Source organism: Asticcacaulis excentricus CB 48 (assembly GCF_000175215.2).
Lineage (GTDB): Bacteria > Pseudomonadota > Alphaproteobacteria > Caulobacterales > Caulobacteraceae > Asticcacaulis > Asticcacaulis excentricus.
In genome coordinates this window covers 1,250,515-1,306,910 of record NC_014817.1, presented here as the reverse complement: position 1 = coordinate 1,306,910, position 56,396 = coordinate 1,250,515, and the positions used below count along the sequence as shown (strand labels likewise).

Sequence of the window (56,396 nt, the reverse complement as noted above, 5' to 3'; positions counted from 1 at the left end):
CCCGCGCGATCCGCCCCGGATTTACAGTGCATCAGGGCCGGATACTGGATGCTATCGAACAGCTTTTCGGCCTCAAGGATGGCTTCGGCGGAGGGCACATCGCGTGAAGTGACAATGAAATCGACCAGATTGAGACCCAAGGTCTGACAGGCATGGCGTTCCAGCGCGAAAAACGCCCCCTGCCCGCCGCGCAGATTGATAACCGTGCGGATGCGGTCGTGCTTTTTGAACCAGGCGAGCTGAAACGGCCACGGCTGGTTGGTGCGCACCATCTTGTCGTCGATCCAGTGCGCATTGGTGAAGCCTAACCGAAGATAGGCGTGGTCGTTCCACAGAAAGGCCAGATAGGTCTTGAACAGCCCCCATTGCGTTGAGGTGTCGAAAACCTTGGGCGTTTTACGTTTCTTGAACAGCTTCACGGGGTACCAGACTGAAAAGAAAGCCATTTCCTATACGCCACCCGCGAGCCGCGGGAGGTGGCACGCCGAAGGCGTGACGGAGGGGGCGTGTCCCTTATCCGCCTGCCGCGCAGGCTGAAACAGAGGCTTACCCCCACCACCGCATCTCACCGGCCTGTGGCCGTTTCGTGCGGTCCCCCTCCCCGGCACGCCGGGGAGGTATAAGACAGGACAGGTCCGCTTCCTTAGTACAGAAGACGACGGGTTGAGCGCGCCATATACAGATTTCCACGCCGGAAGACAAACTATTGGCTTTGCCCGTCAGGGGCATATCCCTATATAGTTTGAGGTTCAGAGAGTTACACGTTTTCATGACCCCCATTGCCGCCGATACCCCTGCCCTGCCGGAGACCGGCTCGCGCGCCGTCATGGCGCGGGTGTGGCGTGATTATCTGCAAAAATACAAAGGCTTTCTGGGACTGGCGCTAGCGTGCGCCGTCATGGTCGCTGTTTCCACCTCGTTTGTCATCTGGTGCCTGAAGCCCGGCATCGAACTGTTGTTCGGCGAAAGCGATTCGGCAGCGGCGTCCGAAGTCCCGGCCTTTGTCGCCGCCCAGCCGCTGATCTGGGTGCCGGCGGTGATGATCGGGGCGACGCTGGTGCGGCTGGTGTCGCAACTGGGCTTAGCCACCTCGGTCAACCGCGTCGGGCATCAGCTTGTGGGGCGCATTCAGTCGCAACTGTTCGGCAATATGGTCCATGCTGACCTCGGCCACCTCAACAAAGCGCATTCGGGCAGCTATCTGTCCTCGGTGCTGTTTGACGCCGGGCTGATGCGCGAAGCCACCACCAATGGTGTCGTCAACTATGTGCAGCACGGCGGAATTGTCATCGGCTCACTGACCTATATGGCCTTTATCGACTGGCGCATGACGCTGGGTGTGCTGATCGCCGGGCCGGTCATTGCGGCCGTGCTGGGGCAGTATAACCGCCGCACAAAAAAAGCCGCACAAGGCGCGATGGACGAGACCTCTTCGCTGTCCACCGCCATCATGGAAAGCCTCGACGGCGTCAAGATCGTCAAGATCAATAATCGCGAAGCCTATGAGCAGGGCCGCGTCGATGCCGTTATTGCGCGGCGTCAGAAGCACATCATCAAGGGTGCCAATGCCCGTGCGGCCGCCGCCCCGGTGACCGAGGCCCTGACCACCATCGTGCTGGCGCTCGTCGTCGTCTATGCCGGCTGGCGCGCTCAGTCGGGGGCCATGACGCTGGGCGGCTTTACCGCCTATATCTCCTATCTGGGCGCGGCGGGACAGTCCCTGCGGCAACTGGCCAATCTGCAAACCGTGATGGCCGAAGGTTTTACGGCCGCCAGGCGGCTGTTTGCCGCGCTGGACGTCGCGCCGGAAATTGCCGATGCCCCGGACGCGCAGGCACTGAAACCCTTTGACCGCGTGACCTTTGACACTGTCACCTTTGCCTATGGCGACACGCCAGTGCTGGAGGGGGTGAGCTTTGAGGCCCGCGCGGGTCAGTCCGTGGCGCTGGTCGGGCCGTCGGGATCGGGCAAATCGACCCTGCTCAACCTTATTCCGCGCTTCTACGACTATACGAGCGGCGAAATCCGTTTCGGCGACACGCCACAGCGCGCCGTGACGCTCAAATCCCTGCGCGACCATATCGCTCTGGTGTCGCAAGACCCGTTTCTGTTTGACGACACCATCCGCGCCAATATCGCCTATGGCCGCCCTGACGCCACCGAGGCCGAGATCGTGCAGGCGGCGCGCGACGCCGCGGCGCTGGAATTTATCGACGACCTGCCCGATGGCCTCGACACCCGCGTCGGTGAAGCCGGCTCGCGCCTGTCCGGCGGACAGAAACAGCGCATCGCCATTGCGCGCGCCTTCCTGAAAGACGCGCCGCTGCTGCTGCTCGATGAAGCGACCTCCGCACTCGACACCCAGTCCGAGGTCAAGGTGCAGCAGGCGCTGGAACGGCTGATGGCCGGGCGCACCTCTCTGATGATCGCGCACCGCCTTTCGACCGTGCGCCACGCCGACCTGATCCTCGTCCTGCGCGACGGGCGCATCACTGAGCGCGGCACGCACGACGACCTGCTGACGCGCGGCGGCCTCTATGCCGAGCTTTACCGCACGCAGTTCGAGCGGGTGCCAGAGACGGGTGAAGCGCAGACGGTTGACGCAGAGGTGGGCGGATGAAGTCCCTGCTCGAATCCGAAGGCTTTCAGGCCTTTATGGCGCGGCTGATCGTCGGCTATCTCAAATTCTGCTACCGCACGACGCGCTGGACCCACGAAGGCCGTGAGGCCGCCGAAGCCGTGTGGGCTCTGGGCGGCCCGGCCCTGTTGCTGCTGTGGCATCAGCGCGTGCACTATGCCCCCGCATGTTGGCCGCTCGACCGTGCGCAGAAGATCGCCATACTGGTGTCTTTGTCGAAAAGCGGTGATTTTTCAGTCCGTACCAACACACTCTTCGGCTATCACATTATCCGCGGTTCAGCCGCTAAGAAGAGCGACCCCACCAAGCAAAAGGGCGGCGCGCAGGCCTTCCGCGACATGCTGCGCTGGATTCGCGCCGGTAATGCCGTGGCCCTGACGCCCGATGGCCCACGCGGCCCGGCCCGCGACATGACCGAAGGCTCGCTGAAACTGTCACAGATGTCCGGCGCACCCATCATCCTGATCGGGCAGTCGTCATCGCGCTACCTATCGCTCAATAGCTGGGACCGTCAGCGCATCCCCCTGCCCTTCGCCGTGGGGGCCATGCTGTGGGAGGTGCACCCGCCCATCGCACCCGATGCCGACGAAGCCCAGCTTGAGGCGCGCCGTATCGAGCTGGGCGAACGCCTGAGCGCACTCACTGACCGCGCCGACGCCCTGACCGGTGCCTCTTCGAGGGCCGCATGACCCTGATGCTCCGCCTTTACGCCGCCGCCATGCAGGCCTTTCACGCCATCGCGCCCAACCTGTTGTGGCACCGCGCTGCGCGCAACAAGGAAGACCCGGCGCGCCTCAATGAGCGGCTGGGTATTGCCGGAAAGCCGCGCCCGGACGGGCCGATGATCTGGCTGCACGGGGTCAGCGTCGGTGAAAGCCTGTCGGCCCTGCCGGTCATTAATCAACTCTTGAACGACTACCCCGACCTGCACATTCTCATCACCACCGCCACCACCACATCGGCGGAAATCCTGTCGCAGCGCCTGCCGGAACGCGCCGTGCATCAGTACGCGCCGCTCGATACGCCGCAAGCGGTGACGAAGTTCCTCGACCACTGGCACCCCGATCTGGCCGTTTTTATCGAAAGCGACCTGTGGCCCAACCAGCTGAAAGGCCTCGATCAGCGCGGCATCACCCGCCTGCTGATCAGCGCGCGTATCACCGCCAAAACGCATCAGGGCTGGCAAAACATCCGCCGTTCGATGCAGAGCCTGCTGAAGGGCTTTGCCCTCATCCTGCCGCAAGACAGCGGCTCTGATCAACGGTTGAGGGACATGGTTGGGACCGAGGCGGAGCAGATGGGGCCGCTGGCCAATCTGAAGACCATCGGCGCGCCCCTGCCCGATGACGCCCAAAAACGTGAGACGCTGGAGGCCCTGTTTGCCGGGCGCACCGTTATACTGGCCGCCAGCACCCACCTGACCGAAGAGGCCTATATCGCCACGGCGCTGGACGACATTCTGCGCCAGACGGGGGCGCTGTTGGTCATCGTACCGCGCCACCCGGTGCGCGCCGAAGCTATCCGCCTTGATCTGGAGGCGCTCGGTTTTCGAGTGACCCAAAGATCAAAATTGGGATCAAAACTGGACAGCCCGTCCGCAGAGACGCATATTTATCTGGCCGACACGCTCGGCGAACTGGGCGTGTTTTTCCGGCTGGCGGACATGGTCATCATGGCAGGGAGTTTTTCCGAAAAGATCGGCGGCCACAATCCGCTGGAGGCCGCGCGGCTGGGTAAGGCCGTGATCACCGGCCCGGACCTCTATAACTGGGACGCCGTCTATCAGCAGATGTTCGACGCCGGTGCCGCCTTCCGCGTCAGCGGGCGGCAGGAACTGGGCTTTCTGGCGCAGGGGCTGATCGACAATCCGGCGGCCCTGCTTGACGCGCACCGCATCGCTCAGGCGCTGGCGCAGCGTGAGGCCGGGACGCTCGATACTGTTATGGCGCACCTCAAACCCTTCCTGCCCGGTAACGCCCCCTCCCCGGACGACGAAAGCCATGAGGCGGCGGATGCCGCTTAAAGCCCGCCGACTAAAGACCCCCGACTGGTGGTACAAGCGCGAGGCGAAGGGCGCGCCGCTCACCCGCTACGCTTTGGCGCCACTGGCGTGGATCTGGGAGGCGGTGACGATCACGCGCTTCCTGACCGCCAAGCCCTATCGCTCGCCCGTCTGCGTCATCTCGGTCGGCAATGCGACGCTGGGCGGGTCAGGCAAGACGCCGATTGAGCGCGAACTGCTGCGCCGCTTGAAAAAGCTGGGTCATAGGGCCAGCGGCCTGTCGCGTGGCTATGGCGGGTCGCTGAGCGGCCCTGTCAGGGTCGATCCCACCCTCCACAGCGCCGCCGAGGTGGGCGACGAAGCCCTGATGCTGGCGCGCGACTATGACATGGTGATTGCGCGCGACCGCGCCGAAGGCCTGCGCCTGATCGAAGGCGAAGGTTTTGAGATCGCCATTGCCGACGACGCGCATCAGAATGTGAAGATCGCCAAGGATATTCACCTGCTGGTCGTTGATGGCGATACTACGAATGACGGCTGGCCGTTTGGTGACGGGTCTGTGTTCCCAATGGGGCCGATGCGGGAACCTCTAGCCATCGCCCTCAAACGCGCCGACATCGTGGTCCTGTGGTTGCCTCACGAGAAATCCGTCGTCGATCAGAAGCTCTTACGCCTATTCGGCGACCTGCCAGTCTTTGTGGCGCGCCTGATCCCGATGCCTGTGGGCGAACCGGGTAAGGTGGTGGGCTTTGCGGGAATCGCCAAGCCGTGGAAGTTCCGCGCGACCCTGGAAGGGCTGGGCTATGCGGTGGCCGATTTTCACGCCTATGCCGACCACGAACCGCTGAGCGAGGCCGATCTGACGGCGCTGGAAAGGCAGGCGCAGACCCGCGGGGCGAGCCTGATCACCACGGAAAAGGATTGGATAAAGCTCAGCCCGGCGTGGCGCGAAAAGATCGCCTTCCTGCCGATCACGGCGCGCTTTGACGATCAGGCGGGGTTCATGGGGGCGCTGACGGCGCTGATGCCAGGGACGCAGATCAGCCAAAATTAATGACAAATCGTTCACTTGGGCCGCACGCCGCTCTGTGAGAAAGAGGTTTCAAAGGTGAGATAGTTCGCCCTCTTTCCGACAGGATGTTCATGCCCTTTCCCAAGGCCCTGATGTGCGCCACCGCCCTGCTGTGCGGCCTGCCAGTCATTGCACAGGCTGAGACCGCTGATGCTCCCGCCTCACGTCAGGTTATCCCCTATGGTCAGGCCTTTTTCAGTGCCTTTCAGGTGCAGTCGGCACTGGACATGGTCAATCGCGTGCCGGGCTTTACGCTGAAAAACGTGGATCAGGTGCGCGGCTTCGCGGCAGCGGCGGGCAATGTGCTGATCGACGGTCAGCGCCCGACCAGCAAGAGCGACAACCTAACCGACACCCTCAACCGCATCCCAGCTGGCACAGTGGAACGCATCGACCTGATCATCGGTGGGGCCGAAGGGATCGACATGCAGGGTCAGACTCAGGTGGTCAATATCATCCGCAAGGCGTCGGCAAAGCCGACCCTGACCGTCATCGCCAATGCCCGTTTCCTGAGCAATGGCTGGGTCAAGCCGACGGGCCGCATCACCTATAGTCGCAATGCCGGGGACAAGACGCTGGAATTGTCGGCCACCGTTTTTTCCAATTTCGACGATGAAGCCAGCAATGGCGACAAGGCCATCTACCCTACCGACGGCAGCGCGGTACGCCGCACCAAAATCCTCAGCGAGGCCGGCGGCAAGGGGATTGAGTTGAACGGCATCGCCTCGCATCCCCTGTGGGGCGGCAAGCTGACCGTCAATGGCAAGTGGGTACCTAACACATACATAGGCAATTACCGCTACATCACCGACACGACCGCCGTCGAAAACCTCGATTACAAGGAGGATATGCACGAAGCCGGCTTCCAGTATAACCGGCCTGTGGGCAAATCTTTCACACTGAAACTCAACGGCTTATCGAAATATTCGCACGAAGAGGTCGATGACCTCTATATTAATCCATCGGAGGAGACGCGCTTCCTCGACGACTCGGTGGAGAAAGAAAACATCATCTCCGGGCAACTGATCTGGACGCGCAGCGAGCGGCTGACCTATGAGGTCGGGCTGGAAAAGGCCTATAATTCGCGCGACAGCAACACCGGGCTGACGGTCAATGATACGGTGGTCGATCTGCCCGCCTCTCGCGTCAAGGTCGAGGAAGACCGCACCGAAGCCTCATTTCTGGCCACCTGGCGCGCCACTCCGGCGCTCAGCGTTGAAACGGGTCTGAAATACGAATGGTCCACCCTGTCGCAAACCAGCGAACGCCCGGACGAAAAGCGCTTTGGCTATGCCAAGCCCAAGGTGCAGGTGACGTGGTCGCCCAATGGGCCATGGCAATATCTACTGCGCATTGAGCGCGTGCTGGGTCAGCTCGATTTCGACGATTTCGTCTCTTCGATCGACCTGATGGACTCCACCGTCAATGCCGGCAATGTCAGCCTTGAGCCCGACAAGCGATGGGAGACGGAGCTGAACGCCAGCTACCGCTTCTGGGACAAGGGCGCGCTGGTGCTGAAATTCATCCATAAGGACGTGTCGGACGTCATCGACCGCGTGCCTATTGTCGCCGCCGACGGCAGCGTGTTTGACGCCAAAGGGAATATTGGCGACGGAACGGCCGAAGAGATCGGGGCCACCTTCACCCTGCCGATGGACCGCCTGCGCATCCCCGGCGGCATGCTGAAATTCAACGGCAGCGTCTTCCTCTCGGAAGTGACCGATCCGGTGACGAAGGAAAAGCGCCGCCTATCGCGCCAGACCGAAACCGACTGGCTGCTGGAGTTTTCGCAGGACCTGCCGGTGCGTCGCACTCAATGGGGCTTTTCGGTTTGGAACGGCTATGACGAAAAGGTCTATCGCGCCTCGGAAATCTCTTATGCGCGCGGGAGCGCGAAGCTGAACCTGTTTGCCGAATATAAGCTGAACCCGAAGACCTTGTGGCGCCTTGAACTGAACAACCTGCCGGGCCGCGTGCACGACTATGACCGCGTGCGCTATGACGGCGACCGCGCCACGGGCACGGTGCGGGCGCTGGAGCTGACACGCAACCGCTCAAAGCCGTGGCTGTTTATCCGCGTGCGTATGGAGTTGTAGGCCCTGATCGCCGACGCACGCATCGGCCAAAGACCGCTGTTCAGAGTGCGCGCCAGCCGATGTCGGAGCGATAGAACCCCATCGGCCAGTCGATTTTGGCAATCGCGTCATAGGCAGCGTCACGCGCTTCCTGAATCGTCGCCCCGCGCGCGCAGATATTGAGCACGCGCCCACCGGCGGCCGCCAGACGCCCGTCGTCCAGCCGCTTGGTCCCGGCATGGAAAACGCTGACGTTCGGGCCAAAATCTTGCTCAGACCCGCGAATGATCGAGCCGCCGAGGGGGCTGTCCGGATAGCCATTGGCGGCATAGACGACGCAAACGGCGGCATCTTCGTACCATTCCGGCGCTGGCATGTCCTTCAGTCGGCCCGTGGCGGCGGCCAGCAGATAGGGCACCAGATCGCTCTTAAGGCGCAGCATCAGCACCTGACACTCAGGGTCGCCGAAGCGGGCATTATATTCGACCAGACGCGGGCGGTCATTTTCGATCATCAGACCCGCATAGAGGACGCCTGTATAGGCGTTCCCCTCGGCCTTCATGCCCGCCATAGTGGGGGCCAGAATCTCACGCTCGGTGATGTCCAGAATATCCTGTGTCACTACCGGCGCGGGGCTGTAGGTGCCCATGCCGCCCGTATTGGGCCCGGCATCGCCGTCAAAGGCGCGCTTATGGTCCTGCGCATAGCCGAACAGGAGCGCCGTTTCGCCATCGGCAATGGCGAAGACCGAGGCCTCTTCGCCCGCCATAAACTCTTCGATGACCACGGTTTGCGACGCCGCACCGTAACGCCCGCCGAACATGGCCTCAAGCTCGGCATAGGCGTCGGGTAGGTCGGGCGAAATGGCCACGCCCTTGCCGGCCGCCAGACCGTCGGCCTTGATGATGTAGGGCGCACTCTGGGTTTTCAGATAGGCCTTGGCGGCATCAAGGTCAGTGAAGGTCTCATAGGCTGCGGTGGGGATAGTGTGGCGCTGGCAGAAGTCCTTGGTGAAGGCCTTCGACGATTCGAGTTGCGCGGCCTTTTGCGTCGGGCCAAAACAGGGAATGCCGACGCCTTTCAGGGCATCGGCAATGCCCTCGGCCAGCGCCGCCTCCGGACCCACCACGACCAGATCGGCCTGCATTTCAACCGCCAGCGCCGTCAGGCCGGCCACATCGGTGACCTTGAGGTCGTGCACCTCGCCCAGCGCCGCCATGCCGGGATTGCCCGGCGCAATGGCCAGACGCGCCACGCGCGGCGATTGCCGGATTTTCCACGCAAGGGCGTGTTCACGGCCGCCCGAACCGATCAGCAGGATATTCATGGGGGTGACTTCCGACAGGACGGCCCCCGGGTCAAGCGGAAAATCAGCGTTTGCGATCAAGCTTTACTCGGTGCAGGATCGGTGCAGGCCTTAGAAGCGGAAACCCACATGACCCCGCATCGTATCTATGCAATGAGTGTCGCCAGCGTCTATGGACATTACGTGACGAAGGCGCAGAAAAAGGCCCGCACGCAGGCCGAGGTCGATGAGATCATCCGCTGGCTGACCGGCTACGATCAGCACCAGTTGGTGGCACATCTGGAAGCGGAAACCCACTTCGAGGCCTTTTTTGCACAGGCCCCGCTCCTACATGCGTCGCGCAGCCTAATCAAGGGGGTGATCTGTGGCGTGCGAATCGAAGAGATCAAAGACCCGCTGATGCGTGAAATCCGCTATCTGGACAAGCTGGTCGACGAACTGGCCAAGGGCAGGCCCATGGAAAAAATCCTGCGCAACGCCTGAGCCGTCGCATTTTCCCACTGGCATTCTGACCGCATCGCGCTAATAGTCAGACAAATGCAAAAGAGGAATCCGCCATGTCCATGCTGAACCGCCGCGCCCTGTTTGCCGCCCCGGCTCTGATCGGGGCCGCTACCGTCCCCGCCGTCGCGGCCACGCAGCCGAAGTCACCGACACTGCGTGCGCCGAAGCCGCCCATGGGCTGGAATAGCTGGAACAGCTTTGCCACGACGCTCACCGAAGCGCAGGCGTTGGAGACGGCCAAGATCATGGCCGATAAGCTCTTACCCTCAGGCTATGACGTCTTCACCGTGGATATTCAATGGTATGAGCCTAATGCCACCGGCTATGAGTACCGCCACGGAGCGGAGCTGGCCATGGATGGCTATGGCCGCCTGTTTCCTGCGCCGAACCGTTTCCCGTCGGCGGCCGATGGCGCCGGTTTCAAGCCGCTGGCCGACAAGGTGCACGCCATGGGCCTAAAGTTCGGCGTCCACCTGATGCGCGGCATTCCGCGTCTGGCCTATGAGAAGGACCTGCCGATTCTGGGCACTAAATACACGGCGCGCGACGTGGCCAACCCCAACTCCGTCTGCACCTGGAACACCGACATGTACGGCGTCGATATGTCGAAGCCAGGCGCTCAGGCCTATTACAACTCGGTGTTCAGGCTGTTTGCCGACTGGGGTGTGGATTTCGTCAAAATGGACGATATGAGCCGCCCCTATGACATCAATTGGCCTGAAATCGAGGGCGCGCAAGCTGCCATCGCCGCGTCGGGCCGCCCGATCGTGCTCAGCCTGTCGCCCGGCGAGACGGACCTCAAATGGGCGGTCCATGCGCAGAACCATGCCCAGATGTGGCGCATTTCCGACGACTTCTGGGATAGCTGGGACATGCTGAAGGCACAGTTTAAGCGGCTGGCCGACTGGAGCCCCTATCGCCGTCCGGGGGCGTGGCCCGATGCCGACATGCTGCCTCTGGGCCTGCTGGCGCTGGGGCAGCGCAAGACCAAGTTTACGCCGGATGAGCAGCAGACCCTGATGACCCTGTGGTCGATTGCGCGCTCGCCACTGATCATGGGCGGCGATCTGAGGGCGCTGGATGAAGCGACGCTGAAACTCCTTAACAATAAGGAGGTGATCGCCCTCAATCAGGATAGCGTGAACAACCTGCCCGTCTCGAACGACGGCGCGCAGGTGGTGTGGACGGCGGAAACCGCAGACGGAAAAGCGCGCTATCTGGCTATTTTCAATATCAGCGATCACCCGCAGGTGGTTAACCAGCCGCTGAAAGCCATCAATGCACCGCAAAAGGCGCGCGTGCACAATCTGTGGACCGGCGCCGTTTCGACGGCGGACGAAGAGATTTCGCTGGAGCTGCGCGGCCACGCCAGCGCCCTGTACAAGCTCACGCCGCTATAGATTTGCGTCCCGTAACGTCCTGAAGCACGCCGAACAGCGACAGGGGCTGCCCCGCCTCGTCGCATTCGACCGAGCCCTGACTGAAGACCGTGCGGATGTCACCATCGGCACGGATCAGTCGGGCTTCGAAGCTATACCCCTCACCGCGGTAGGCGGCGGCCTTCACGCAGTCGCTGACGCGCTGACGGTCATCGGGGTGATAGCACTCCAGTGCATTGGTCAGGTCGGGGTGAAAGATTTGCGGCGTCAGACCGTGGATGCGGTAGACGCCCTGCGACCATTCCACCGTCTGGTTTTCCAGATCGACGTGCCAGTAGCCGACCCCGGCCACCGCCTCCATCATCTCCAGCTTCTTCTGATTTTCGTTGCATCGACGCACAATGCTCTTCTGCATCTGGGCGTCCTTGCGCAGCGTCATCAGCGACGACACGGTAGCTGCCAACGTGGTCAGACGCGCCCGGTCGCGCGCGCTGAATTCGGCGCGCGGCTCGGTGTCGATGACGCACAGGGACCCCACAAGCACCTCACCGAAGCGGATAGGCGCCCCGGCATAGAAACGGATATGCGCTTCACCCAACACCATCGGATTATTGGCAAACCGAGGGTCCTTCGTGGCATCCAGCACCACCATCACCTCATCGCGACAGATGGTGTAGTCGCAAAAGGCCTGCTCGCGCGGGGTTTCACAAACCGACAGACCGACGCTCGACTTAAACCACTGGCGAATCGCGTCGATCAACGAGATCGCCGCCATTGGCGCATCGAACACATCAGCGGCCAGCCGGGTGACCTGATCAAATTCGGGTTCGGCCTCGCTGTCGAGGATCTCCAGAGTGCGTAAGGCGTTCAGGCGCTGGGCCTCCTGCCGCTGGACCTCGGAAACCGGTGCGTCTGTTTCGGTTATCATCAGGTGCCTTTCTCTTTTTTATCGCTCTAGTTTAGCACAGAATAAAGAAAACAACGTTATTTCCGCGTGTGCAACCGGTCATTTCGTCACGTGACAGTTTTACGCGTCAGAGGTAAACGGGTGACATGTCCGAAGACCTCCTCAGCCCCGTTGATTCGCAGTCTAACAGCCCGCCCTGGTCGGTATCCGAACTGGCTGGAGCGCTGAAACGCACGATTGAGAGCGCCTATGACCATGTGCGGCTGCGTGGCGAAATCTCCAAGGTCACGCGCCATACCTCGGGCCACGTCTATCTGACACTGAAGGACGACCGCGCCGCCATCGACGGCGTCATCTGGAAGGGCAATATCAGCCGCCTGAAAGCGCAACCGCAGGCCGGGCTTGAGGTCATCGTGACCGGTAAGCTGACCACCTTCCCCGCCTCGTCCAAGTATCAGATCGTGATTGAGAGCCTGGAGGCCGCGGGGATCGGGGCCCTGCTGGCGCAGCTTGAGCGCACCAAAGCAAAGCTGCACGGCGAAGGTCTGTTTGCAGCGGAACGCAAAAAGCGCCTGCCTTTTGCGCCGAAAACCATCGGCGTCATTACCTCACCGACCGGGGCGGTGATCCGCGACATCCTGCACCGTATCCGCGATCGTTGGCCCTGCCGCGTCATCGTCTGGCCCGTCATTGTGCAGGGTGACGCCGCCCCAGCGCAGATCATTCAGGCCCTGAATGGTTTTCAATCGGGGGCTGTCCCGCGCCCGGACGTGCTGATTGTAGCGCGCGGCGGCGGTTCGGTCGAAGATCTGTGGGCCTTCAACGACGAAGGGCTGGCGCGCGCCGTCGCCGCGTGCACCCTTCCCGTTATTTCCGCCGTCGGGCATGAAACCGACACTACCCTGATCGACTTTGTGTCGGATCGCCGTGCCCCCACCCCTACGGGGGCGGCGGAAATGGCGACGCCCGTCCTGAGCGAACTGCGCGGCTTTGTGCTCGATCTGGAGCGCCGCCGTCTGGGCAGCTTTGATCAGGCCCTGCGCAACCGGCGTGAGCGCGTGGCCCTGCTGGGGCGTGCCCTGCCCAAGCCACAGGACCTGATCGACGCCGCGCAACAAAGGCTCGACTACGCAGCGCACCGACTGGGTGGCGGATTATTGCGCAATCTCAATGCCCACGACACGGCCTTTGCCCGCACGGCGGCGCGTTTTTCACCCGCCCTGCTGGAGCGCCCACGTCACCTCAAGGCCGAGCGCGTGACGCAACTGTCCGAACGCGCCACGGCGGCCCTGACGCGCGGCGTGGAGCGGCAAAGGGTTGAATTTACACGCCTATCGGCGCGCCTGACCCCGGCCCTGACCCTGCGCCCGCTCGACCTGAAGCGCGAGGCCCTCAACCGCCTGAACCAGCGTTTCGATGCGGCCCTAAACCGTCGCCTCGACGACAGCGCACGCCGCGCCCGGCTGCCTGAGTTAGAGCAACGTCTGGCCGCCGCTTTGGCTCGCCTCTTGAGCCAGAAATCCGAGCGCCTGCACCGGTTGGATCAGTTGCGCCTGAGCCTCGACCCCGACCGGCCGCTGAACCTCGGATTCGCCCGAGTAAGTCGCGCCGATGGCCACCTCGTCACCTCTCCCGAAGGGGTAGGCGTGGGCGAAGCCCTGACCCTGACCTTCAAGGGCGACCGCACGCTGGACGTTGTGGCCAGCGACGGCACCTCAGCCCCCCCGACCAGACCCGCCACCAAGCCCAGACCGACCCCTCTCAAACCCGAACAGGGCAGTCTGTTTTAGGCCTCAAGATTCAGTCCGACGCGGGAAAGACGGCCTTCAGGGCGTCAAGCAGGGCCAGGTTCCACACAAAGAGATCGTGGCCCGCATACATACCTGTGAAATGGCAGGTGAGCCCGGCCACCTGTGCTTTCAGACAGGTTTTTTCAGCCCCGCTGTAAAACTGATCATAGCGCCCGGCACTGATGTAAAGTTTGACATCCTCCCTACCGGAAAAGGTGAAACTGCCGGGGCCGGCACTCATACCGGCAGACGCCCCTTGCGCAAACGCATCCGGATGCCTGAGCGCAAAAGATAAGGACCACGATCCGCCAGCGGAAAAGCCGTAGGTCAGGCGATCCGCCCGCCGCGTACTGACCCGATAACGCGCCTCGACGAGCGGCATGACGTCTTTCAGAACGAAGGCTTCATGATCGGCATAGGCCTGCGGATCGACCTTCGGCGAGGGTAGATATTCGCGGTTACGCTGATCAAACCCGCCGTTGGTGGCGGGGCCTTCGCCGCTCCAGATTCCCACCAGTACGACCGGGCGGATGACACCCTCGTCTATCAGCCGTTCCACGATCCGCGCAAAGTGACCGACCGAGCGGCCATCGGCCATATAGACCACGGGATAGCCTTGCGACGGCGCCGGGCGTTTCGGTCTGTATAGGGTCAGATTCCGCCGGGCTTTTAGATGGGCGCTGTCTATTTCCACCTCTTCGAGGCTTCCACTCAGTTTTGCCACAGCCTCAGGCTCCGCAGGTGCGTCAGGCCCGTGCCAGTAAAGCCGCGTGGTCTTATCGGCGGATGTCTGCAACCCAATGACCGATCGGTTCAGATCCGGAAACGCCAATGTCAGGCCCCATAGCCCCTCCCCTAAGGCTTGCATGTCGGGCTGAACCGTGCAGCACAACCGCACAGCTGGCGTAGCCGCGCGCGCGGCGACCCGCAGAAGGGTTCCATCTACCCAGAAGGTCAGGGAGGCGCTACCCAATCGGCGCGTCGCTTCGGCGGCTGTGAAATCAGGGGGGCTGACGGAATAGCCGAAGGTTTCTGACGGGGCCGACTGGGCCATAACCGAGGGCGAAGCCGCGTTCAGTCCTATCGCCATAATCACCCCGAACACATACCGCATAATACCCCTCCCCACCCCGGCGGTCACAACCTATCCGCAAATCAGCAACACGCGCAATCAGGCTTTTATGACGCGGACACGCTGCAGACGCTTGATCCCCTCACGCTAGCGGCTTATGTTCAAGACATGAATATGCATGCGAAGCCGCCCCTACCCGATGAGGCCATCCTCCATTACGGAGACGGTGAATACGCCGTTATGCGTCCCGGCAAGTTCGTGATCTGCGCCGTGTCGGGCAAGCAGATACCGCTGGAGGCCCTGCGCTACTGGAACCCCCGCACGCAGGAGGCCTATGCCGGGCCGGAAGAGGCCACTGCCCGATGGAAAGCTCTGAACGGACGCTAAAACGCCGGCATATTCTAGGAGGCGGGCTCGCGCTGGGCTTCGCCAGTAGCGTAACGCCCGGTCTTCTGAACGCCGATCCGCGACCCTATGGTTCGGTGTGGACGCGCACTCTGAAAAGCGGTCCCTACAATCTCACGGGCAAGTTTGTGCAGGGCGGCTTTGCCATCGGCCGCGCCGAACCGCGTCAGGAGATCATCCTGGATGGAACGGCACGCGGCCTGACCTCGGCGCACGGCGATTTCATCATCGGCTTCGACCGAGACGCGCCGTCCATGGCACGCCTGTCCATCGGATCGGGCCCGATCATGGATTTCGAAATCCTGCGCACCCCCTATGATACTCAGCGCATCGACGGCCTGCCCTCTGATCAGGTCATCCCCTCAGACCCGGCGCTTCTGGAACGCATTGCCAAAGAGCGCGAGCTCAAAAACACCGGCTTCGCCAGTCGCGAAGACGCCATCTGGTTCACCCATCCATATCAATGGCCCTTGCGCCGGTTCGTCAATTCCGGGCGCTTCGGCAATCAACGCATCCTGAATGGCGAACCGAAAAGCCCGCACTACGGCTTCGACATGGCGGCCCCCGAAGGCACGCCCGTCTACGCTCCCCAAACGGCGCGCGTGGCGCTGGCCGAACCCGACCTGCATTTCGAAGGCGGCTTGATTCTGCTCGACCACGGGCAAGGCCTTATCAGCATGTATCTGCACCTGTCCACCCTGACCGTAAAGGCGGGTGATTTCGTGACGATGGGGCAGATTATCGGTCAGGTGGGGCAGAAAGGCCGCGCGACGGGGCCGCATCTTTGCTGGCGGTTGAAATGGCGCGACCGCGCACTCGACCCGTCGTTGTGGATTGCGTCCAGCGCGCAATAAAAGGGTACATATTACCGTACATAAAATCGTTTATCGTATAATAATATTCTTGATTTTCAACTTACTTGCGACACTTCGCCGCTTTGAGCCCGTCGCCCATAAATCGGATGCTTATTTAGGCTTGATCTCACTGCGCCTTCATCGTAACAGCGCTACTCTTTGTCACAGGTTTGCAAAAACAACGCCGCCTTTACATAACAGCAGGGGCAGAGCGTTATCCGGACTTTGGGGGATATGGCAGATTACGGTGCCCTGAAAATTCTGCTGGTTGAAGACAATCAGCACATGCGTTCCATCGTTCTGGCCATCCTCAAGGGGTCGGGCATCCGGGACGTGCGCGAAGCGCGCGACGGTGCCGAGGCCTTCGACCTGCTGCGGCAGTTCCCAGCCGATATAGCGTTGGTCGATTTTAACATGTACCCCATCGACGGGGTCGAATTCACGCGGATGCTGCGTACGGCCAGCGACTCGATCAATCCCTACCTGCCCGTGGTGATGATCACCGGCCATTCCGAACGCTCACGCGTGGTCGAAGCACGCGACGCCGGGGTCAATGAGTTCGTGGCCAAGCCGCTCACCGCCCGCGCCCTCCTCAGCCGCCTCGACGCCGTGGTCATGCGCCCGCGCCCCTATATTCGCTGCGCAAACTATTTCGGCCCCGACCGTCGTCGCAAGGCCGATCAGCCTTACAATGGCCCCCTGCGCCGCGCCAGTGACGGGCTTCTCGCCTAGTCGCGCCCGGCTCGCTTAACGGGTTGTTCATAAATCTTAACGCGCGCTTGGCTTAGCCCGCAAATCGCCGCATAGTCGCCCCCGGCGCGATTCTGCGCGGCTGTTCGACAGGGACACCCGATGGGAAGACTGACCTCCATATTGCTGATGGGAACCTATCTGTTCCTATCCATGGGCGCGGCTATGGCCCTCTATGCGGGGGGATCGGACACCGGCGCGTGTATCGCGGCGGCACTGGCGACGATGGCCGTGTGTTTCGCCATCCACAACTTCGTCAATCAATACCTGTCTGAACGCCGCCTCTCCAAAGAGATTCATCTGGTACGCGACGCTCACCGACTGATGGTCGAGGCCATTGATGTCACTCAGAAAGACATGGTTGAGCTGGCTGATCAGATGCAGCACCAGCGCGTCGGCCGCACCGATGAGCTGACCACCGAGGTCAAGATGCTGGAAAACCTGGTGCTTAAGTTGGGCGAAAGCATTGAGGAACGCCTGTCTGATTGGAAGACCGGACCGGCGCAGGTCGCACCACCCGCCCCTTTGTCGCGTCAGGAACAGCAGGCCATGGCCCTGATTGAGACCGTGCGTCAAGCGCTGATCGAAAATCGGGTGGACCTCTATCTGCAACCGGTCGTTTCTCTGCCGCAGCGCAAGACCATCTATTACGAAAGCTTCTCGCGCCTGCGCGATGCCACAGGGCGCGTGCTGATGCCCGCCGAATATCTGTCTGTGGCCGAACCCGAAGGTCTGGTACCTTCCATCGACAACCTGCTGTTGTTCCGTTGCGTGCAGATCGTGCGCCGTCTGGCCAAGCAGGACCGCCGCATCGGCATCTTCTGCAACATCTCACTGACCTCGCTACGCGATGAAGTTTTCTTCCCGCAGTTCCTGGAATTTCTCAACGAAAACCGCGATTTGGCCGGCTCGGTGATCTTCGAGCTGGGGCAGGATGCTTATGCGGCGCGCGGCGCCATGGAAGCGCGCCACATGGCGCGGCTGGCCGATATGGGCTTCAAGTTCTCGCTGGACAAGATCACCTCGATCGACCTCGACCTGACCGACCTGCAACGTTCAGACGTGCGCTATGTGAAGATAGGGGCCAATGTGCTGCTCGATCAGCTGATGAATATCGACGGTAAGCCGGCTCTGCGATTCCTCAAAGACATCCACGCCGGCGACTACGCCAACCTGCTGGCGCGCTATGGCATCGACGTCATCGCCGAAAAGGTGGAGAACGAGCGTCAGGTGGTGGACATCCTCGAAATCGAAGTCGCCTACGCGCAAGGCCACTTGTTCGGCGAACCGCGCGCCATCAAGGAGCAGGTGCTGCTGGAAACCGCCCCGCCGGCGGGCTTCATCAAATCGACGCTGCCGCCGCAACGCCGCCGAGCTTAAGGTCGAAGTGATGCTGTTACAGGGCTAGACAAATGCAATGCCGTCCCGCATCGGCTCGCTATTCACTGTCCGATACGCACATGTCCGGCTGAGTTTGAGTTTGCAACCTATCGCAGGATCAAGCGCCGGGACGACATCGCCTACTTTAAAATCAATATGGCGTTTGACTATCATCAGTATGTGGATGGTTGTGGCCATAAATGGCTCTCCGCCTTATATTATCCGGGGCTGCATGGCCCCCTGCAAGGTGGCAGTCACGACCTACCAGACGGATATGAACCTCAATTGTGGGCGCAAAGCCATTATTGGCGCAGCCGCCCCGGAAGCAGCACGGGTTCCGTTCGGTCCGCAGCCCGTCATTTCAGATCCAAACACCGCCTGAACGGGCCTGATGATCTGTATTTCCTGATCTCCTAACGAGGGCGCAATCTGTGGGCCTATGATCGCGATAGCGCTATGGCCTTGCGTAACTTCATTGATTCCGAGATGCGATCCGCGCATCAGGATGGATATTCGCGCTTCCTGCGGCACGTTCCTTCCGTATTCAAACATCACAAAGCCCGCGAACCGCTTGTGAAAGCGCTCGATAAGAAGCTCTATTCAAAGGGAGGGGCGCAGTTTGAAAAGCGATCTTTGGGGTCTTTAACGTCGCTCGGCCCAGTACAATTCTAGTCAGCACGGCCAGATTATCTCGCCCCCCTGCTCTCCCCGGCTACTGGCGGCTTGAGGACGCCACCCGGCGCAGCGAGCTGAACGACTGGCTCAATCACCGCATCCGCCCGCTGCTTACGCAACGCGAGCTGCCGGTCAGAGAAGTGGTGATGCTGCGCTGGCGGCGGCTGGTCGAAGATGGCCGTAAGTAGCGTTCTACCTTCTCACACCTGGATCTGGTCATTGGCCCCCCTGTGCCACGGCCTGACCCTCGTCACCCGCGATACGCAGGACTGTGGAAAAGCCCGCGTACCGGTGTTTAATCCGTGGCTTCGCGACTGAGGCCTTTTTGCAAAGCCCCGCGAAGCCGGAACGTATAAAGTATAGACGCGGGCCGAACCTGTGGTAGGCTGTTACGGGTGACGAACCACAAGGGGACATCATGAAGAATTTCTGGGTACGTGCGGGTCTGGGGGTCGCTTTAGCTTTGTCGCTGGGGGTCCCCGCAACGGCGCAAACCCCAGCCTTTGATCCAACCACCTGGAAGCCTTTGGTCGCCGGGCCGAAGACCCAGGTTTTGGTGCTGGGCAGCATCCACCTTAGCAATCTCGAAAAATTTGATCCGGCCTCGATGAACGCGCTTCTCGACAAGCTGGCGGCCTATAAGCCGACGGTCATCACCATCGAAGCCCTCTCCGGCATGCAATGCGATCAGTTACGCCGCTATCCGACGATTTACCCCGGCGTTGCCGATCAGTATTGCCGCCCCACCGACGCGGCGCAAAAGGCCACGGGCCTTGATGTGCCCACCGCCTGTGCGCAGGCGGAGGCGATGCTGGCATCGTGGCCCGCCAACCCCACCCCTGCGGCGCGTCGCCGTCTGGCGGCGACGCTTCTGGCCGCCAATGAGCGGGCGTCGGCGCTGGTGCAGTGGCTGCGACTACCCGTCGCAGAACGGCGCGTCGGCGACGGCATCGACGCGGCCCTGCTTAAACTGCTGACCGACATTGCCGCGGCCCCTAATGAAAACTATCAGATCGCGGCGGTGCTGGCGGCGCGCAGCGGCCTTGAGCGCGTCTATGCCACCGACGATCACACCTCGGATGCGGTTCAAAGCGAAGATCCGGGCTTCGAAGCGGCCATCACCCGCATCTGGTCGAGCCCGAAGAACCCCACCCCGCCCGCGCCGGCCGCCGACGCCAATGCGGCGACCGGTATGTTGAACCTGTTCCGCTATTACAACAGCCCGCCGATGCAGATGTATGCCATCACATCCGACTTCGGAAAGGCGGCGGCGGACAAGACCCCGGAGTATTGGGGCCGTCAGTATGTCGGCTGGTGGGAGGTGCGTAACCTGCGCATGGTGGCCAATATCCGCGCCGCCTTTGTCAAGACACCGGGAGCGCGTGTGCTGAGCGTCGTTGGCGCGTCGCACAAGCCGTATTTCGACGCCTATCTGAACCAGATGCACGAGGTCGAACTGGTGGACGTGGCCAGCGTTCTGAAATAAGGCGTCGCGCTGGGGCGCCTGCCCTGTCCTTTCAGTGAAAAACCGGATTCCCCTTTCCCGGCGCTTGCTCTATGAAGGCCGCTCTCAACGAAAGGCCCGCCATGATCGCCCCGCACCTGCTGACCCATCTGTCCGACATCGCCGCTGAGTATGACGCGGTTTTTTGCGACATCTGGGGCGTCATCCATAATGGCAGGCGGCATTTTCCCGAAGCCTATGACGCGCTGCGCCGCTTTAAGGCCGAGCGCGGGCCAGTGGTGCTGATTTCCAACTCCCCGCGCCCGCAGGACGGGCTGAAGGCGCAACTGGCCGATCTGGGCGTCTATGAGGACGCTTTTTCGGCCATTGTGTCGTCGGGTGACGCCACGCGCACCTTCCTGAAAGACTATGCTCAGAAAGGGGCGGCCTGGGTCATCGGGCCGGAACGCGACGCGCCACTATATGAGGGCCTGGGCGTCGATCTGAGCGGCACGCCCGACACGGCTGCCTTCATCTCCTGCACCGGCCTGTTCGACGACGAAAACGACACGCTGGAGCAGTACCACCCCGACCTGAAAGCCGCCGCTCAGCGCGGCATTCCGATGATCTGCGCCAACCCCGACCGCATCGTGCAGCGGGGTGATCAGATCATCTACTGCGCCGGGACACTGGCCGACATCTATATGGCCTTTGGCGGCGACGTGATCATGGCGGGCAAACCCTACGCCCCCATCTACGACCTCTGCTATCGGGCCCTGAACGCGGTGGTCGGGCGTGAGGTGGATAAATCGCGCATTCTCGCCATCGGCGACGGCCTGCCCACCGATGTGCTGGGGGCCAATGGTCAGGGGCTCGACCTCGTCTTTATCGCGGCCGGCATCCACGCCCTTGAGGCAACCAACGCCGAGGGCCAACTGGACGCACAATTGCTGGTCAAGGTGCTGGAAAGCGAAAAGGCCTGCGCCCGTTACGTTTCCACCGCTCTGGCGTGGTAAATAACAACGTCAGGTCGCGTTCCCCAGTAATGTTTTGTCAACAGGTCGCATCCAAAATAAGGATGTCATAAACACTCCTGGGGTGGCGCCGTGTCGCGAACCGTCCTGATCATCGAAGACAGCGCCACTCAGGCGCGTATCATCGCCCGCATGTTCGCGCAGCAGGGCTGCGAAGTGGTCACGGCCAGTTCCTTGACCGAGGCCCGCGCGCAGCTCGATGTCGCGCGCTTCTACCTGATACTCGCCGACATTTTTCTGGGCGAAGACAATGTGTTGGACCACATGGCGGAATTGCGTGAGCGCGCCCCCGGCACCCCCATCGGCATCATGTCTGCCGGTCAGCGTAATGACCCGGTGATGATCCGCACCATGCTCAACAAGGCGCGCCGCGAACAGGCCGACTATCTGCTGCCCAAACCGTTCAGCTATGTCGATGTGAAGCAGATTTGCACTTCCATCGACAGCCGCGACCAGACCGACTTGTCGCAGCAACTGGCGGCGCTAAGGGCCTGATATTAATAGACTTCGAGGCGACCGCCCTCGCGGCGGATCGTGCTCAAACGCGCTTTGGATGGCCCCCGGTAAGGGAATATGCGCATTTCGCCGTCCGTTTCAGACACTATCTTTCCAGCGACTATGCCCTCCTCTCCCACGCGCGGCCCACGGTCGCAACTGGAGAGGATATGGTAGCTCAGCAGCAATCGTCTGGGCCTCGCGTGATCGCTCAATACGGACAGCGGTTCGACGGCGATGACGCCCTCCCCGTCCAGCGTCGTATATTCAAGCACTCTGACCTGCGCGATAAAGGTCTCTTTCGGCGCCATCGGTACTTCATCAAACAGGATCGGCGTTTCCGACATAGAACTTCGGCAGGCCAAAGCCGGCGTTGCCAAAAGAGATACCGCACAGAACAATACACTCAGACGCTTCATGCTCTCCCCCTATGACCGTCCTCCGATGCATTGGAAGGCAACGTCTTTGCTTATCCTATCACCCAAATAGCACAGCAAAAACCCCTTCCGGATAGGGACGGAAGGGGTTTTGCGAAGGCCACCATCACGAAGGCCTGCGGGACAGGCCGTTGACCGGCCTTGTCCGTTATGGGATCAGTCGAACAGGGCGTCGATATCGTCCTGCGAATTGGTCTTGTTCAGTTCTTCCGGCGACATGTCGAACAAGGCGTCGATGTCATCCTGAGACTGAGGCTCATTGCTGGCCGCCGGGGTATCGAACAGGGCGTCGATATCGTCCTGAGAGTTGCCTGCCGCCGGGGCGGGCGCAGGCGCTGCCACAGGCGCGGGAGCCGGGGCCGGTGCAGGCGCCGCCTTGGCCACCGGTTCCGGCTTGGGCTCAGGCTTCGGTTCCGGCTTAGGCTCAACTTTAGGCGCTTCGACCTTGGGGGCCTGCACCTTCAGTTCCGGGGCCGCCGCAGGGGCTTCATCGAACATGGCGTCGATGGCTTCCTGACGGGTTTCCGGCCCCCCAATGGCGGGACCGTTGAGCAACAGGTCGCGGGCGCGCTTTTCACGCTCGGACAGCTCGACATCCTTGTCCTCGACACCCAGCGTAGCCGCCAGCTTGCCGACGCGCTCCTCGATCTGCTTGAGGACGTTGACGACCTTCGACACGCGCTGGCCGGTGATGTCCTGGAACGAGCAGGCTTCGAAAATCTTCATCACCTCGTCGTCCACCGCCGCCTTATAGGCCTTGGGGTCCGACACATCCATGCCCATGATCGCTTCGGCGGCGTTCATGATGTTGTGCGTGGCGTTTTCGGTATCGCGGGTGATGGCTTCCAGCTCAGCTCCTGCCGTCGGGATACGCTCCTGCGAAAGATCATGCGGACGCAGTTCGCGGATCTCTTCCTTGGCCTTGGCGATATAGCCGGCGATAACGGCGAATTCTTCGGCACGACGTCTGTCGAGTTGCTGAAAGAACTCACGCATCAGGCTGACAAGGGCCTCGGACTGCTGCATCAAATTGATCAGCTTGGGCTCCATCGCCGCGGCCAGAGCCGCGTCAGCGGGCTCTAGTGCGGGAGATTCAGCCTGTTTGGGTGCAACCTGGCCCATTTTAACCTGCTTGATAGTCGGTCAATTCTTGAATCCAAATGACTTTCAGGAGAGTCGTCATTTCGATCTACGCTCTTTGTTTTATCGCGTCATTTTCCGAAAAGGGCTTCCCCCTCTCGGATGGCGCTTTAGAACTCGCCGAGTACGGCGGTGATCTTTTGCTTCAGCGTCGCGCCATTGAACGGCTTAACGATGTAGTTGTTCACGCCGGCCTTCTTGGCGGCGATCACATTCTCGGTTTTGGATTCGGCCGTGACCATGATGAAGGGCGTGCGTTTCAGCGAATCGTCCGAACGCACCTTCAAAAGGAGTTCATAGCCGGTCATGGGCTCCATGTTCCAGTCTGAAATGACCAGACCGTAGCTGGTCTTCTTCATCTTCTCGAGGGCTTCCGCGCCATCCGACGCTTCCTCGATGTTCTCGAATCCCAGCTGCTTTAGCAGATTGGAAATGATCCGCAGCATGGTCTTGTAATCATCAACCACCAGGATCTGCATGGACATATCGACGGCCATGTGAGTGTGCCCACCTTTAATAACTCGGGCCCGCCTTATGCAGGCCCTTCACATCTGACTGGCCCATCATGGCAGCAAGCGGATAAAATAGAGTTAAAGGCCGTGCGCAAATTTTTTTATTTAATTCAATGATATAACTATAGTTAACCATGAAAAATCGGCGTTTTATGAACCGCGTTTGAAAAAATAATGCCAAATCGGGACAGTTTTACGCAGGCTTCGCGGGCAGGATTATGCGCCGGGCGTCTTGGCAAACGCCGCTAAGCGCCCTAGATCAATCGAAAATCGATGGGAACCCTTGCTTATGACCGATGCCGTCACCGTGTATCTCGAAGACCTGAGCGTGGGTCAGTCTCTGGAGCGCGCCTTCACCGCCACCAATGCGGCCATCCGCGCCTTTGCTGATGTGTCGGAGGACCATAACCCCGTACACGTCGATGAGGCCTATGCAGCGACCACGCCGTTCAAGGGTCGCATTGCCCATGGCGCTTTGCTGAATGCGTGGATTTCGGCGACTATCGCCGGGGGCCTCCCCGGACGCGGCAGCATTTATGTGTCGCAATCGCTGACCTTCAAGCGCGCGGTCAAGATCGACGACGTGGTGACCATCAGCCTCACCGTCACCGACATTCAGCCCAAGACCGGCGTCGTGACCCTGACCACCGTCGCCAGCGTCGGCGGAAAAACCTACGCTAAGGGTGTGGCCGAGGTCATCGCCCCACGCAAGCCGGTCTGAGCATGGCGCATATGGCGAGCAAGGCTTTTCTTCTGACGCTCGAACCCGGCGGGGCCCTGCGCTCGCAGGCGCTCAATACGCCTGCGCAGGGTATAGCGTGGCCGACCGGTGCCTGCGCCGCCATCGGCAGCTTTGACGGTGTGCACTGCGGCCACCAGCGGGTGGTCGAAAACGCCATCGCCGCCGCGCGCCGTCTGGGGGCGGCTTCCGCCGTCGTCTGTTTCGACCCACACCCGCAGGCCTTCTTCCTGACGCGCGCCGGTAAGCCGGTCACGCCATTCCGCCTGATGACTCTCGATCAGCAGGTGCGCGCCTTCTCTGAACTGGGCGTCGAATACGTCTTTGTGCTGCGCTTTGACGAGACCCTGTCGGCCCTGACGGCCGAGGCTTTTACGCAGAACATCCTGCACGACCATCTGAAACTGAGCCACATCAGTTGCGGCTTCGACTTCCGTTACGGCGCTAAGGGCGTCGGTTCGGCGCAGACGCTTTGCGAGGCAGGCGCATCGATGGGCTTCACCACCGCCGTCACGCCCTGCCAGACCGATGAGACCGGGCACAAGCTGTCGTCGTCTGCCGTGCGTGAGGCGCTTGAAGCCGGCGATGCGCAACTGGCCGGGCACGTACTGGGTCGCCCACAGGCCTTTGCCGGTGTGGTGACGCGCGGCGATCAGATCGGGCGTCAGATCGGCTTTCCAACCGCCAACATCGAGCTTGGCGACTATCTGCGCCCGAAATACGGGGTTTATGTGACGCGCACGCGGCTCAGCAACGGGGAGGTATTGGGCAGCGTCACGAACTTCGGCAAGCGGCCGACGGTGGGCGGCCTCAATGAACGCTTCGAGACGCATATCTTCGGGTTGGACCACGACATCTACGATCAGGTGATCGAGGTCGAACTTCTGCATTATCTGCGCCCGGAACAGAAATTCCCGTCGTTTGATGCGCTTAAAGGCCAGATCACCAAGGATGCCGAAGCCGCTAAGGCCTATTTCGGCTAAAGCGAAGGTTCAACATATGCCAAAGTGCCTCTCTTGATTTCAGAGGAGCCGGGCGACCGGTGCCGGTGGCACGAAGGGCAAGGTGGGGTTGAAGCGGCGGGATTAACCCCACCGTCTTTGACGCCTTCCCTATTAAATCCGCCTCCCTTGAAATCAGGGGAGGCGCCTGAATGATCCATTAAAACTCATACTAATCTTAGTCACCTTTCACCCGTCGCAAGGTCGTCGTGTCGAAAATCTGAATTTCCGAGCCGTAGTCGATATAGACCACATAGGCCGGGTCCTTCGGCAGGACTTCGAAGACGCGCGATCCAGCTATACCGACGCCCATCGGACCGCACGGCAGGGCCTCGCCCTCCCCCGTTTTGACCGTCTTTTCCCAGGCTTTCAGCGCCTCACCGGTCGGAGTCAGTTCAAACAACGCCCGCGTCGTGTTTTCTGTCGTCGGGTCCTGCGCCGGGGTCAGGACGCATGCTGCGGCCTGTGGCGTGAGTTTGCGGATTTGTGGCAGGACGGACGCAATGGCGGCCTGAGGCGGCTTAGTGAAAGCGCGGATGACCGGTCTGAAATAGCTACGCTCATCCGGCCCGCTTTCCACCACGCCAAAGCCCGGAAGGGTCTCATCGGCCACCATGTGGGTGTTGGGGCAGGCAAAGGCATGCATGACGAGTTGCTGCCCCCGCACCGCCTGCCATTCGCAGCCGGTAAAGGTCTGCTTCGCCGCCTCGGTCGGCTGCGGCTCAGCGGGTTTCTGCCCGCAGGCCGACAGGCTGAGCGCCATCAGTCCTACCAATGCCACCTGGCGCATGGGTTCCTCCCCAGAGTGATCCCATTTGATACCCCGCTGTCACCGCAGAGACAAGAGCGGCCAAAAGAGACCGGCGTCGCACAAGAAAACATCGCCTCTCACCACCAAACCCTTTACAGTGCGACTCATGAAAACACCCTCTACGCCCCACGCCGCCTCTGGTTTGCCGGATGACGACACCCTCTTAGATGTCCTGAAATCTGCCCGTGAGCTGGATGTCGGCGCCCTGGCCAAGCAGTTCGGCCTCAAGGGCGAAGACCGCCGCGCCCTGCGCCAAAGGCTCAAACAGCTGGCCGACTCTGGCAAGCTGAACAAGAGTGGGCGCAAGTCGTTCGGGGCCGTCGGCGCCCTACCCGAAACCGGCGTCGCCGAGGTGGTCGAGCGCGACATCGACGGCGATTTGTGGGTCAAATGGGGCAAGTCTGATGACCCGAAGCTGAAACACAAGCCGCCTCTGGCCCGCCTCGCCCCGCTGAAAAAAGCCATTGCCCAGACGCCGCCGGCCGTCGGCGACCGCATCTATGTGCGCTTTGAGCAGACCTCTGAGGAGTGGATCGCCCACCTCGTCAAGGTGCTGGATCAGGGCGCGCCCAAGCTGGTCGGTGTTGTGCGTATCGGTAAGGCGCGCAAGGGCCCGCGCGACATCCGCATCGAAAGCGTCGATCGCAAATCGAAGGACAGCTATACCCTCGTCGCCGGGGCCATCGACGCCCTCGAAGACGGCGATGTCGTGATCGCCGCGGCGCAAGGAGGCAACCACCGGTATGGCCCCAAGCCCGCCAAGCTGATCGAGGTGATCGGCAAGGAAGACTCCCCGCGCATCGCCTCGATCATGGCCATCCATGCCCACGGGTTGAAGGTCGGCTTTGACTCGTCGACTGAGGCCGAGGCCGAGGCCGCGCAGGCCCCGGACCTTAAAGGGCGCGAAGACCTGCGCCACCTGCCGCTGATCACCATTGACCCGCAGGACGCCCGCGACCACGACGACGCCGTCTATGCCCATGCCGACGATGACGCCAGCAATCCCGGCGGCCATGTGGTGTGGGTCGCTATTGCCGACGTGGCCCACTACGTTAAATCGGGTTCATCGCTGGACCGCGACGCCCGCGAAAAGGGCAATTCGACCTACTTCCCCGACCGGGTGGAGCCCATGCTGCCGCACGTGCTGTCGTCGGGCCTGTGCTCGCTTCAGGAAGGCGAGAACCGCGCGACTTTGGCCGTGCGTATGGTTTTCGATGCCGAAGGCAAGAAGATCGGCCATCAGTTTGTGCGCGGCTTGATGCGCTCCGCCGCCAAGCTCTCCTATGAGCAGGCCCAGGCGGCGATCGACGGGACGCCCGATGACAAGACACAGCCGATTCTCGACACCCTCCTGAAGCCCTTGTGGGCGGCGCACGCCTGCCTGAGCCGCGGCCGGCGCGAGCGGCAGCCTCTGGCCATCAACTCGCCTGAGCGTAAAGTGCAGCTCGATTCCGAGGGCGATGTCGTTGCCATCACCGCCCGCGTCAGCCTTGAGGCACATCAGCTCATCGAAGAGATAATGATTCAGGCCAATGTCTGCGCCGCCGAAACGCTGGAAAAGCACAAGACGCCGCTGATCTATCGCGTGCACGAGCAGCCGAGCCTCGAAAAGGTCGGCAATCTGGCCGATTTTCTGGCCACCATCGGCCTGCCGTGGAACAAGGGCGAGCCACCGCGCACCGAACGCTTCAATCAGTTGCTAAACAGCCAGAAGGAAGGGCCGCACGCCGAAATCATCAATGAGGTCGTGCTACGCACCCAGATGCAGGCCCATTACAGCGCCGAAAATTTCGGCCACTTCGGGCTCAATCTCGACCGCTATGCCCACTTCACCTCGCCGATCCGCCGCTATGCCGACCTGATCGTGCACCGCGCCCTGATCCGCGCGTTAAAGCTGGGGGACGACGGCCTGACCGATTATGAGGTCAAGACCATGGCCGACACGGCCGAGCACATTACGGCAACCGAGCGGCGCTCGATGCAGGCCGAACGCGAGGCCATAGAGCGCTATGTGGCGGCCTTCCTAGAAGACAAGGTGGGCGCATCGTTCGAAGGCCGCATCGTCGGCGTCACACGGTTTGGCCTGTTCGTCAAGCTGACCGAGACGGGGGCAGACGGCATCATCCCGGCCTCGTCATTCGTGGATGACTACTACATCCATGACGACACGGCCCACGCGCTGGTGGGGGAACGCCATCACCGCCGCTGGACGCTGGGGCGTAAGATCGAGGTGCAGCTGCTGGAGGCCATGCCGATGACTGGCGGACTGGTCTTCAAGGCCCTGTCCGAACCTGAAGCCCCCGATCCCAACGCTCCGCGTCCGCGTCTGGGCGTGCGCTCGCGAGTCGATACGGCGCTGCGCCGCAAAGGGCCGGGCGGTCCCAAATCGGGCAAAGTGCGCCAGAAGGGCATTACCGAAAAATCGAAGACCAAGAAGGGCAAACGGCGGTAATGCTGTCTGTTAAAAGTAAATGAAGACCAAGGCCATATTGGCCATTGACTTCCGCGCGTGGATGCGTATTTTCCGCGCTCCTGAATATTTGTGCGGCCTGGAGATTCCGTTGGTCGCGATCCGTTTGTTAAGGTTCCGCCATGGCTAAGCCCGCCTCCATCAAGATCCGCCTGAACTCGACGGCGGACACCGGCTTCTTCTACGTCACCAAGAAGAATGCCCGCACCAAGACCGAAAAGCTCGTGCTGAAGAAGTATGACCCGGTCGTGCGCAAGCACGTCGAATTCCGCGAAGGCAAGATCAAGTAAGATCGCTTCCACCTCGGAAATTAAAAACCGCGTCCGGTTCTCCGGGCGCGGTTTTTGTTTTGCCCCCGCCCCGCCTGAAACCAATGCGCCGTTAGAGCAGGCATGTCGGCGGAATCGGCATAGGGGGAAGCTGACGTTAACCGCGCCCCTGCCACACCACCTGGCAACCGGGTCCGTTGCGCTCCACTTCGTTCCCTTTGGTCAACTTGTGGTGGCCCCCAAAGGAGAGCGCTCAGGCTTGGCGCACCAAAAAGAAAACGACGGCAGATTGCCCTGCCGCCGCTTCTTTTGCCTAAGAGAAGGTAAGCCTAGAACTCGTACTTCAGGCCGAGACGCACGTAGCGCGGGGTCTGATAGCTCGATGGCATGGCGTATGTCTCACGGTATTCACCCACACCAGTGTATTCCCCTTCTTCGTGGAACTGGTCTGCGCCCTTGGCGTTGAACACGTTAAACACATCAGCTGTCAACTTTACCGTACCTATCGGTATGGGTTGTTCCCAAGTGAGGTTGAGATCAAGCCGCTTGATCCACTCGCCATCGAAGGAGGAACCACGAGGCGTCAGCTTGCTATCGCAGTACCAAGCAGTCAGTGTCGTATCTACGGCGCGACCATCAGACGGAGTCGGATAGTATCCAATGCAGCCATACTTACGCGGGGACAAGATGGAGGCATTGAAGCCGCCACGCAGATTATCATTAAACTGATAAGTACCGAATGCCTTGAGATTGTAACCATGGTGGTTAGGCAGGAAACCAAACGAACCGTCGGTCCAACCCACTTCATCGAAATCTTGCGTAAGGCCAGTATCGTCCTGACCATTGTCGGATTTCACACCACCTTCAATGTTACCCTTGGTGCTGGATAGGGTCAAAGATCCTCCGAGAGACCACTTTCCGTCCCACGGACGCTCAAAATCAAAGGTAACCCCTTGATAATTCCGCTTCGCTTCTGGATAGCCGAGAACATCAGCAGGAATAGTTACCGTTCTGCCGCCCCACGTGGTCCCAAAGTCGGAACCAAGTGTAATTACGGCATCTTTACCTGGATTCAGCAACACATATCCAGAGCCACCAAATGTACCGTTGTTGCAAGATGTCGCATCAATACCCAGGTAAGAGCATACGTCATTATTCACATAGTACAAATTAACGTCTTCCATGGCCGCGCCAAGCTTACGGTAAGTAAAGGTGACGCCAGCTTTCCAGCCATTTTCGAAGCGCTTTTGAACGCCAACGATGAACTCATCCTGATACTGCGGGTCGATGTTTTGAGAGACGAGAGTCGAAGCCTCAGGAATACTGCCATCCGAGAAAGTGGCTTCGCTGACCAACGTCCCCAGTGTCGGGACCAACGTGTTTGCATCACGCGTGGTCCATGTGTAAACCTTTTGGGTGAACAGCTCGCCGCCAGCCAGGCGAATATTCGTGTTACCAGCAATAGGCAAATAATACCGCCCGAAGAAGGCAGTCATCTTCATCGACTTGTCACCATAAACGTCATACGACAAGCCGACACGCGGTGCGATAAGATAATCAGTCTCGATGAAAGCATCACCAGCCGCGTTTTTGTTTGTGAACTTGTCAGCGCGCAAACCGAGGTTAAGAGCCAAACGATCGTTTATTTCCCAACTATCCTGCGCGTAGAACGATGTATTTTCGACATCAAAGCCACCGCTGTTCGAGTATTCACGCAGGCGAACGCATTGCGCCGAGCCCGCACCACCGCAGATGGCGCTCCCGGCGTTGTAATAACGGTAGTAACCACCGCCGGAATAGCGTGAAATCACATTAGCAGTGAGTTGTTCTAAATCGTAACCAACCTTCAGGTGATGCTTGCCCAACAAATTAAAATAGAAGTCACCGTCAACGCGGAAGTTTTCGCGGTTGTCGTCGCCTTCTTCAACCAGGATAGCAGGATTACCACGCACAACTGCCCCGTCCAAATACACGGCATTTGCGTCATCAAGGAATGACTTAATCGTCTGGTTATATGACGATTTCCCGTAAAGCATAGACAGAGTAAACCAGTCAGTAAATTTACCCGTATATTTGTAAACTTGCGTCTTGCCTCCGGTCGAGTTGTTGACGAGCTTGTCTACCGGATCACCCGCGTCAAAATGGTGTGTAGCTTCGGTTTGATCGTCGCTGAAATAAGTTACTTCAAGGCGATGGTTAGGGTTCAGAACAAAGTCGAGTTTTCCGCCCCAGAACGGATCTTTCTGTTCTGCCTCTTCAACATAGTTTGTCGACCCATTACCGTAAGAGGCTCTGGACGATTGTGAGAAGTCGCGTGGATTGTAAAAAGCGAAGAAGTAAACATGATCCTTAACAATCGGACCCGAAAGCCAAACGTTAGCCTCTTTTTGGTCTATCCCGGTCCGGCCCTGGAAGTATGTGTGCAAGTCGCTATCGGCATCATTGAGGTCGGAAGCAACCACTTGCGACTTTGATGCCAACGAATCGGGAGTGTAGTAGAGCGAAACACCACCCTTGAACGTGTTGGAGCCTGAACGAGTGGTAGCAATGAAAGCGCCGCCGGTCGAACGGCCATATTCCGCTGAATAGCCACCAGTTTTGACTTCAATTTGTTCATAAAAGTCGAACGGGATGGTCGTACCGCCCAGGAAGTTGCGGAAGTTGGTAACATTCATACCGTTAACGTAGTAGATGTTTTCCGCTGGGGACGCGCCTGAGATTGACGGCGGACCGAAAACGTCATTGATCGTGATGCCTGGCACGAGATCGGCCAACGCTTCGATGGAGCGCCCGACAGGGATACGCTCAGCCACTGTTTGCACGTCAAGCACCGAACCTGTGGTGGTGCGGTCGAAGTCTAGATTTCTACGGGCCTTCCCACGGACGACTACAGTTTCAATCGAGGAACCACCAGCGGTGAACTCATAGTTTGAAACGGCGCCAAGTGTGACTAAAACAGTCTCCTCCGCCTTGGCACCAGAAGCCGTGGTGATGGAAACGGTGTAACGACCGAGCGGGATCTGAGACATCTTGAAGGTGCCGTCGACGCCGGTCTTTGCTGTCGTGGTGTAGCCGTTCGACTCGCCTGTGATGACAACCGTGGCACCAGCGGCTGCTTTACCTTCTTCAGATTTGACAGTGCCTGCCAGGGTACCAGACGTAAGGTCTTGTGCCACAGCAACGGTCGGTACGACCGAGGTGATTGCCGAGAGGGCCACTGCCGACAGCAGCGCACCGCACAGCGTCGTCGAGACCATCAGGCCTGATCGCTTCGATTTGTTGATCACTCTAGTTCTCCGGATTTAGGGCCTTGCAGAGAGTTCAAGGCCCATTGTTATGCAGCCGTGCCCGGCTGTTGGGCCAAGTTAGGCACCCGCGTCATAATTCCGTCAATCGTGCGTCATGAAAGATTAAATTACGACTGCAACCTGTTTCAATTAAGTCACACCAGAAACGGAAGGGTGTGAATAAGGCGCAACAACTTCCCAACCGAAACGCAAAATAGGCGGAAAATCGAAATATCTAATTTTTTCAATTTTCTAACAGGAGAGCGCCGCAGCTGCGCAGATACGTCACTTTATCTTTAGAGGCTCAAGCTTCACAAGCATCTGGAAGATTTCAAATTTTTGCAGATAAAAAGCTGCGTTTATCCCCACAAAAGCGCAGCTTCGGACGGCTATTCCCCCATCCCGGATAAATGCATACTTGTTTCTTTAGAAACTTTTTTTCGGAATCCGACGCTTTTTATATTGCACTGCATTATGAATATGGCGCGCCATTGTGACCATTGGTCCGCCGCATGAATCGGTGTTTTATTCGGGTGTTACGCTTGGGGGATCAGCGTTCGGCGCTGATACGCATGGCATAACCGCTAACGGGTTCGGGGGTACAACTGGCAACAGTCATTTGCGCCGCAAACAGGATCAGCCAGCCCGTGGCCAGATAAAGGGCGCGTTTTGAAACAAAAAGGCCAAAACGGGACAGCATGACGGGCTCCTCTCGACAGATGAAGAGGGTAAAGCAAGTCTTAAGCCGCTCTGTGTGGCATAAAATCTATGATTTGAGGCGCGCAATCAGCGCCGTGACACGCTGGCAATTTCCACCCAGATCGACGGCCTCCTCGCGGCTGACCGAGCGGATATCTGTCTTGTCCGGATCGAGTCGCACCACGATGTCCGATCTGTTGCCCCACCACGGGTCTTCCCAGGTAGCTTCGACGCGCCAGTCGGATTTGCCGAAGATCACATAGCCCTGCTCTGTGAGGATGCGGGCCACCGCCTCGGCGTCTTTTGTATGGCCCATAACCGACGACGCCAGTGGGCAGGTCTGGGCATTGATGGCCGCCAGCGACTGACCCGCCCATTCATAGGCGACGTTACGCCCGACATAGGGGGCGTCTTCCACGACGTGCGCCGCGGGGCCACGCGCCTCGATCAGCTTGGTCGAGAAGGTGACTGGGCGTTCCCAGTCGGTCGCCACTTCGTGAATCGGCGGACTGGACTTCAGCCGCAGCTCATAGGCATAATAACAAGCCAGCACTGATCCCGACACCAGCACCGCGCCCAAGGCCCACGGTCCGTAGGTTTTCGGTGCCTTGAACAGCGAGATCAGCAGCGACAGGGCCGACAGGATCATGGCCATCGTGGCCATCTTCGGCACATAATTCAGGGCGATGGTGTTGAAGCCCAGATCGTAGCTGATATAGCCCGTGCGTGTGGCCAGCATGGCCGTTAGGTAGGTTAAGGGGGCGAACAGGCTGATGACAAAGGCGATTGGCGCAAAGCCAAAGCCCTTCTTGCGCGACCGCCCAGTGTCCACTGCGGTTTCGCCGTCAAAATGCGTCATTTCGTCAGACACTTTGTCCCAACCCTAAACTCTTTACTGTGCCCCGGCCGACTCTCTGACAATCAAAAGGCCGCGTCACCGGTGTACCTGTTGTTGCGCGAACAATACGCAGGGAAGGTGTCAAAAATGCACCCGTTCACGCGATATTTACCTTAAGCCGATCACGGGTTCGGCGTCAGTGTCCAGATTGTCGTGTCCAGTTGAGGATCGGTCTGCGCGCCGGCAATATCCGGTGTGGCGTCCGACACGTCGTTACGCCTTTGCAGGACACGCCTTAGGCGCTCATCCGCCGTGACGTCCATCCACAAAGCTCGGAAAGCGACGCCCTGCCCTTGCGCCAAAGCCTTCGCTTCGCGCGCGCGGTCCTGATTGCGGAACGTGGCGTCGAGAATGACTGCCTGACCGCTTTGCAACGCCGTACGCGCCAGATCGAACAGGTGCGTGTACACCCGCGCATTTTCTTCCGGCGTATAGGCCTCTTTGGGCAGAGTCTCGAACTCGGGGCAGGCCCACAGGCGCTTGCGCATCTCGTCAGACCGCAGCACCAGCGCACCCGGGGCGCGGCCCGTCTCCGGCGCGATATGGCGCGAATGGGTGCTCTTGCCCGATCCGGACAGGCCACCCACGGCCAGAAGTTCGGCCGGCTTCATCTCCAAGAAGGCCTGGGCCGCCTGAAGATACATTTTCGCCTTCTCCATAGCGTAGTTGGGCGTGCCGCCATAGTTGGCATTGACGTGGCATCGCACCCCGGCACGCACCGACATATAGAGCGGCAGCAGCTTCAGCCCGGCATAAACGCTGTGAATGTCGTCCTCCAGCCGCGCGGCCTTTTCGACATAGATGTTGAGCACTGTATTGGCGGCAGCGTCATGCCCCCTCACCCACAGGTCCATCAGCAGAAAGGCCAGATCATAGAGCACGTCGATTTGGCTGAGGCGCTCATTGAACTCGATACAGTCGAAAAGCACTGGCCTGTCGTTTTCGATCAGGATATTGCCGAGGTGCAGATCGCCGTGGCAGTGACGTACATAGCCTTCGGAAAAGCGACGTTTCACATCCGCGACCAGTTCCGCATAGGCGGCCTGAATGGTGCGGTCATAAACGTCCACCGCCTCGGCCCCCAACTCGGCGCGGAAGACTTCAATATTCTTTTTGTTCGAGTCGATAACATACTTGATGTTGAATTCGTGTTCCGCGTCACGGCAAATTTCCGACCCGGCGTGGAATTGCGCTACGATCTGCCCCAGGTCGTGCATCAGGTCGAGGTCGGGCGTCCAGTTCGCGCGCGACTGGCTCTGTTCGGCCAGCACCCCGGCGGTATCGAAGCGACGCATGACCAGCACGCTTTCACCCCTGATCTCCTCAACCCCCAGATATATGTCCGCGGCCATGCGCTGATTGTAGCGCAGTTCGCGCAGTAGAGCCTTGCGGCGCTTTTCGACGGAGGTGAAGTCGAGAAAGCCGTAATCAACACTCTTTTTGACCTTGTATGCGCGCTTACCCTTCAGGATCACCACAGCGCAGGAGGTGGTGATGATGTCATCGGCACCTTCCGACAAATGCGCAATAAGGGCGTCAGGCAACGCGTCGGGCGAAAGGGGGGCGGTCATGCAGAATACTCAGGATACGGGGAAACCCTGTCTGTCTGGACTCAGCGCGCGTTTTCGTCAAGCCATGACGGGGCGGTTGGTATAGACAGTTCGGATGATGTTTGCTGACTCCCTGCACCCGCCGGCGCACGCCAAAGCCCTGATCTTCGATTGCGACGGGACGCTGGCCGACACCTTCGCCGCCCATTACGGCGCGTTTCGGGCGGCGTTAGCGCCCTATGGCATCGACTTCGGCACTGACTTTTACGCCGTGCGGTTGGGTTGGTCGCGTAAAGCCCTATTAGAGGCCGTGGTGCAGGAGACCGGCGTGCCCTTCGACGCCGAGGCGGTCGCCGCACGCAATGCGCCCCTTTTTCTTGACCATATCGACGCCGTGCGGGCAATCGCGGCCACCGAAGCGCTGGTCAGGGGCTATTATGGTAAGATGAGACTGGGGGTCTGTTCTGGCGGACAGAAAGACATCGTCGAGGCGACGTTAAAGGCCATCGGGCTTTATGACTGCTTTGATGGGGTGGTGACATTCGAAGATACGGGCATCGGCAAACCGGCACCGGACCTTTATCTTGAGGCCTGTCGTCGTGTGGGCGTCGCGCCGTCAGAGGCCCACGCCTATGAGGACAGCGACGAGGGCATAGAAGCTGCCCGTGTAGCGGGCCTCAGCGTGTCTGACGTGCGGCCCTTCTACACTCCCGATCCGTCAGGGTGGTGCGACGGATAAGGTGTGCCACGGATAGACACCGACGCCTCCCGCCCGCGTGGCGGGTCTCAGGCTGACGCTCCGAACCCTATTGAGAAACAACAGGCTACACAGATTGGCGCTGGCCCTCAAGACTATCCGACCCCGGGAGAGCAACCTGAAAGCCAAAATCTTTGTAATTTGTGGCTTTACAAAAACGCCCGAACAGCCTCTAAGTATCGAATTTTTACGGATAGAGCCTCGACTTCACCCACCCGTCGCCGGCGCGTTCGAACTTGAGGCGGTCGTGCAGCCGGAACGGCTTATCGCGCCAGAATTCCATTGCGCTCGGCACGATGCGGAACCCCGTCCAGTGCGGCGGACGCGGCACGGACCCGATACCGAATTTCAGACCAAATTCCGCGACGCGCCTTTCCAGCGCAAAGCGGCTTTCCAGCGGCCGCGACTGCTCCGACGCCCAGGCCCCGATCTGCGAATTGCGGGCGCGCGTAGCGAAATATTCGTCCGCCTCAGCCTCGCTAACGAGTTCGACTGCGCCGCGGATACGCACCTGACGGCGCAGCGATTTCCAGTGAAACAGCAGCGCCGCCTTGTGCGCGCTCAGTATCTGACGGCCCTTGGCGCTTTGGGTATTGGTATAGAAAACAAAGCCCCGCAGGTCGAAATCCTTGAGCAGAACCATGCGCGCGTCCGGCATGCCATCGGCGTCCACCGTGGCCACGGTCATGGCGTTAGGGTCGTTCGGCTCCTTGGCTCGCGCGTCTATCAACCATTGACCGAATAGGTCAAATGGCTCGGCGCCGTCGATATCGGCCTCATTGGCCGCGTGGGCCTCGGCATAGTCGGGGCTGGGCGGGATAAGATCAGAACGGGACATAGTATTTCTCCACACACCGCATCGCCAGACACCAGCGCGCGATTTAACCTTTACGCCGAAAGGGTCCGGTCGGTTTGATGGCCGCGCATAACGGTCATTAACCCGCTGTTGACCATAGGCGGGCACAGTGCGTCAACAACTCCCTTGTCTGCCCCTTCAGAATGAACCGAACTTCAGCCCTCAGCGTCCTTGGTCTCAGCGAACCGGTCAGCGGCCACGACGTCCAGGCGGCCTTTCGACGGCTGGCCAAGCGCGCGCATCCGGACCTGAGCCGCTCAGAGGCCCCCTTGCGGAGGTTGATTCTGGCCCGCGATCTCCTGATGCGTCAGATCAGGAATGGCCCGGACATGTCGGAAATCATAGAAGAACTGTCTGACACGGCTGAGCCGCTGCGCCTAAGTGCCGAAGTGGCCGTCAAGGGCGGCCCCATCGTCACCGATGTGCCGTTACCGCTGGAGCTTATCCATGACGCCGGACCCGGTCGCAGCCTGATGCATCGTAAATCGCTGCGCATGACGCTGCCCCCCGGTCTGCGTGACGGAGAGCGGCTGCGGCTGAAGGCCACACGCCCGGGCGGCACCGAATACGTCTTCCGCATCGAGATCGAACGGCGCGATGAGCGGCACGTTGAGGGCCATGATCTGTGCCTAAGTGTGCCAGTCGATGCCCGGCGTCTGCGACTGGGCAGACAGGTGCGCGTCGAGACACCGCACGGCCCGCAGACGGTCGATTTGAGCGAGGCCGTCGACAACCGTCTGACGCTCAAAGGGTTAGGCCTGCCCGCCACGGCGCGTTATCCGGCGGGCGACCTACACCTGCGTTTTGAGGCCGTTGAGACGCCGCTGCGCCCGGCCTCAGACCTACTGGCCGAATTTCATCGCAAGTGGGCCTGAAACTTCAACACGATTGAGTTGCGCGCCCCGCAGAAGTGCCGTAAGGCCACGGCATAAAAATCAAGGCTAAATATATGTCGCACAACAGCTTCGGTCATCTTTTCCGCGTTACCACCTGGGGCGAAAGCCACGGACCGGCGCTCGGCTGCGTGATTGACGGCTGCCCGCCGGGGATCGCGCTATCAGAGGTCGATTTGCAAGGCGCGCTCGACCGCCGCAAGCCGGGTGGCTCGCGCTTTGTCACCCAGCGCCGCGAAGCCGACGAAGCGAAGATTTTGTCGGGGGTGTTTGAAGGGAAGACGACCGGCACCCCGATCTCGGTGCTGATCGAAAATACAGATCAGCGCTCGAAGGACTACGGTGAAATCGCGCGTCAGTTCCGGCCGGGCCACGCCGACTACACCTATTTTGCCAAGTACGGTATCCGCGACTATCGCGGCGGGGGCCGCTCCAGCGCGCGTGAAACCGCAGCGCGCGTCGCCGCCGGGGCTGTGGCGCTGAAGGTGCTGAAAACCCTGATCGGGCCGCAGATCGCGGTGCGCGCCGCCCTTGTGCAACTGGGGGTCCACCCTATCGACCGCGCGCACTGGGACTGGGCGCAGGTCGATCAGAACCCGCTGTTTTCTCCGGACGCCAGCACGCTGGCGCATTTCGAAGACTATCTCGATGGCATCCGCAAGGCGGGCTCATCCATCGGCGCGGTGGTCGAGGTGCAGGCAGAAGGCGTGCCCGCCGGCTGGGGTGCGCCCATCTATGGCAAGCTGGATTCGGACCTTGCGGCCAATCTGATGTCGATTAACGCCGTCAAGGGCGTTGAAATCGGCGACGGCTTCAACGCGGCTAACCTGTCCGGCGAGCAGAACGCCGATGAAATGCGCATGGGACCGGACGGTATCGAATTCCTGTCCAACCACGCGGGCGGCATATTGGGCGGCATTTCGACGGGTCAGACGATTGTGGCGCGTCTGGCGCTCAAGCCGACGTCGTCCATCCTGACCGAGCGTCAGTCGATCGACATTGACGGCAAGGACGTCGATATCCGCACCAAGGGCCGCCACGACCCCTGCGTCGGTATCCGCGCTGTACCGGTGGCTGAGGCGATGATGAGCTGCACCCTGCTCGACGCCTATCTGCGTCACCGCGGCCAGACGGGCGCAAACGCCTTTGTGCCGGGCTTATAATGGGTGCAGGGGCTGAGCCGCTGCCCATCGGAGGCCCTTGTTTTGAGCCGGACCTCATGACCCACCTGAACCGTGCTGGTCTTTTGCCTGACGGGCACAGGGTGCCGGACCTGTTGCGGCCGGGGCTGAAACTGGTCTTTTGCGGCACGGCGCTGGGGCGGGTGTCAGCGCAGAAGCGTGCCTATTATGCCCACCCGGGGAATTTTTTCTGGCGCACCTTGTACGGTGTGGGTCTGACCCCTGAACGACTCGCACCCACCGACTATCCACGTTTGCTCGACTATGGGATCGGGCTGACCGACCTGTGCAAGGCGCACTACGGCAATGATGTGGACCTGCCCGCAGAGGCATGGGATGCCGAGGCCTTAACGGCCAAGATCGCGGCATATGCACCGCAGCATCTGGCCTTTACTTCAAAAACGGCGGCCAGTGTTTTCCTGGAGCGGCCGACGGGGAAGATTGCGCTGGGGCTGCAGGCGGGCAAGGCCGGAGAGACGTCGTTGAGGGTTCTGCCGTCGCCATCGGGTCAAGCGCGGCGCTTCTGGGATGAGGCCGCTTGGCGCGACTTGGCGCAGGCCGTTACCCCCTGCCCAGAGCCTTCCGCAACTTGAATTGCAGCTTGATCAGCGGTTCCGCCGCTGAGCGATGCAGACGCTTGACGTCGATAAAGGTCACGCCTCCGTGCCCGGACAGAGTGTGGAAACCGCAGCCATAGCCTTCCAGCAGGCCCTGCCCCGTCAGACGCGCCACCGGCCCGGCGCAGAAGCGGTCCGGCGTCAGGGTGTCGATACGCAGCAGGTTGATCGCCGCGCCATAGGTCGCCACGCAATCCTGCATGGGCAGGTGCAGCCTACCATCGCGGACAAAGGGCGTGCCGCCTGGGCGTGAGGTGTCCAAACCCGCCCGCACCGGATTGGCGGCGTGCGGCTGCCATGGCCCCAACAGATTATCGGCATAGGCCACATGCAGTTCACGCATGGCCCGCCGCTCAGCCCCCGGAAGGGCGTAAAACATCCACCAGCGCCCGTCATGTTTGACCACGGTGGCGTCGATGGCGGGCACCTCCAGCAGGGCCATGACCGGCACCCAGCGGTCGGGGAAGCGTTCGCAGCGATAGAGGGTCAAAACGCCACTCTTGTGCGCTTCGGGCAGCATATAGAGTTCACCCGCTTCCTCAATCAAGAAGGGATAGGACAGGTGGAAAGGCGTGATCAGGGCCGGGCCCGAACCGACAAGCTTATGCTCATTATCATATTGAAAGTAATGAATTTCCCCGCGCTTGACCCGGTAATCCCAGGTCTCTGCAAAAACGGTCAGGCCCTCATCGCGACTAAGACCAAACGGGTCGGCGACGAAGCGGAATGATCCCTGCGACGGCAGCCAGATAACCTCATCGGCGCGCGGCGGCGTCCGCACTACATCGTCAATAGGGCGTGGAACAAACCCCGCCTGCCAGAGTTCGATCACGCCAGCGCCTCGACGGTGCGGCGCAGGCGGCGACGGCCCGCCTCAAAGCCGAAAGAGTCTATGGCATAGGCCTGCGCTTCGCGGGCGCGACGCAGCCACTGCATCCCGTTATCCAGTACACCACCCAGGGCCTGCGCCAGAGCGGTGGTGTTTTCCTTGGGGAACAGGGCTCCGAACTGACCCCCGCGCAGCACTTCGCGCGGGCCTTCGGTGTCCGACGCCACCACCGGCACCCCGGCGGCCAGGGCTTCGATGACGACCAGACCAAACGACTCTTCACGCGACGGCACGACAAACAGATCGACGCCATGCAGGAAGGTCAGCGGGTCTTCGGCCCAGCCACAGAAACGCACATGGTCCTCAAGGCGCAACTGTCGGGTCAGGGCCTCCAAAGACGTACGTTCCGGCCCATCACCGGCGATTCGCAGTTCAAACCGCTGACCGGCGGCGCGCAGCTCGACGCAGGCTTCGAGCAGCAGGTCAAAGCCCTTAATCGAATGCAGGCGCCCCATGGCCCCGATCACCGGCACGGAATTGGGCTTTGATTTTACTGGCAAGGCGCGCAAGTGCGAGAAATTGGCCACGTCGAATAGGCGCAGCTCGGGAAATCGCGTCTCAGCGCCTTCGCGCACTCGGCCACTCACGCACAAGGCGCCTGACAAATCTTTCAGATGTGGTTTATAGGACGGAGTGTGCAGTACCTGCACCGTGCGCTGGCGCGTGCCGATGAAGGGCAGCAAACAGGCGCGGCCGGCGCGGTTGCCGTGCGCAATAATCAGATCGGGGCGGAAGCTGCGTGCATAGCCCGCCAGACGCAGCGCGCAGATCGGGTCAGAAATGAAACGGTTGTTGAGGGGACGAAAACCCAGCATATCGGACAACATGCCGTCCGGATGGCCGATGCTGAGCACCTCATACCCTTCTGCCGTTAGGGCGTCGTGGTAGTGGCGCGCCATCAGGCCGTCTCCCCCCTTCGCCTTCGTCAGCATGATGTTCAGCAAACGCATGTCACTGGTCCCGCTCAGAGGAAAACCGGAAGAAAATCCGGACGTCGCAGATTCACGACGCCCGGTTCAGGTTTAAGATGGAGACCCCGGCATCCACTGTCCCCCGCAGGACGAATGGTCACCTTCCGGAGGAGCCTCCTGTAGCGATGACACCGACCGAAACGCGTACCCTCATGCCCTTTCAAAAAATTTTTATGATTTTTTTACTTTAACATCCTTTGGCCGGGCATAAAGGCTTGTCCGCGAAGGGAATTCGCCCTTATATCTGTATCCCGATCACGCCTCAGAGAGCCGATGACCCCCACCGCGCGCCTGTCGGAAATCTATTTCGCCAAACGCGACGTGCTTCTGCGCTACCTGACGCGGCTGTGCGGCGACGAGGCGAGCGCCGAGGACGTGCTTCAGGACCTCTATTTGCGCCTGATGCGTGGCGGCATTGAGGGGGAGATCGAGGAACCTCTCGCCTTTCTCTTCCGCATGGCGAACAATCTGTGGCTCAACCGCCGCCGCACCCTGACCCGGCGCGATGCGCGCGAAGAGGCGTGGCAGGCGCTCAACCCGCAAATGACCGGCGAAGCCGACGCTGCGCCGGACGCCGAGGCCGTGGTCGGGGGACGACAGGCTCTGCGCGCCGTGCTGAACGACATCGACGCCCTCCCCCCAAGGACGCGTGACATCTTCCGGATGCACAAGCTGGAGGGTCTAAGCCAGACCGAGGTAGCCCGCCGACTCGAAATCTCGATCAGCTCGGTCGAAAAACACCTCAGCAGCGCCCTTAAACACCTTCTCGCACTAAACCGAAGTCGGCGGCTGAATTAATCGTCCGCAGTGCGAAGGAATTTTTACGGGTAACGGCGTATTAGGGTGTCATCTGGTCAGAGAGGCCACAAACCATGTCGGACATCGACGCGAAAATCGAAGCGGAAGCGGCCGACTGGGTGATCCGGGCGCAATCTGGCGTGATCAGCGAGCTCGACATCATTGCCCTGACCGATTGGCTCGATATGTCACCGCGCCATGCCCGCGCCTACGCCGAAGCCCTGACCGTGTGGGGCGGGCTGGATGCGACTGAGCCTGTCCAAACGCTAAGGTCGAGTGTGCGGCCTCAGACGCCTCGCAATCCGACACGTCGGCTTGGAGTGATGGCCATGGGTGTCGGGGGTCTGACCGCCGTCGCTGCAGGTGTCTTCCTTATGGCCTCGGGCGCGCTGTCGCCGGTTCGGACCTACGCGACGCATAAGGGCGAGCGTCAAACCATCACGCTGGCTGACGGGACGCAGCTGAGGCTCAATACCGATACCCACCTTTCAGTGAAGATGACGCGCTCTGCGCGCACCGTCACGCTGGACAAGGGCGAAGTGTCCGTCACCGTAGCGCACAAGGCCGATCAGCCGTTTCGCCTGCTGACCGGTAAGCTGACCCTCACCGATATCGGCACCGAATTCAACGTCGCCCGCTTCAATGGCGAGGTGCGCGTCGCCGTGCGCGAAGGCCAGATCGAAATGGCCGACCACAGCGCGGCCTCGCGCCTTCTTCCCGGTGATCTGGGCACCTACCGCGAAGCGTCGGGCACGCGGCAACTGGCCAAGGTCGATCCGGCGGAGGCCTTTGCCTGGCAATCATCCCGTGCTATCTATCGCAATCTGCCGCTGTCTGACGTGGCCGCCGACCTGAACCGGTATTTCGAAAAGCCGATCATCGTCGAAGGCGACGCCGCGCAGTTGAGGCTGAATGCCATCCTGACCCTCGATTCGCAGACCGCGGTTGCCGGGCGTATAACTGAGTTTCTACCGGTCGATGCCCGCACGACGCCAGACGCCATCTATCTTCGCCGCCGGGCTTCTGACCGCTAGTTTCTGCACGTCCCTACTGGGGGCCCCAGTGGCCCGGGCCTCCGACCGTGCCTACGACTTTAACCTTCCCCCCTCCCCCCTGCCGCAAGCCCTGATGTCGCTGGCAGCTCGCAGCGGAATTTCGATCGGCGGCGTCGATCCGGTGCAATGCGAGGCGACCGTGCGGCCCCTCAAGGGGCGTTTTTCTGCGAATACAGCGTTGCGAAAGCTGGTTGTGGGCAGTCGCTGCCGCGTCGAGCGAATCGATGCCGTGACCTTCCGTCTGGTGCGCGAGACGCGCGCGACCCAACCCCGCCCCGTGGCCGGCCCCACGCCACCACCGTCCAATGACGATATTCCGCTCATTGTGGTGCGTCACCCCAGCCGTCTATTCGACACCCCCGCCGGGGTCAGCGTAGTAGCCCCACCGCTCCTGTCCGGCAATGATACGGACCTGTCGAGCCTTGCGCCACACGTGGCCGGTATGACGGTGACCAATCTGGGGCCCGGCCGTGACAAGATCTTCCTGCGCGGCGTCTCTGACAGTGTACTGACCGGACGCACCCAGTCGATGGTCGGCCTTTATCTTGACGACACGCCAATCACCTATAACGCGCCAGACCCTGACCTGCTGCTGGTGGATATGGCGCACCTCGAAGTCCTCAAGGGACCGCAGGGCAACCTCTATGGCCAGGGCGCGCTGTCCGGTGTCGTGCGACTGGTCACCAACAAGCCGCAGCTCGATCATTTCGAAGCCGAAGCCGGAGTGGCGCTCGGCACCGCCTCTGAGGGCAAGCCGTCGTGGCGGACCACCGGCATGATCAACCTGCCCCTGCCGGGCGAGGCGGCCCTGCGTGCCGTCATCTGGGACGAAAAATCGGCGGGTTTTATCAAAGATGAGGCCCTGACCAAGAACGCCAGCAACGATACCGAACGTTCCGGCGGACGCTTTTCGTTCAAATGGCAGGCGACCCCTACCCTGACGCTCGATTCGACCGTAATGGTGCAGGATCTGCGCTCCTCCAACAGCCAGTATGTTGTGGGCCGCATGGGCCCTTACCGCCGCGCCCTGTCTCTGGCCGAACCCCACGACAATATCTTTCAGAACCTGGCGCTCGGGCTGACGCGCGACACTTCTTCGGGGACGTGGCGCCTGGCGCTCAACCGCTTGAGTCATAAGATTCACTCCGGCTATGACGCGCAACCGATCGGGCGCTACGTCACCATCCCCAATTCGGGCGTCCTCTTCTTCGAGGAAGACCAGACCATTCGCCTGTCGAGTGTGGAAGCCAGCTACGTGTCGCCGCCCGACCGTCCGGTGCGCTGGCTGGCTGGGGTATTTGCGGCGCGGAGCGAAGAAAGCTTTACCCCCCTTCTGATCGACGTCTTTACGCGGCGCACTCTCTATGATGAGGACCGTTCCGACCGCATCGACGATGTGGCCGCCTTTGCCAAGGTCACCTGGGATTTTGCGCCTAAATGGTCGCTGTCAGTAGGCTTGCGCGCGCAAAGGTCGCGTCACCGCACACTGAGCGACATCGCGAGGGTGCGCCTTGTGGACTATGCTCAGTCAGGCCGCATTACCGGCGTCATCAACGCCACACCAGTGACGCACGAACTGATGCTTAGCTATCAGCCCTCGACCACCCTGATGCTGTATGCCCTGTCGTCGGACGGGTTTCGCACCGGCGGCTTCAACACCACCACGGCGCAGAAGACCATCATCCCCGCAACCTATGAGGGCGACCGCCTGCACAGTATCGAAGCGGGCTTGAAATACCGCGCCCCGGACGGTCGGCTGCGGGTCGATGCCGCCCTGTATAACATCGAATGGCGCGATATACAGTCGGATCAGTTACGCGCCACAGGCCTGCCCGTAACGCTCAATATCGGCGACGGCCGCAACACTGGGATCGAACTCGAAGGCGGCTGGCGGCCGTTCGACACCCTGACAATGCAGGTGCGCACACAGTTCAGCGATCCCAACCTTTATAGGACCAACCCCGTCTATCCCAAGGTGCTGGAAGAAGGGATGCCCTATATTTCGCCGCGCATGGTCAGCCTCAGCACCCAATGGCGCCGGCGCCTGTGGCGACTGCCGTTTGAAAATGCCGCAGTGCTTTCGTATCGCGACGGCTCCCCGCTCAACTACGGTATCACGCGGGTGATCCGCATGAAGGGCTATACCAATCTCGATCTCAGCAGCAGTGCCGATCTGGGCCCCTATACGATCGCCCTGCGCGTCACCAATGCGACGGGCAACAAGAGCAACAGTTTTGCCTATGGTAACCCCTTCGCGCTCGACACCGCGCCACAGAATACGCCGCTAAGGCCGCGCACCCTGTGGCTGTCGGTCAACCGGCACTTCTGACCCAATCAATTAGTTCTCGTCGATAACCGTTTCCAGACGCGGGGCCGGATCAATGTCGCGACGGGCATAGGCATCACGGGCCGCGTCACGCGCCCGATCCCAGCTGAGGTCACCGCGTTCGGGGTAGGCCTCCCAACGGTTGCGCAGTTCGTCATCGCTCAGATCGTTGAAGGCCGTACCGGCATGATCGCCATAGAGATCGTAGCCGAAGCGATAGGCCGGACGGAAAATACCGTAGCTGTCTTCCGCGCCATAGGGGCGGTTGGAAAAGTCGCGCTGCCAGAAGGCGTCATGGTCGTTCCAGTCGCTTATGGGGCCGTTGGCTATAAAGTCGTTCATAATATCCTCCTGTTTTTACTGAATTTTACTTTAGGGGGCACTGTATAAGGATACGATCCGCGGGCTGGGTCATGGTGACAAAAAGCCCGTCACGCGGGCGATCCACATCAAAAAGCCCCGCCCGGTGCGTGACCGGACGGGGATTTCGTTTCTGCCCTCAGTGCCCGTAGGGGCGGTGGGGCTGACCGATGCCCCCACGGGGCACCGGTTAAGCTACCTGGCTTACTGGGCTGACTTACTGGGCCGGCTTGCTGGCCGGTTCCGTAGCCGGAGCCGGTTCCGTGGACGGCGAAGACGACATGTCCGAAGCCGAGGAGTCCGCCGGGGCGGAGGTCGCCGCAGCGCCCGACTTGGCCAGCGTCGAGGCCTTGAGGGCCGTCTGATCGGCGCTCAGCGTACCCGTCACGGTCACTTCATCGCCGATGGCGAAGGGCTGACCGTCAGAGGTCGCGGCCGAAGCGTCAACGGCGATTTCCTTGGCCGAAGGGGCTTCACCGACTTGCAGCGTGAAGGTGCCGGCCTTCTGGCCCGCAGCGGCGATCTTGCCGGTCAGGGTGGTGGAGGCGGCCGGCGCTTCGGCGGTCGCGGTCGCGTCGGTCGAAGGTTGGGTCGTCGAAGGCGCGGTCTGCGCCAGGGCCGGGGTGATGGAGACGGCGGCACTGGCGATAGCGAAGGCGGCGATCTTGGTCGTCAGGTTAAAGCGGGTCATGGTAGGGTTCCTTTCGGTTCCGGTTGAATGTGTGTCCGTGGCGCTTTCGGTCCGCGTATCCGATGCGAACCGTAAGACCAGCCGGTGACTTCGAAGCGACGAAGCCTGCGTGCTGGGCGTTCAAGCTGTGTGGCTCAACAGCGCCCCGGCTGAGTTCCAGGCTACGGGCCGGGGGGTAAGTAAACCATCGGGAAGCACGCCCTTTGCGTGTCACCTTCAGGTAAAACACGCTTTGGCCGTATTCGGCCGCGCGCCGCCGCATTTGCGCCGCGCCATGGCCGCTGCGTGTCGGGGACGCTCCTTAAGACCTTGTCCTATGGAGACATTTTGCCGCGCGCCGGGCCGCATTTGCGCGAACAGCGACCGCTGACGCGTCGCCGCGCATAAGCCCGGCATGTGTTGGGGCTCGGTATTTGTCAGGGCTGCGTAAGGACCGGAAATGAGGGTCGTAACTCAAAATCCACATCGCCCGCAAAAGTTTTGCGGATTTGCGGGCCGTCCCGCACTTATGCTGACACTAATACGCGCCACATGGGCTAAACCTGCGCTGATCTTGTGTTTGGTCGCGCATGTGAGTCCAAAAACCGTTTCACACTTTTTGGCATGCGCTCAGGAGGAGACAAAATGAGCGACGGACGGACACGCTGCGGCTGGGTCAACGAAAGCAAGCCGCACTACGTGCATTATCACGACCACGAATGGGGCGTGCCGGTCCACGACGACCGTCTGCTGTTTGAAATGCTGATCCTTGAAGGCGCGCAGGCCGGGCTCAACTGGGAAACCATCCTCAAACGCCGCGACGCCTACCGTGCCGCCTTCAAAAATTTCGACGTGGCCGCCTGCGCCGCCCTGAGTGACGAAGAGTTAGAGGCGCGGATGCACGACGACGGCATTATCCGCAACCGCCTCAAGATCGCATCCGTGCGCAAAAACGCCCTCGCCTTCATGGTCATTCAAAAAGAGTTCGGGTCGTTCGACGCCTATCTGTGGGGCTTTGTCGGCGGTCAGCCGCAGCGCAACCGCCCGCAAACCCTACGCGACGTGCCCGCTTCAACGCCCGTGTCCGACGCCCTGTCGAAAGATCTCAAAAAACGCGGCATGAGCTTTGTCGGCTCCACCATACTCTACGCCTATATGCAGGCGGTAGGTCTGGTCGATGACCATGTGGCAAGCTGTTTCCGGGCGGCGACGTAAGCGCAACGAAGAGACAGAGCCTCCGGCGGGCAGCGGCCGCGCTCTACCGACCCGATACTATTTCGCTTATTTTATCGCAAATAATACTTGGCTTATCTCTCAGAATGGAGACCGGAATATATTTTACTTTTCCCGACTCAAGATTAATTTTAATATTATTTTGTCTATACAGACCGTAATTAAACACCTTAACGGAAACTGATTTAACTTCGGATATAGAAACGCTTTTGAAAATTTCACTCAAATAACAAATTTTTCCATTTTTCAAAAACAAGAACATACCCCCGTATATTGTGGCCTTTACCACAATTAAAATAAAAATAAAAGCGGGATACAAACTGATTATAGAAAGAATTATAAGTGATAATTCCTTTGATTCGTTTATCAATTTCACCCCCAGTACAAATTGATAAAATGATAAAACAGGCCATGTAAATGCCAAAACACCAAAAAAAGGCAGTGCTATAATCAACTTTATGTACGAACATTTTGAAATAATCATATTGAACAACACCCCATGCTTTTTTTATGGGCATAGTGACCCGAAGTGTGTAGCGACACTAGCCTAAGCGTTGACTCTGCGATGTTCACTGATCAAAAAAACAAAAACGCTACTTTGAGGCCTGCAAAAAACGTCAGCCCGGCAGCAAGGCCGCACGCTCCTCCAGCGTCAGTAATCGCCACTGGCCTTCGGGCAGGTCGCCGATCTCCACCGGCCCGATACGCGAGCGGTAGAGGTCGAGAACCCGCAGTTCGCACATATCGCACATGCGGCGGATCTGACGGTTACGGCCTTCCTTAAGGACAAAGCGCAGGGTCTGCTCCCCCACCTGCTGGACCACGGCGGGCTTCAACTTGCGGCCGTCCAGCTCCAGCCCTTGCCGCAGCCATTTCAGCTTGGCCTCAAAAATGGGCCCGCGCACCCGGACGGTATAGTCCTTCTCCAGTTCGCTGTCCGGCCCGATAATCGCCTTGGCCAGCACGCCGTCCTCCGACAGGATCAGAAGCCCGCGCGAGTCCTTATCCAGCCGCCCGACCGGTGCCAGCTTCGAGTCCTGATTAGGCCACTGGGTAAGTTGCCCCCAGTGGTTCGGGCGGCGGATCATACGCACCGCCGGGGTCTCACCCGCTTCGGGCTGCCCCGACACAATACCCACCGGCTTGTGATAGACCACCGTCAGCTTGGCATCGAGCGAGGCCTGCGCCTGCGGATTGAAGCTGACGCTTTGCCCCGCCTCGACCTTGCGGCCGGCATCGCGCACCACCTCACCCTCGACGCTGACCAGCCCGTCAGCGATAAAGGCATCGGCTTCGCGGCGCGAACAGACGCCCGATTGCGCTAGCCATTTGTTGAGGCGGATCGGCTCAGCGCCGTCATAGATGCGGGTAAAGGGTGCAGACATGCCGCCCTCCCTAACGAAAAACGATGGGCGGCGCGAGTCTTGTTTCGGGCGTGCGGCTCCCTATACTGATCCCATGTGCGGACAATTCCTGGCCCTGAAAGCGTGGCGCGATTTTCTCAGCAGCCTCGGCATGACCGATGAGGGGGTGGCTGAGGTGCTCAACGATGAGGTGAAACCCACCGACGCCTACCCCATCGTCACCGCCGGGCCACAGTTGATGAACGCGCGTTGGGGGCTGATCCCCAGATGGGCGAAGGAGACACCGAAAGCCTCAACCTTCAGTGCGCGTATCGAAACCGCAGCTGAAAAGCCAACCTTCCGGGGCACCTTTGCCCGGCGTCACGCCCTGGTGCCGGTGGCCGGCGTCTACGAATGGCATCAGGGCCGCCGTCACCGCACCGCGCGACGTGATGGCGAGCCGCTGGTGATGGTCGGACGGCGGCAATGGCAGGGCTGGTTCGACAATAGCGTCTTTGATCCGGCCCTGCCGCCCGATGACCTGTTGGATATTGCCGATGATGACGCCGCTCCGGTCAAGGACACGCTGTTTTGAGCCTGCTCGTCGACATCGCCGCCTGCCGGGTGTGCGAAGCGCATCTGCCGCTGGGGCCGCGTCCAGTGCTGCGCACCGCCGACCCCGCCGCGCGCGTGCTGATCATCGGTCAGGCGCCGGGCACCAAGGTTCACGTGTCGGGCATTCCGTGGGACGATGCGTCGGGTCAGCGCCTGCGCGACTGGATGCAGGTGACGCCGGACGCCTTCTATGACCAGAGCCGCTTTGCCATCCTGCCGATGGGGTTGTGTTATCCGGGCCGGGCGGTGACAAGTAAAGGTGGGGGCGGCGACAATCCCCCACGCCCGGAATGTGCCCCCCTGTGGCACGCGCGGGTGCGGAAGACCTTACCGAATATCCAACTGACCCTGCTGATCGGGGCCTATGCGCAGGGCTATTATCTCAATGACTGCCTCAGCCTGACAGAACGCGTACGGCAGGCCGATCAGTACGGCGCCTTTTTCCCGCTTGTGCACCCCTCGCCGCGCAACCGCCTGTGGCTCAGCCGTAACCCTTGGTTCGACGCCGAGATCCTGTCGCGGTTACGCGCGCGTTTGCGGGGTTTGGGCCTCTGATCCCCACATCTCTCTGCAATGCGCTTATGCGCGTTGCACCGGCTGGCGCAGAAGGGTCTTCAGCTTTTCGGGCGCGGTGCGGCGCGGGTCGGACAGATAGATTTCGTGGTGATGCCCGGTTTCGCTCAGGCCATTGTCGGCAATCCATTGATGCAATTGCGCAATCAACGGGCCTTCATCGTCGTAAGAGCCTACATGCAGGGTCTGAACGCTCAAGCCCTCGGCCCAGGTTTCAAGCCGCAAACGCCCCAGAGCTGTGCCGCCTTTACCCTTGCGACCGGCCCCGACCACGGCGCGGGCGAACATGTCGGGCGTGATCGTGTCGGGCTGGGGCACCATGATGCGCCACGACCACAGGTCCTTGTCGCGGTCATAGAAGCGGTCGAAACGGTCGGCCCACCACAGCCCCTCCATCGGCGGTATGGTATAGTTGAGGTCACATTCGACCTTGCTCATGAATTTCAGCCCATAGGCGACCGAAAACAGCGCCTGCATGGCCTCGGCAAAACCTTCGCCATTAGGGTCGCCTTGGCCGTCGATCATCAGGAACGGCAGCGGCGGCACGTCGATCAGCACAAACTGACCGGCGGAAGCGATATAGAGCGGCTTGCGCTCACGTTTCAGATCAATCTTGCGCATGGGCACCTCCTGCGTCGGAGGCTACAGGAAGTGCTGACAGTTTTTGTCAGGATTGGCAAAAGCGCCTCCCCTAATTTTGGGGGCGGCACTTAAATAGCGAACCCTCCGCATGTAAGCGTCAGCCGCTTATCGCCTCCGCTTTTCTTTCCTTGTCTTGGTTTGGCCCCTCGCCGGGTGCGTGCTTCGCCACCTTGGCCGCCGCCTCAATGGCAGCTTGAGCGGAATGATTCCATTAGAAATCATTCCGCTCTAGGCAATTCCGGTGGCCTCTGATAAACGCTGCCTCCATGTTGACGATACGGGCGCAGCTTCGAATTTGAAGCCCAGCGTAAGCCACCCGCACCGGGTCTTGCGCTGGGAGTACATCGCCACGCCTTATTTGACCGTATCCCCTCCCAGAGATTATCAGGATTCATGTCCGAACAGCCTTCACGCGATTACCGCGAAACCGTCTTCCTGCCTGAAACCGCCTTCCCGATGCGCGCCGGCCTGCCCAAGGCCGAGCCCGAAATGCTGAAAAAGTGGGAAGAGTCCAACCTCTACAACAGCGTTCGTAAGGCGCGTCAGGCCAAAAACGCCCCCCTGTTCGTGCTGCACGACGGCCCGCCCTACGCCAATGGGAATATCCATATCGGCCACGCGCTGAACAAGATTCTCAAAGACTTCGTGGTGCGCTCGAAGTTTCTGATGGGCTATGATGTCGATTACGTCCCCGGCTGGGACTGCCACGGCCTGCCGATCGAATGGAAGATCGAGGAGCAGTTCCGCGCCAAGGGCCGCAAGAAGGACGAGGTGCCCGCCGCCGAGTTCCGCAAGGCCTGCCGCGAGTACGCGGCCGAATGGATCGGCGTGCAGCGCGAAGAGTTCAAGCGTCTGGGTATCCTGGGCGAATGGGATGAACGCTACGCCACCATGGATTTCGACACCGAAGCGAAGGTGACGGCGGAATTCCACAAGTTCCTGATGTCGGGTCAGCTTTATCGCGGCTCGAAGCCCGTCATGTGGTCGCCGGTCGAACGCACGGCTCTGGCGGATGCCGAGGTCGAATACCACCCGCACGTCAGCCCGACCATCTGGGTGAAGTTTCCGGTAAAATCCCTCCTCCCTGTCGAGCCGTCAGGCGAAGACGGGGAGGTGGCGGCGCGCGCAGCGTCGCCGTCGGAGGGGGGTGACTCTGCTCTGAACGACACCTCCGTCGTGATCTGGACCACCACACCGTGGACTATCCCAGCCAACCGCGCCGTCAGCTTCAACCCGAAGATCAGCTATTCGCTATATGAGGTCACGGAAGTAGCCTCCGAAGAAACGCTCGGCTTCGCGCCGTGGGCCAAGGTCGGCGACCGCCTGATCGTCGCCGAAAAGCTGGCCGAGTCCGTGCGTACAGCAGGCAATATCACCACATGGACTCTGGTTCTGGCCGACGTCGATTGCGACGGCCTTACCCTTGCCCACCCACTATCTACCTTACATGAGGGCTACGGTTTCGAAGTGCCCATGCTGGCGGGCGACCATGTCACCGACGACGCCGGTACCGGCTTCGTGCACACGGCCCCCGGCCACGGTGCCGACGACTATCTGGTGTGGCTGAAATCCGGCTATTCGCTGGATTCCATCCCCGATACGGTCGATCCCGACGGGGCCTACTACCCGCATGTACCGCTGTTTGCGGGCCTGAAAGTCCTTGAAACCGAGGGCAAGAAGGCCGGCAAGTTCGGCGACGCCAATAAGGTGGTGATGGAGAAGCTGATCGAGGCCGGGAATCTTTTGGCCCGTGGTCGCGTCGATCACTCCTACCCCCATTCGTGGCGCTCCAAGGCGCCTGTCATCTTCCGCAATACGCCCCAGTGGTTTATCCGCATGGATGGCGAGACGAACCTGCGCGCCACGGCGCTCAAGGCCATCGGTGAGACCGCCTTCTACCCCGATCAGGGCCGCAACCGTATCGGCAGCATGGTCGAAACCCGCCCCGACTGGCTGATCAGCCGTCAGCGCAACTGGGGCACGCCGCTGGCCATGTACGTCGATAAAAAGACGGGTGAGCCGCTGAGAGACCCCGCCGTCAACGACCGCATCATCAAGCTGATTGCCTCCGAAGGCGCAGACGCCTGGTTCACGCGCCCGGACGAGGATTTTCTGGGCAATGGCTACAATCCGGCCGACTATGAAAAGGTCACGGACATCCTCGATGTGTGGTTCGACTCCGGCTCGACCCACGCCTTCACGCTGGAAGGCCGTGAAAATACGCACAGCCCCGCCGACCTCTATCTCGAAGGCTCGGATCAGCACCGCGGCTGGTTCCAGTCATCGCTGCTGGAATCGTGCGGCACGCGCGGCCGTGCGCCGTATAAGGCCGTCCTGACCCACGGTTTCGTCCTCGACGAACAGGGTGAGAAGATGTCGAAGTCCAAGGGCAATGTGGTCGCCCCGCAGGACATCGCCAAGGAGTCGGGCGTCGAAATCCTGCGCCTGTGGGTCGCGCTGTCGGACTATTCCGACGACCTGCGCATCGGCAAGCAGATCATCCAAACGACCGTGGACGCCTATCGCAAGCTGCGAAATTCGCTGCGTTATCTCTTGGGCGCACTCAACGGCTATACGGACGACGAAGCTGTCAATTATCAGGACATGCCGTCGCTGGAACGCTATATCCTGCACCACGTACATGAGTTGGACGCCAAGGTGCGCGCCGCCTATGACGCCTATGACTTCGCCGGCGTCATCCGTCCGGTGGCCGATTTCGCGTCTCAGACCCTGTCGTCGCTCTATTTCGACATCCGCAAGGACAGCCTCTATTGCGACAAGCCGTCGGACGTGAAGCGCCGTGCCTGCCGCACGGTGCTCAACATCCTGTTTGAGCGCCTGACGGCCTGGCTGTCGCCCATCATGGCCTTCACCACCGAAGAGGCGTGGAGCTATCGCTATCCAGACGCGCCGGAAAACCTCTTCCGCACCCTGCCCGCCGTGCCCGCCGAATGGCACAATGCCGCCGAGGCCGCGCGCTGGGGCAAGATCGAGGAAGTGCTGTCGGTCGTCACCGCCGCACTGGAAGAGAAGCGCCGCGACAAGGTGATCGGCTCGGCGCTCGAAGCCGCGCCTACGGTGTTTATCGACTCCGAACCGCTGCTCGCGGCCTTTGATGGCATAGACGCGGCGGAGGTCTTCCGCACGTCTCAGGCCGTGCTGTCGGCCTCGGTCGGCCCGGAAGACGCCTTCCGCCTCGGCGAGGTGAAAGACGTGTCGGTCGTGGTGCACATCGCGCACGGTCAGAAGTGCCAGCGGTCGTGGCGCATCCTGCCCGAAGTAGGCTCAGACCCGCGCTATCCGGACCTGTCCCTGCGCGACGCCGAAGCTGTGGCCGAATGGGACGCGGCGCATGGATAATGGTCAATCATACTCCCCCAGCTTGCTGGGGGAGGTGGATTTTTGCCTTTGGCAAAAAGACGGAGGCGGGCTTGCACCTGAGTTTACACCCTCGTTTTTTGAAGCGCCGCTCCGAGCCCCCACCACCACATCTCAATCGCTCCGCGATTTCGTGCGGCCCCCCTTCCCAGTAACCTGGAAGGTATGATTCATGTCGGGGAAATCCATGACTGACCTGCAAACCAAGCTGAAAACCCACTTCGCCCCGCCGCACACCACCCTGCTGGGGCGGCAGATGCTGCTGATCGGACTGATCGGCCTGATCCTCGATCAGATCAGCAAGAACTGGATTTTATACGGTCTGCAACTGCCTAGTCTCGGACAGGTCAAGATTTTGCCCTTCTTCTCGTTCAGCATGGTCTGGAACAAGGGCGTCAGCTTCGGTTTCTTCCATTCGGAAGGGATCGGCCGCTGGCTGCTCACCCTTTTTTCGCTGGTCGTGTCGGCCTTCCTGATCGACTGGGTCCGCCGCACTAACCGGCGCATCCTCGGTCTGGGGCTAGCTCTGGTGGCGGGCGGCGCCATCGGCAACGCCATCGACCGTATTATCTACGGCGGCGTGGTCGATTTTCTCGATTTTTCGGGGCTGGGCTTTCCGTGGGTATTCAACATTGCCGACGCCGCCATCAATATCGGCGTGGCCCTGTTGTTCATCGACGTCTTCTTCCTCAATCGGGAAGAGTCGAAACAAGGTTAAACGCGGACCCTTGGCAGGGCGGCGAAAAGCAAGTAACACTCTCCAGCCCCTTCTGAAAAAGGGCACGGATAATGCGGAGCGAAGAATGAAGTCGGTCAAAGTAGTGGCGGGTCTAGTGCTGATCGCCGGCGTCGGTCTGACGGGGTGCGAATCGACCAAGAGCGCGCTGGGCCTGAACAAGGTCGTGCCGGACGAATTTCGCGTCGTGACCAAGGCGCCTTTGGTGGTGCCGCCGGATTTTGCGCTGCGTCCGCCTGCGCCGGGTGAGCCCCGCCCGCAGGAACTGCAACCCGAAAGTGCTGCGCGTGAGGCCCTTTTGGGTCAGCGTCAGGCCATCACCCGCTCTGAAGGCGAAAAGGTTCTGGCCACCAAGGCCGGGGCCGATAAGGCCGATCCGCTGGCCCGCTACGTCGTGGACGATGAATTTGGCGATCTGGCCTATAAGGAAGAGAGCTTCGCCGACAAGATCCTGTTCTGGAAAAAGGACGAGACCCCCGCCGCCGTGCCTTCGACCAACTCCGTTCTGGCCGGTGAAGTCAATGCGCTCGACCCGGAATCGGAAGCCGCGCGCATAAAGTCGCTGCTGGGCAACGGCAAAGTGACCATAGAGCAAAAGAAGGAAAAATCCTTCAAACTGCCGGGTCTGTAAGCCGTAAGACATTGAAGATTCAAAAGGGCTGCCGCAAGGCGGCCCTTTTTCGTTTGGGTTTATGGCTTAACATCGAAGCGACACATTTCACAGATGCCACAGATTATCCGTGCCCGTGTCGCCCGCCCTGCGCGTAGCGCCCATCTGTGAAATCTGTGGTTCAAACCCTTACTGACTCCCAGCGCGGGACTCTTTTTCCACCACGGATAGACACGGATGACGAACGGCGTTCGTCTGGCACGGATATCCGTGTCGGCGGGCAAAGCCCGCCATCCGT

At 60.6% G+C, this 56,396-nt stretch carries 51 protein-coding genes (1 of these 51 running past the window's edge); 32 read left to right on the top strand and 19 right to left on the bottom strand.

All coding sequences use genetic code 11. The features are described from left to right. On the bottom strand, window positions 1-446 hold the 5' portion of the coding sequence (locus ASTEX_RS17465) for a fused DSP-PTPase phosphatase/NAD kinase-like protein (protein ID WP_013480961.1). It extends 274 nt beyond the left edge of the window; 446 of the gene's 720 nt are visible here — the first part of the coding sequence; it begins with the start codon at window positions 444-446; its stop codon lies beyond the left edge, outside the window. Window positions 447-769: 323 nt separating this feature from the next. Here ASTEX_RS17465 and ASTEX_RS17460 point away from each other — a divergent pair, with 323 nt between their 5' ends. From ASTEX_RS17460 to ASTEX_RS17440, 5 genes are all read left to right on the top strand, one after another. Next, window positions 770-2,620: an ABC transporter ATP-binding protein gene (locus tag ASTEX_RS17460; RefSeq protein ID WP_013480960.1), complete on the top strand. Its 1,851-nt coding sequence runs from the start codon at window positions 770-772 to the stop codon at window positions 2,618-2,620. After that, window positions 2,617-3,327 carry a lysophospholipid acyltransferase family protein gene (locus tag ASTEX_RS17455; protein ID WP_013480959.1) on the top strand — a complete coding sequence of 237 codons (711 nt, stop codon included), beginning with the start codon at window positions 2,617-2,619 and terminating at the stop codon, window positions 3,325-3,327. The genes ASTEX_RS17460 and ASTEX_RS17455 overlap by 4 nt, the downstream gene beginning before the upstream one ends. After that, window positions 3,324-4,661: a 3-deoxy-D-manno-octulosonic acid transferase gene (locus ASTEX_RS17450; RefSeq protein ID WP_013480958.1), complete on the top strand. Its 1,338-nt coding sequence runs from the start codon at window positions 3,324-3,326 to the stop codon at window positions 4,659-4,661. The genes ASTEX_RS17455 and ASTEX_RS17450 overlap by 4 nt, the downstream gene beginning before the upstream one ends. Continuing rightward, complete coding sequence (lpxK, locus tag ASTEX_RS17445) at window positions 4,651-5,694, top strand: tetraacyldisaccharide 4'-kinase (RefSeq protein ID WP_013480957.1); 1,044 nt, start codon at window positions 4,651-4,653, stop codon at window positions 5,692-5,694. Before ASTEX_RS17450 ends, lpxK begins: the two co-directional genes overlap by 11 nt. A gap of 89 nt (window positions 5,695-5,783) precedes the next feature. After that, the gene (locus ASTEX_RS17440) at window positions 5,784-7,808 is read left to right on the top strand and encodes a TonB-dependent receptor plug domain-containing protein (protein WP_013480956.1); all 2,025 of its coding nucleotides are present in this window, start codon (window positions 5,784-5,786) and stop codon (window positions 7,806-7,808) included. Window positions 7,809-7,848: 40 nt separating this feature from the next. Here the strand turns inward: ASTEX_RS17440 and purD are convergent, their stop codons facing one another. Then, a complete protein-coding gene (gene purD / locus ASTEX_RS17435) occupies window positions 7,849-9,114 on the bottom strand; it encodes a phosphoribosylamine--glycine ligase (protein ID WP_041659698.1) in 1,266 nt (421 codons plus the stop codon). Window positions 9,115-9,222: 108 nt separating this feature from the next. Here purD and ASTEX_RS17430 point away from each other — a divergent pair, with 108 nt between their 5' ends. Beyond that, entirely contained in the window at window positions 9,223-9,576 is a 354-nt protein-coding gene (locus ASTEX_RS17430) for a DUF2200 domain-containing protein (protein WP_013480954.1), read from the top strand. A gap of 74 nt (window positions 9,577-9,650) precedes the next feature. After that, a complete protein-coding gene (locus ASTEX_RS17425; protein WP_013480953.1) occupies window positions 9,651-10,997 on the top strand; it encodes a glycoside hydrolase family 27 protein in 1,347 nt (448 codons plus the stop codon). On the opposite strand, the gene ASTEX_RS17420 is transcribed toward ASTEX_RS17425, so the two are convergent. Further along, a complete protein-coding gene (locus tag ASTEX_RS17420; RefSeq protein WP_013480952.1) occupies window positions 10,984-11,904 on the bottom strand; it encodes a PAS domain-containing protein in 921 nt (306 codons plus the stop codon). The genes ASTEX_RS17425 and ASTEX_RS17420 overlap by 14 nt on opposite strands. A 125-nt stretch (window positions 11,905-12,029) precedes the next feature. Here ASTEX_RS17420 and xseA point away from each other — a divergent pair, with 125 nt between their 5' ends. Next, window positions 12,030-13,673: an exodeoxyribonuclease VII large subunit gene (gene xseA, locus ASTEX_RS17415; RefSeq protein WP_013480951.1), complete on the top strand. Its 1,644-nt coding sequence runs from the start codon at window positions 12,030-12,032 to the stop codon at window positions 13,671-13,673. Between the two features lie 10 nt (window positions 13,674-13,683). On the opposite strand, the gene ASTEX_RS17410 is transcribed toward xseA, so the two are convergent. Beyond that, window positions 13,684-14,787, bottom strand: coding sequence for an alpha/beta hydrolase (locus ASTEX_RS17410; RefSeq protein ID WP_013480950.1), 1,104 nt, complete (start codon window positions 14,785-14,787; stop codon window positions 13,684-13,686). A 126-nt stretch (window positions 14,788-14,913) separates the two neighbouring features. Here ASTEX_RS17410 and ASTEX_RS17405 point away from each other — a divergent pair, with 126 nt between their 5' ends. The 7 genes from ASTEX_RS17405 to ASTEX_RS17375 all read left to right on the top strand — a co-directional run bounded on the left by ASTEX_RS17405 (window position 14,914) and on the right by ASTEX_RS17375 (window position 21,782). Next, window positions 14,914-15,132, top strand: a complete 219-nt coding sequence (locus ASTEX_RS17405; protein WP_013480949.1) for a DUF2093 domain-containing protein — start codon at window positions 14,914-14,916, stop codon at window positions 15,130-15,132. Continuing rightward, complete coding sequence (locus ASTEX_RS17400) at window positions 15,108-16,004, top strand: M23 family metallopeptidase (protein WP_013480948.1); 897 nt, start codon at window positions 15,108-15,110, stop codon at window positions 16,002-16,004. Before ASTEX_RS17405 ends, ASTEX_RS17400 begins: the two co-directional genes overlap by 25 nt. Window positions 16,005-16,238: 234 nt before the next feature. Continuing rightward, a complete protein-coding gene (locus tag ASTEX_RS17395; RefSeq protein WP_013480947.1) occupies window positions 16,239-16,736 on the top strand; it encodes a response regulator in 498 nt (165 codons plus the stop codon). 120 nt (window positions 16,737-16,856) lie between these two features. Continuing rightward, window positions 16,857-18,134, top strand: coding sequence for a flagella assembly cyclic-di-GMP phosphodiesterase TipF (gene tipF / locus ASTEX_RS17390; protein WP_013480946.1), 1,278 nt, complete (start codon window positions 16,857-16,859; stop codon window positions 18,132-18,134). Between the two features lie 1,093 nt (window positions 18,135-19,227). Beyond that, complete coding sequence (locus tag ASTEX_RS17385; protein WP_013480945.1) at window positions 19,228-20,295, top strand: DUF5694 domain-containing protein; 1,068 nt, start codon at window positions 19,228-19,230, stop codon at window positions 20,293-20,295. Between the two features lie 101 nt (window positions 20,296-20,396). Beyond that, window positions 20,397-21,269, top strand: a complete 873-nt coding sequence (locus tag ASTEX_RS17380) for a TIGR01459 family HAD-type hydrolase (RefSeq protein WP_013480944.1) — start codon at window positions 20,397-20,399, stop codon at window positions 21,267-21,269. A 90-nt stretch (window positions 21,270-21,359) separates the two neighbouring features. After that, window positions 21,360-21,782 carry a response regulator gene (locus tag ASTEX_RS17375; protein WP_013480943.1) on the top strand — a complete coding sequence of 141 codons (423 nt, stop codon included), beginning with the start codon at window positions 21,360-21,362 and terminating at the stop codon, window positions 21,780-21,782. Between the two features lie 2 nt (window positions 21,783-21,784). Here the strand turns inward: ASTEX_RS17375 and ASTEX_RS17370 are convergent, their stop codons facing one another. The 3 genes from ASTEX_RS17370 to ASTEX_RS17360 all read right to left on the bottom strand — a co-directional run bounded on the left by ASTEX_RS17370 (window position 21,785) and on the right by ASTEX_RS17360 (window position 23,856). Then, window positions 21,785-22,201, bottom strand: a complete 417-nt coding sequence (locus ASTEX_RS17370) for a hypothetical protein (protein WP_013480942.1) — start codon at window positions 22,199-22,201, stop codon at window positions 21,785-21,787. A gap of 174 nt (window positions 22,202-22,375) precedes the next feature. Further along, on the bottom strand, window positions 22,376-23,341 hold the full coding sequence (locus ASTEX_RS19545) for a protein phosphatase CheZ (RefSeq protein ID WP_013480941.1): 966 nt from the start codon (window positions 23,339-23,341) through the stop codon (window positions 22,376-22,378). A 128-nt stretch (window positions 23,342-23,469) separates the two neighbouring features. Beyond that, complete coding sequence (locus tag ASTEX_RS17360; protein WP_013480940.1) at window positions 23,470-23,856, bottom strand: response regulator; 387 nt, start codon at window positions 23,854-23,856, stop codon at window positions 23,470-23,472. 304 nt (window positions 23,857-24,160) lie between these two features. Here ASTEX_RS17360 and ASTEX_RS17355 point away from each other — a divergent pair, with 304 nt between their 5' ends. Together ASTEX_RS17355 and ribF are read left to right on the top strand one after the other, a co-directional pair. After that, on the top strand, window positions 24,161-24,592 hold the full coding sequence (locus tag ASTEX_RS17355; protein WP_013480939.1) for a MaoC family dehydratase: 432 nt from the start codon (window positions 24,161-24,163) through the stop codon (window positions 24,590-24,592). Window positions 24,593-24,603: 11 nt separating this feature from the next. After that, window positions 24,604-25,593 (top strand): riboflavin biosynthesis protein RibF, encoded by a 990-nt coding sequence (gene ribF / locus ASTEX_RS17350; RefSeq protein WP_013480938.1) that lies wholly within the window; start codon window positions 24,604-24,606, stop codon window positions 25,591-25,593. Between the two features lie 196 nt (window positions 25,594-25,789). Here ribF and ASTEX_RS17345 read toward each other — a convergent pair whose 3' ends face one another. Beyond that, the gene (locus ASTEX_RS17345) at window positions 25,790-26,401 is read right to left on the bottom strand and encodes a hypothetical protein (protein WP_013480937.1); all 612 of its coding nucleotides are present in this window, start codon (window positions 26,399-26,401) and stop codon (window positions 25,790-25,792) included. A 127-nt stretch (window positions 26,402-26,528) separates the two neighbouring features. Here ASTEX_RS17345 and rnr point away from each other — a divergent pair, with 127 nt between their 5' ends. Both rnr and rpmG read left to right on the top strand, forming a co-directional pair. Next, entirely contained in the window at window positions 26,529-28,874 is a 2,346-nt protein-coding gene (gene rnr, locus ASTEX_RS17340; RefSeq protein WP_013480936.1) for a ribonuclease R, read from the top strand. 140 nt (window positions 28,875-29,014) lie between these two features. Beyond that, a complete protein-coding gene (rpmG, locus tag ASTEX_RS17335) occupies window positions 29,015-29,182 on the top strand; it encodes a 50S ribosomal protein L33 (protein ID WP_013480935.1) in 168 nt (55 codons plus the stop codon). Between the two features lie 308 nt (window positions 29,183-29,490). On the opposite strand, the gene ASTEX_RS17330 is transcribed toward rpmG, so the two are convergent. The 4 genes from ASTEX_RS17330 to ASTEX_RS17320 form a co-directional block, all read right to left on the bottom strand. Beyond that, window positions 29,491-32,448 (bottom strand): TonB-dependent receptor, encoded by a 2,958-nt coding sequence (locus ASTEX_RS17330; RefSeq protein ID WP_013480934.1) that lies wholly within the window; start codon window positions 32,446-32,448, stop codon window positions 29,491-29,493. 550 nt (window positions 32,449-32,998) lie between these two features. After that, complete coding sequence (locus tag ASTEX_RS20600; RefSeq protein ID WP_013480933.1) at window positions 32,999-33,148, bottom strand: hypothetical protein; 150 nt, start codon at window positions 33,146-33,148, stop codon at window positions 32,999-33,001. 66 nt (window positions 33,149-33,214) lie between these two features. Then, complete coding sequence (locus ASTEX_RS17325; protein WP_245532562.1) at window positions 33,215-34,018, bottom strand: DUF1499 domain-containing protein; 804 nt, start codon at window positions 34,016-34,018, stop codon at window positions 33,215-33,217. A 149-nt stretch (window positions 34,019-34,167) separates the two neighbouring features. Beyond that, window positions 34,168-35,616: a bifunctional aminoglycoside phosphotransferase/ATP-binding protein gene (locus tag ASTEX_RS17320; protein WP_013480931.1), complete on the bottom strand. Its 1,449-nt coding sequence runs from the start codon at window positions 35,614-35,616 to the stop codon at window positions 34,168-34,170. Between the two features lie 94 nt (window positions 35,617-35,710). On the opposite strand from ASTEX_RS17320, the gene ASTEX_RS17315 reads away from it, so the two are divergent. Then, on the top strand, window positions 35,711-36,334 hold the full coding sequence (locus ASTEX_RS17315) for an HAD family hydrolase (protein ID WP_144004758.1): 624 nt from the start codon (window positions 35,711-35,713) through the stop codon (window positions 36,332-36,334). 205 nt (window positions 36,335-36,539) lie between these two features. On the opposite strand, the gene pdxH is transcribed toward ASTEX_RS17315, so the two are convergent. After that, on the bottom strand, window positions 36,540-37,190 hold the full coding sequence (gene pdxH, locus ASTEX_RS17310; RefSeq protein ID WP_013480929.1) for a pyridoxamine 5'-phosphate oxidase: 651 nt from the start codon (window positions 37,188-37,190) through the stop codon (window positions 36,540-36,542). A gap of 161 nt (window positions 37,191-37,351) precedes the next feature. On the opposite strand from pdxH, the gene ASTEX_RS19540 reads away from it, so the two are divergent. The 3 genes from ASTEX_RS19540 to ASTEX_RS17290 all read left to right on the top strand — a co-directional run bounded on the left by ASTEX_RS19540 (window position 37,352) and on the right by ASTEX_RS17290 (window position 39,875). Continuing rightward, window positions 37,352-38,083 (top strand): DnaJ C-terminal domain-containing protein, encoded by a 732-nt coding sequence (locus ASTEX_RS19540; RefSeq protein WP_013480928.1) that lies wholly within the window; start codon window positions 37,352-37,354, stop codon window positions 38,081-38,083. Between the two features lie 74 nt (window positions 38,084-38,157). Next, window positions 38,158-39,264, top strand: coding sequence for a chorismate synthase (aroC, locus tag ASTEX_RS17295; protein ID WP_013480927.1), 1,107 nt, complete (start codon window positions 38,158-38,160; stop codon window positions 39,262-39,264). Window positions 39,265-39,320: 56 nt separating this feature from the next. Further along, window positions 39,321-39,875, top strand: a complete 555-nt coding sequence (locus ASTEX_RS17290) for a mismatch-specific DNA-glycosylase (RefSeq protein WP_013480926.1) — start codon at window positions 39,321-39,323, stop codon at window positions 39,873-39,875. On the opposite strand, the gene ASTEX_RS17285 is transcribed toward ASTEX_RS17290, so the two are convergent. Both ASTEX_RS17285 and ASTEX_RS17280 read right to left on the bottom strand, forming a co-directional pair. After that, a complete protein-coding gene (locus ASTEX_RS17285; protein WP_013480925.1) occupies window positions 39,844-40,731 on the bottom strand; it encodes a glucosamine inositolphosphorylceramide transferase family protein in 888 nt (295 codons plus the stop codon). The two genes, ASTEX_RS17290 and ASTEX_RS17285, sit on opposite strands and share 32 nt — an antisense overlap. Next, complete coding sequence (locus tag ASTEX_RS17280) at window positions 40,728-41,738, bottom strand: glycosyltransferase (protein ID WP_013480924.1); 1,011 nt, start codon at window positions 41,736-41,738, stop codon at window positions 40,728-40,730. The genes ASTEX_RS17285 and ASTEX_RS17280 overlap by 4 nt, the downstream gene beginning before the upstream one ends. A gap of 294 nt (window positions 41,739-42,032) precedes the next feature. On the opposite strand from ASTEX_RS17280, the gene ASTEX_RS17275 reads away from it, so the two are divergent. From ASTEX_RS17275 to ASTEX_RS17265, 3 genes are all read left to right on the top strand, one after another. Continuing rightward, window positions 42,033-42,557 carry an RNA polymerase sigma factor gene (locus tag ASTEX_RS17275; RefSeq protein WP_013480923.1) on the top strand — a complete coding sequence of 175 codons (525 nt, stop codon included), beginning with the start codon at window positions 42,033-42,035 and terminating at the stop codon, window positions 42,555-42,557. Between the two features lie 74 nt (window positions 42,558-42,631). Beyond that, window positions 42,632-43,591 (top strand): FecR family protein, encoded by a 960-nt coding sequence (locus ASTEX_RS17270; RefSeq protein WP_013480922.1) that lies wholly within the window; start codon window positions 42,632-42,634, stop codon window positions 43,589-43,591. 28 nt (window positions 43,592-43,619) lie between these two features. Then, window positions 43,620-45,941: a TonB-dependent receptor gene (locus ASTEX_RS17265; RefSeq protein ID WP_168148172.1), complete on the top strand. Its 2,322-nt coding sequence runs from the start codon at window positions 43,620-43,622 to the stop codon at window positions 45,939-45,941. Between the two features lie 9 nt (window positions 45,942-45,950). Here the strand turns inward: ASTEX_RS17265 and ASTEX_RS17260 are convergent, their stop codons facing one another. Beyond that, window positions 45,951-46,280: a hypothetical protein gene (locus ASTEX_RS17260; protein WP_013480920.1), complete on the bottom strand. Its 330-nt coding sequence runs from the start codon at window positions 46,278-46,280 to the stop codon at window positions 45,951-45,953. A 235-nt stretch (window positions 46,281-46,515) separates the two neighbouring features. Continuing rightward, window positions 46,516-46,989, bottom strand: a complete 474-nt coding sequence (locus ASTEX_RS17255) for a hypothetical protein (RefSeq protein WP_013480919.1) — start codon at window positions 46,987-46,989, stop codon at window positions 46,516-46,518. Between the two features lie 624 nt (window positions 46,990-47,613). On the opposite strand from ASTEX_RS17255, the gene ASTEX_RS17250 reads away from it, so the two are divergent. Beyond that, window positions 47,614-48,183, top strand: a complete 570-nt coding sequence (locus ASTEX_RS17250) for a DNA-3-methyladenine glycosylase I (protein WP_013480918.1) — start codon at window positions 47,614-47,616, stop codon at window positions 48,181-48,183. 635 nt (window positions 48,184-48,818) lie between these two features. On the opposite strand, the gene ASTEX_RS17245 is transcribed toward ASTEX_RS17250, so the two are convergent. Beyond that, window positions 48,819-49,586 (bottom strand): pseudouridine synthase, encoded by a 768-nt coding sequence (locus ASTEX_RS17245; RefSeq protein WP_013480917.1) that lies wholly within the window; start codon window positions 49,584-49,586, stop codon window positions 48,819-48,821. Between ASTEX_RS17245 and ASTEX_RS19535 the strand changes: the two genes are divergently transcribed. Beyond that, a complete protein-coding gene (locus tag ASTEX_RS19535; RefSeq protein ID WP_049781749.1) occupies window positions 49,585-50,139 on the top strand; it encodes an SOS response-associated peptidase family protein in 555 nt (184 codons plus the stop codon). The genes ASTEX_RS17245 and ASTEX_RS19535 overlap by 2 nt on opposite strands. Then, window positions 50,136-50,714, top strand: coding sequence for a uracil-DNA glycosylase family protein (locus ASTEX_RS17235; RefSeq protein WP_013480915.1), 579 nt, complete (start codon window positions 50,136-50,138; stop codon window positions 50,712-50,714). The genes ASTEX_RS19535 and ASTEX_RS17235 overlap by 4 nt, the downstream gene beginning before the upstream one ends. Window positions 50,715-50,738: 24 nt before the next feature. Here the strand turns inward: ASTEX_RS17235 and ASTEX_RS17230 are convergent, their stop codons facing one another. Then, a complete protein-coding gene (locus tag ASTEX_RS17230) occupies window positions 50,739-51,353 on the bottom strand; it encodes a GyrI-like domain-containing protein (protein ID WP_013480914.1) in 615 nt (204 codons plus the stop codon). 414 nt (window positions 51,354-51,767) lie between these two features. On the opposite strand from ASTEX_RS17230, the gene ileS reads away from it, so the two are divergent. The 3 genes from ileS to ASTEX_RS17215 all read left to right on the top strand — a co-directional run bounded on the left by ileS (window position 51,768) and on the right by ASTEX_RS17215 (window position 56,119). Continuing rightward, window positions 51,768-54,734, top strand: coding sequence for an isoleucine--tRNA ligase (gene ileS / locus ASTEX_RS17225; protein ID WP_013480913.1), 2,967 nt, complete (start codon window positions 51,768-51,770; stop codon window positions 54,732-54,734). 205 nt (window positions 54,735-54,939) lie between these two features. Beyond that, on the top strand, window positions 54,940-55,470 hold the full coding sequence (gene lspA / locus ASTEX_RS17220; RefSeq protein WP_144004757.1) for a signal peptidase II: 531 nt from the start codon (window positions 54,940-54,942) through the stop codon (window positions 55,468-55,470). An 85-nt stretch (window positions 55,471-55,555) separates the two neighbouring features. Beyond that, window positions 55,556-56,119, top strand: coding sequence for a DUF3035 domain-containing protein (locus tag ASTEX_RS17215; protein ID WP_013480911.1), 564 nt, complete (start codon window positions 55,556-55,558; stop codon window positions 56,117-56,119). Window positions 56,120-56,396: the final 277 nt, after the last annotated feature.

Bases quoted from the DNA above. Each gene is read 5' to 3' on its own strand.
- ASTEX_RS17355 (WP_013480939.1), top strand. From the start codon at position 24,161: ATGACCGATGCCGTCACCGTGTATCTCGAAGACCTGAGCGTGGGTCAG.
- ASTEX_RS17440 (WP_013480956.1), top strand. From the start codon at position 5,784: ATGCCCTTTCCCAAGGCCCTGATGTGCGCCACCGCCCTGCTGTGCGGC.
- ASTEX_RS17250 (WP_013480918.1), top strand. From the start codon at position 47,614: ATGAGCGACGGACGGACACGCTGCGGCTGGGTCAACGAAAGCAAGCCG.
- xseA (WP_013480951.1), top strand. From the start codon at position 12,030: ATGTCCGAAGACCTCCTCAGCCCCGTTGATTCGCAGTCTAACAGCCCG.
- ASTEX_RS17255 (WP_013480919.1), bottom strand. From the start codon at position 46,989: ATGACCCGCTTTAACCTGACGACCAAGATCGCCGCCTTCGCTATCGCC.
- ASTEX_RS17405 (WP_013480949.1), top strand. From the start codon at position 14,914: ATGAATATGCATGCGAAGCCGCCCCTACCCGATGAGGCCATCCTCCAT.
- pdxH (WP_013480929.1), bottom strand. From the start codon at position 37,190: ATGTCCCGTTCTGATCTTATCCCGCCCAGCCCCGACTATGCCGAGGCC.
- ASTEX_RS17320 (WP_013480931.1), bottom strand. From the start codon at position 35,616: ATGACCGCCCCCCTTTCGCCCGACGCGTTGCCTGACGCCCTTATTGCG.
- ASTEX_RS17460 (WP_013480960.1), top strand. From the start codon at position 770: ATGACCCCCATTGCCGCCGATACCCCTGCCCTGCCGGAGACCGGCTCG.
- ASTEX_RS17430 (WP_013480954.1), top strand. From the start codon at position 9,223: ATGACCCCGCATCGTATCTATGCAATGAGTGTCGCCAGCGTCTATGGA.
- lpxK (WP_013480957.1), top strand. From the start codon at position 4,651: ATGCCGCTTAAAGCCCGCCGACTAAAGACCCCCGACTGGTGGTACAAG.
- ASTEX_RS17455 (WP_013480959.1), top strand. From the start codon at position 2,617: ATGAAGTCCCTGCTCGAATCCGAAGGCTTTCAGGCCTTTATGGCGCGG.
- ASTEX_RS19540 (WP_013480928.1), top strand. From the start codon at position 37,352: ATGAACCGAACTTCAGCCCTCAGCGTCCTTGGTCTCAGCGAACCGGTC.
- rpmG (WP_013480935.1), top strand. From the start codon at position 29,015: ATGGCTAAGCCCGCCTCCATCAAGATCCGCCTGAACTCGACGGCGGAC.
- tipF (WP_013480946.1), top strand. From the start codon at position 16,857: ATGGGAAGACTGACCTCCATATTGCTGATGGGAACCTATCTGTTCCTA.
- aroC (WP_013480927.1), top strand. From the start codon at position 38,158: ATGTCGCACAACAGCTTCGGTCATCTTTTCCGCGTTACCACCTGGGGC.
- ASTEX_RS17215 (WP_013480911.1), top strand. From the start codon at position 55,556: ATGAAGTCGGTCAAAGTAGTGGCGGGTCTAGTGCTGATCGCCGGCGTC.
- ASTEX_RS17245 (WP_013480917.1), bottom strand. From the start codon at position 49,586: ATGTCTGCACCCTTTACCCGCATCTATGACGGCGCTGAGCCGATCCGC.
- ASTEX_RS17270 (WP_013480922.1), top strand. From the start codon at position 42,632: ATGTCGGACATCGACGCGAAAATCGAAGCGGAAGCGGCCGACTGGGTG.
- ASTEX_RS17360 (WP_013480940.1), bottom strand. From the start codon at position 23,856: ATGGCCGTCGATATGTCCATGCAGATCCTGGTGGTTGATGATTACAAG.
- ASTEX_RS17420 (WP_013480952.1), bottom strand. From the start codon at position 11,904: ATGATAACCGAAACAGACGCACCGGTTTCCGAGGTCCAGCGGCAGGAG.
- ASTEX_RS17380 (WP_013480944.1), top strand. From the start codon at position 20,397: ATGATCGCCCCGCACCTGCTGACCCATCTGTCCGACATCGCCGCTGAG.
- ileS (WP_013480913.1), top strand. From the start codon at position 51,768: ATGTCCGAACAGCCTTCACGCGATTACCGCGAAACCGTCTTCCTGCCT.
- ASTEX_RS17370 (WP_013480942.1), bottom strand. From the start codon at position 22,201: ATGAAGCGTCTGAGTGTATTGTTCTGTGCGGTATCTCTTTTGGCAACG.
- ASTEX_RS17290 (WP_013480926.1), top strand. From the start codon at position 39,321: ATGACCCACCTGAACCGTGCTGGTCTTTTGCCTGACGGGCACAGGGTG.
- ASTEX_RS17275 (WP_013480923.1), top strand. From the start codon at position 42,033: ATGACCCCCACCGCGCGCCTGTCGGAAATCTATTTCGCCAAACGCGAC.
- ASTEX_RS17395 (WP_013480947.1), top strand. From the start codon at position 16,239: ATGGCAGATTACGGTGCCCTGAAAATTCTGCTGGTTGAAGACAATCAG.
- ribF (WP_013480938.1), top strand. From the start codon at position 24,604: ATGGCGAGCAAGGCTTTTCTTCTGACGCTCGAACCCGGCGGGGCCCTG.
- ASTEX_RS17425 (WP_013480953.1), top strand. From the start codon at position 9,651: ATGTCCATGCTGAACCGCCGCGCCCTGTTTGCCGCCCCGGCTCTGATC.
- ASTEX_RS17230 (WP_013480914.1), bottom strand. From the start codon at position 51,353: ATGCGCAAGATTGATCTGAAACGTGAGCGCAAGCCGCTCTATATCGCT.
- ASTEX_RS17280 (WP_013480924.1), bottom strand. From the start codon at position 41,738: ATGCGTTTGCTGAACATCATGCTGACGAAGGCGAAGGGGGGAGACGGC.
- rnr (WP_013480936.1), top strand. From the start codon at position 26,529: ATGAAAACACCCTCTACGCCCCACGCCGCCTCTGGTTTGCCGGATGAC.
- ASTEX_RS17400 (WP_013480948.1), top strand. From the start codon at position 15,108: ATGGAAAGCTCTGAACGGACGCTAAAACGCCGGCATATTCTAGGAGGC.
- ASTEX_RS17385 (WP_013480945.1), top strand. From the start codon at position 19,228: ATGAAGAATTTCTGGGTACGTGCGGGTCTGGGGGTCGCTTTAGCTTTG.
- ASTEX_RS17345 (WP_013480937.1), bottom strand. From the start codon at position 26,401: ATGCGCCAGGTGGCATTGGTAGGACTGATGGCGCTCAGCCTGTCGGCC.
- ASTEX_RS17450 (WP_013480958.1), top strand. From the start codon at position 3,324: ATGACCCTGATGCTCCGCCTTTACGCCGCCGCCATGCAGGCCTTTCAC.
- lspA (WP_144004757.1), top strand. From the start codon at position 54,940: ATGACTGACCTGCAAACCAAGCTGAAAACCCACTTCGCCCCGCCGCAC.
- ASTEX_RS19545 (WP_013480941.1), bottom strand. From the start codon at position 23,341: ATGGGCCAGGTTGCACCCAAACAGGCTGAATCTCCCGCACTAGAGCCC.
- ASTEX_RS17260 (WP_013480920.1), bottom strand. From the start codon at position 46,280: ATGAACGACTTTATAGCCAACGGCCCCATAAGCGACTGGAACGACCAT.
- ASTEX_RS20600 (WP_013480933.1), bottom strand. From the start codon at position 33,148: ATGCTGTCCCGTTTTGGCCTTTTTGTTTCAAAACGCGCCCTTTATCTG.
- ASTEX_RS19535 (WP_049781749.1), top strand. From the start codon at position 49,585: ATGCCGCCCTCCCTAACGAAAAACGATGGGCGGCGCGAGTCTTGTTTC.
- ASTEX_RS17410 (WP_013480950.1), bottom strand. From the start codon at position 14,787: ATGCGGTATGTGTTCGGGGTGATTATGGCGATAGGACTGAACGCGGCT.
- ASTEX_RS17315 (WP_144004758.1), top strand. From the start codon at position 35,711: ATGATGTTTGCTGACTCCCTGCACCCGCCGGCGCACGCCAAAGCCCTG.
- purD (WP_041659698.1), bottom strand. From the start codon at position 9,114: ATGAATATCCTGCTGATCGGTTCGGGCGGCCGTGAACACGCCCTTGCG.